This window comes from Nitrospirillum viridazoti CBAmc (assembly GCF_000730165.1).
Lineage (GTDB): Bacteria > Pseudomonadota > Alphaproteobacteria > Azospirillales > Azospirillaceae > Nitrospirillum > Nitrospirillum viridazoti.
Window position 1 is genome coordinate 537501 of record NZ_CP022112.1, and the last position, 57671, is coordinate 595171.

The 57671-nt window shown below is 68.8% G+C and carries 46 protein-coding genes (2 of these 46 cut by a window edge); 32 read left to right on the plus strand and 14 right to left on the minus strand.

The window, feature by feature from the left end:
- The 6 genes in view from Y958_RS24245 to Y958_RS24270 are tightly spaced (at most 4 nt apart) and all read left to right on the plus strand, a layout consistent with a single transcriptional unit that may run on beyond the window.
- Positions 1-980 carry the 3' portion of a TolC family protein gene (locus tag Y958_RS24245; protein WP_145727631.1) on the plus strand. 277 nt of this gene lie to the left of the window's left edge, so only the last 980 of its 1257 coding nucleotides appear in the window; the start codon falls outside the window, past its left edge; the stop codon is at positions 978-980.
- Positions 977-2113 (plus strand): efflux RND transporter periplasmic adaptor subunit, encoded by a 1137-nt coding sequence (locus Y958_RS24250; protein ID WP_088874496.1) that lies wholly within the window; start codon positions 977-979, stop codon positions 2111-2113. The genes Y958_RS24245 and Y958_RS24250 overlap by 4 nt, the downstream gene beginning before the upstream one ends.
- On the plus strand, positions 2110-5187 hold the full coding sequence (locus Y958_RS24255; protein WP_088874497.1) for an efflux RND transporter permease subunit: 3078 nt from the start codon (positions 2110-2112) through the stop codon (positions 5185-5187). Before Y958_RS24250 ends, Y958_RS24255 begins: the two co-directional genes overlap by 4 nt.
- The gene (locus Y958_RS24260) at positions 5184-5537 is read left to right on the plus strand and encodes a DUF3240 family protein (protein WP_040845977.1); all 354 of its coding nucleotides are present in this window, start codon (positions 5184-5186) and stop codon (positions 5535-5537) included. Before Y958_RS24255 ends, Y958_RS24260 begins: the two co-directional genes overlap by 4 nt.
- A 4-nt stretch (positions 5538-5541) precedes the next feature.
- Positions 5542-6216, plus strand: coding sequence for a response regulator (locus Y958_RS24265; RefSeq protein WP_088874498.1), 675 nt, complete (start codon positions 5542-5544; stop codon positions 6214-6216).
- On the plus strand, positions 6213-7577 hold the full coding sequence (locus Y958_RS24270) for a sensor histidine kinase (RefSeq protein WP_088874499.1): 1365 nt from the start codon (positions 6213-6215) through the stop codon (positions 7575-7577). Before Y958_RS24265 ends, Y958_RS24270 begins: the two co-directional genes overlap by 4 nt.
- Positions 7578-7888: 311 nt before the next feature.
- Here Y958_RS24270 and Y958_RS24275 read toward each other — a convergent pair whose 3' ends face one another.
- The 4 genes from Y958_RS24275 to Y958_RS24290 are packed head-to-tail and all read right to left on the minus strand — an operon-like array spanning position 7889 to position 12870.
- On the minus strand, positions 7889-11131 hold the full coding sequence (locus Y958_RS24275) for an efflux RND transporter permease subunit (RefSeq protein ID WP_088874500.1): 3243 nt from the start codon (positions 11129-11131) through the stop codon (positions 7889-7891).
- On the minus strand, positions 11128-12141 hold the full coding sequence (locus tag Y958_RS24280) for an efflux RND transporter periplasmic adaptor subunit (RefSeq protein WP_088874501.1): 1014 nt from the start codon (positions 12139-12141) through the stop codon (positions 11128-11130). Before Y958_RS24280 ends, Y958_RS24275 begins: the two co-directional genes overlap by 4 nt.
- Positions 12142-12172: 31 nt before the next feature.
- Complete coding sequence (locus Y958_RS24285) at positions 12173-12532, minus strand: rhodanese-like domain-containing protein (RefSeq protein ID WP_186291589.1); 360 nt, start codon at positions 12530-12532, stop codon at positions 12173-12175.
- Between the two features lie 5 nt (positions 12533-12537).
- The gene (locus Y958_RS24290) at positions 12538-12870 is read right to left on the minus strand and encodes an ArsR/SmtB family transcription factor (protein ID WP_004273924.1); all 333 of its coding nucleotides are present in this window, start codon (positions 12868-12870) and stop codon (positions 12538-12540) included.
- 338 nt (positions 12871-13208) lie between these two features.
- On the opposite strand from Y958_RS24290, the gene Y958_RS24295 reads away from it, so the two are divergent.
- From Y958_RS24295 to cydX, 8 genes are read left to right on the plus strand one after another with little or no spacing between them, the layout of a single operon-like run.
- Entirely contained in the window at positions 13209-14504 is a 1296-nt protein-coding gene (locus Y958_RS24295) for an NAD(P)/FAD-dependent oxidoreductase (protein ID WP_088874502.1), read from the plus strand.
- A 14-nt stretch (positions 14505-14518) separates the two neighbouring features.
- A complete protein-coding gene (locus Y958_RS24300; protein ID WP_040849036.1) occupies positions 14519-14722 on the plus strand; it encodes a YgaP family membrane protein in 204 nt (67 codons plus the stop codon).
- Between the two features lie 23 nt (positions 14723-14745).
- The gene (locus Y958_RS24305; protein WP_088874503.1) at positions 14746-16194 is read left to right on the plus strand and encodes an efflux transporter outer membrane subunit; all 1449 of its coding nucleotides are present in this window, start codon (positions 14746-14748) and stop codon (positions 16192-16194) included.
- A 46-nt stretch (positions 16195-16240) separates the two neighbouring features.
- Positions 16241-16609: a carboxymuconolactone decarboxylase family protein gene (locus Y958_RS24310; RefSeq protein ID WP_088874504.1), complete on the plus strand. Its 369-nt coding sequence runs from the start codon at positions 16241-16243 to the stop codon at positions 16607-16609.
- Positions 16610-16639: 30 nt separating this feature from the next.
- Entirely contained in the window at positions 16640-16846 is a 207-nt protein-coding gene (gene cydP, locus Y958_RS24315) for a cytochrome oxidase putative small subunit CydP (protein WP_040847112.1), read from the plus strand.
- Positions 16846-18411, plus strand: a complete 1566-nt coding sequence (locus tag Y958_RS24320; protein ID WP_244909688.1) for a cytochrome ubiquinol oxidase subunit I — start codon at positions 16846-16848, stop codon at positions 18409-18411. Before cydP ends, Y958_RS24320 begins: the two co-directional genes overlap by 1 nt.
- Before the next feature lie 11 nt (positions 18412-18422).
- Positions 18423-19562, plus strand: a complete 1140-nt coding sequence (gene cydB, locus Y958_RS24325; RefSeq protein WP_244909681.1) for a cytochrome d ubiquinol oxidase subunit II — start codon at positions 18423-18425, stop codon at positions 19560-19562.
- A gap of 21 nt (positions 19563-19583) precedes the next feature.
- Entirely contained in the window at positions 19584-19709 is a 126-nt protein-coding gene (gene cydX, locus Y958_RS24330; RefSeq protein ID WP_088874507.1) for a cytochrome bd-I oxidase subunit CydX, read from the plus strand.
- Between the two features lie 199 nt (positions 19710-19908).
- Here the strand turns inward: cydX and Y958_RS24335 are convergent, their stop codons facing one another.
- The 3 genes from Y958_RS24335 to Y958_RS24345 form a co-directional block, all read right to left on the minus strand.
- Positions 19909-21024, minus strand: coding sequence for a THUMP domain-containing class I SAM-dependent RNA methyltransferase (locus Y958_RS24335; RefSeq protein WP_088874508.1), 1116 nt, complete (start codon positions 21022-21024; stop codon positions 19909-19911).
- A 75-nt stretch (positions 21025-21099) separates the two neighbouring features.
- A complete protein-coding gene (locus Y958_RS24340; RefSeq protein ID WP_088874509.1) occupies positions 21100-22578 on the minus strand; it encodes an FAD-dependent monooxygenase in 1479 nt (492 codons plus the stop codon).
- Between the two features lie 128 nt (positions 22579-22706).
- The gene (locus Y958_RS24345; protein WP_088874510.1) at positions 22707-23408 is read right to left on the minus strand and encodes a TetR/AcrR family transcriptional regulator; all 702 of its coding nucleotides are present in this window, start codon (positions 23406-23408) and stop codon (positions 22707-22709) included.
- 244 nt (positions 23409-23652) lie between these two features.
- Between Y958_RS24345 and Y958_RS24350 the strand changes: the two genes are divergently transcribed.
- Together Y958_RS24350 and Y958_RS24355 are read left to right on the plus strand one after the other, a co-directional pair.
- A complete protein-coding gene (locus Y958_RS24350; protein WP_088874511.1) occupies positions 23653-24744 on the plus strand; it encodes an alpha/beta hydrolase family protein in 1092 nt (363 codons plus the stop codon).
- A gap of 97 nt (positions 24745-24841) precedes the next feature.
- Positions 24842-25792, plus strand: a complete 951-nt coding sequence (locus tag Y958_RS24355; RefSeq protein ID WP_088874512.1) for an amidohydrolase family protein — start codon at positions 24842-24844, stop codon at positions 25790-25792.
- Positions 25793-25842: 50 nt separating this feature from the next.
- Here Y958_RS24355 and Y958_RS24360 read toward each other — a convergent pair whose 3' ends face one another.
- From Y958_RS24360 to Y958_RS24390, 7 genes are all read right to left on the minus strand, one after another.
- On the minus strand, positions 25843-27612 hold the full coding sequence (locus Y958_RS24360) for a ShlB/FhaC/HecB family hemolysin secretion/activation protein (RefSeq protein ID WP_186291590.1): 1770 nt from the start codon (positions 27610-27612) through the stop codon (positions 25843-25845).
- A gap of 77 nt (positions 27613-27689) precedes the next feature.
- Positions 27690-39281 carry an MBG domain-containing protein gene (locus tag Y958_RS24365; protein WP_145960802.1) on the minus strand — a complete coding sequence of 3864 codons (11592 nt, stop codon included), beginning with the start codon at positions 39279-39281 and terminating at the stop codon, positions 27690-27692.
- Positions 39282-39766: 485 nt separating this feature from the next.
- Positions 39767-41098, minus strand: a complete 1332-nt coding sequence (locus Y958_RS24370; protein WP_088874515.1) for a cytochrome c — start codon at positions 41096-41098, stop codon at positions 39767-39769.
- Positions 41098-43272, minus strand: a complete 2175-nt coding sequence (locus Y958_RS24375; RefSeq protein ID WP_186291591.1) for a xanthine dehydrogenase family protein molybdopterin-binding subunit — start codon at positions 43270-43272, stop codon at positions 41098-41100. Before Y958_RS24375 ends, Y958_RS24370 begins: the two co-directional genes overlap by 1 nt.
- 8 nt (positions 43273-43280) lie before the next feature.
- A complete protein-coding gene (locus tag Y958_RS24380) occupies positions 43281-43736 on the minus strand; it encodes a (2Fe-2S)-binding protein (protein WP_088874516.1) in 456 nt (151 codons plus the stop codon).
- Between the two features lie 281 nt (positions 43737-44017).
- Positions 44018-45970: a sensor histidine kinase gene (locus Y958_RS24385; protein ID WP_088874517.1), complete on the minus strand. Its 1953-nt coding sequence runs from the start codon at positions 45968-45970 to the stop codon at positions 44018-44020.
- A gap of 25 nt (positions 45971-45995) precedes the next feature.
- Positions 45996-46715 (minus strand): response regulator, encoded by a 720-nt coding sequence (locus tag Y958_RS24390; protein WP_088874518.1) that lies wholly within the window; start codon positions 46713-46715, stop codon positions 45996-45998.
- 189 nt (positions 46716-46904) lie between these two features.
- On the opposite strand from Y958_RS24390, the gene Y958_RS24395 reads away from it, so the two are divergent.
- The 16 genes from Y958_RS24395 to Y958_RS24470 form a co-directional block, all read left to right on the plus strand.
- Positions 46905-47183: an NHLP leader peptide family RiPP precursor gene (locus tag Y958_RS24395; RefSeq protein WP_088874519.1), complete on the plus strand. Its 279-nt coding sequence runs from the start codon at positions 46905-46907 to the stop codon at positions 47181-47183.
- A 58-nt stretch (positions 47184-47241) separates the two neighbouring features.
- Entirely contained in the window at positions 47242-47520 is a 279-nt protein-coding gene (locus Y958_RS24400) for an NHLP leader peptide family RiPP precursor (protein WP_004272681.1), read from the plus strand.
- A gap of 25 nt (positions 47521-47545) precedes the next feature.
- On the plus strand, positions 47546-47821 hold the full coding sequence (locus Y958_RS24405; protein ID WP_088874520.1) for an NHLP leader peptide family RiPP precursor: 276 nt from the start codon (positions 47546-47548) through the stop codon (positions 47819-47821).
- 19 nt (positions 47822-47840) lie between these two features.
- On the plus strand, positions 47841-48128 hold the full coding sequence (locus Y958_RS24410) for an NHLP leader peptide family RiPP precursor (RefSeq protein WP_088874521.1): 288 nt from the start codon (positions 47841-47843) through the stop codon (positions 48126-48128).
- 102 nt (positions 48129-48230) lie between these two features.
- Complete coding sequence (locus Y958_RS24415; RefSeq protein WP_088874522.1) at positions 48231-48485, plus strand: NHLP leader peptide family RiPP precursor; 255 nt, start codon at positions 48231-48233, stop codon at positions 48483-48485.
- A gap of 37 nt (positions 48486-48522) precedes the next feature.
- Positions 48523-48810 carry an NHLP leader peptide family RiPP precursor gene (locus Y958_RS24420; protein WP_004272678.1) on the plus strand — a complete coding sequence of 96 codons (288 nt, stop codon included), beginning with the start codon at positions 48523-48525 and terminating at the stop codon, positions 48808-48810.
- An 87-nt stretch (positions 48811-48897) separates the two neighbouring features.
- Positions 48898-49176 (plus strand): NHLP leader peptide family RiPP precursor, encoded by a 279-nt coding sequence (locus Y958_RS24425; protein WP_004272677.1) that lies wholly within the window; start codon positions 48898-48900, stop codon positions 49174-49176.
- Between the two features lie 7 nt (positions 49177-49183).
- A complete protein-coding gene (locus tag Y958_RS24430) occupies positions 49184-49465 on the plus strand; it encodes an NHLP leader peptide family RiPP precursor (RefSeq protein ID WP_088874523.1) in 282 nt (93 codons plus the stop codon).
- 21 nt (positions 49466-49486) lie between these two features.
- Complete coding sequence (locus Y958_RS24435) at positions 49487-49780, plus strand: NHLP leader peptide family RiPP precursor (RefSeq protein WP_088874524.1); 294 nt, start codon at positions 49487-49489, stop codon at positions 49778-49780.
- A 48-nt stretch (positions 49781-49828) separates the two neighbouring features.
- Positions 49829-50110: an NHLP leader peptide family RiPP precursor gene (locus Y958_RS24440; protein WP_004272674.1), complete on the plus strand. Its 282-nt coding sequence runs from the start codon at positions 49829-49831 to the stop codon at positions 50108-50110.
- A gap of 34 nt (positions 50111-50144) precedes the next feature.
- Positions 50145-52385, plus strand: coding sequence for a TOMM precursor leader peptide-binding protein (locus tag Y958_RS24445; RefSeq protein WP_088874525.1), 2241 nt, complete (start codon positions 50145-50147; stop codon positions 52383-52385).
- A 12-nt stretch (positions 52386-52397) separates the two neighbouring features.
- Positions 52398-53249, plus strand: a complete 852-nt coding sequence (locus tag Y958_RS24450) for a hypothetical protein (RefSeq protein ID WP_088874526.1) — start codon at positions 52398-52400, stop codon at positions 53247-53249.
- 31 nt (positions 53250-53280) lie between these two features.
- A complete protein-coding gene (locus Y958_RS24455; protein ID WP_088874527.1) occupies positions 53281-53598 on the plus strand; it encodes an NHLP leader peptide family RiPP precursor in 318 nt (105 codons plus the stop codon).
- 31 nt (positions 53599-53629) lie between these two features.
- Positions 53630-55867 carry a TOMM precursor leader peptide-binding protein gene (locus Y958_RS24460; protein ID WP_088874528.1) on the plus strand — a complete coding sequence of 746 codons (2238 nt, stop codon included), beginning with the start codon at positions 53630-53632 and terminating at the stop codon, positions 55865-55867.
- 27 nt (positions 55868-55894) lie between these two features.
- The gene (locus Y958_RS24465; RefSeq protein WP_088874529.1) at positions 55895-56869 is read left to right on the plus strand and encodes an NHLP bacteriocin system secretion protein; all 975 of its coding nucleotides are present in this window, start codon (positions 55895-55897) and stop codon (positions 56867-56869) included.
- Positions 56869-57671, plus strand: partial view of an NHLP family bacteriocin export ABC transporter peptidase/permease/ATPase subunit gene (locus Y958_RS24470; RefSeq protein WP_088874530.1) — the 5' portion only. Its footprint extends 1354 nt past the window's final position; only the first 803 of its 2157 coding nucleotides appear in the window; it begins with the start codon at positions 56869-56871; the stop codon falls past the right edge of the window. The genes Y958_RS24465 and Y958_RS24470 overlap by 1 nt, the downstream gene beginning before the upstream one ends.

The following is a 57671-nucleotide window of genomic DNA, read 5'->3' on the forward strand; positions in this document are numbered from 1 at the left end:
CCGACCGCGTAGCCCGCAACCGCGGCTGGCAGGAAGCGGAAGTGCAGCTGGCTCTGCCCATCTGGCTACCGGGGGAATCCGGCGCCCTTGCCCGCAAGGCGGACGCGGAACGCCAGGTGGCCAGCAGCACAGCCCAGCGGCAGGCCCTGACCGTGGCGGGCGCCGTCCGCGCCGCCGCCTGGGATCTGGCGCTGGCCCGTAGGCTGGAGGCGCTGGCCCAGGACCGGCTGAACCTGGCCATGCGGCTGGAGGCGGACATGGAGCGCGAGGTGGCGCGGGGCGGGGCAGCCCGCCTGGATCTGTCGCTGCTGCAGGCGGAGCGAGCCAATGCCGCCGCTAACCTGGAGGCCAGACGCGGTGTCACAGCGCTGGCCCGCGAGGCGCTGACGGCACTGACCGACAATGGCGACATCGCCGGTGACCTGGCCGAAACCGGTGCCGAAGAGGCGACGGGCAGCGACCCCCGACTGGAGGCCGCCCGGGCCGGTGAAAGGCTGGCGCAGGAGACGGCCAGCGTCTCACGCGTCGCCGACCGCGAGCACCCGGAGGTAGGTGTCATCTATCGCCACAACCGCGATACGTTCGGGGGCCCGCCCAGCGATTATGTCGGCCTGCAGGTCACTGTGCCCTTCAGCGGCCCGTCCTACACGGCGCGGACCCGCACGGCGGAGGCCGACCTGCGTCAGGCGACGGCGGAAAGGGTGATGGTGGAGCGGACGGTGACGGCCGGCGCGCGCCAGGCCCAGGCAGCCCTTACCCATGCCCGGGCACAACTGGCCGCCGAGACCCAGCGCCAGGCCGCCGCCGCCGATCGGGCCGGCAAGATGCAGCGCGCCCGCGCGCTGGGCGAGGCCGCCACCAGCGAGATGGTGCGCGCCCAGCAATCCTTGAACGATGCCAACACCGCCCTGGCCGAAGCGGAGGTGCGGCTGGGACGCGCCCAGTCCGACCTTCTGCAGGCCCGAGGAGTTCTTCCATGAGCCATCCCCCATTGCCCCGGTTCACCGGGCCCGCCCTGCTGGCGTTCACCTTGTTGGCCGGCATCGCCCATGCGCAGGCACCGCAGCAGGGGAACCCTGCGGCACTGCCCCTGACCGACGCACAGGCCAAGGCCGCCGGCGTCGAAACCCGGGCGCCGCAGCCCGCCCCCGATGTGGCCAGCCCCACCTATCCGGCGCGGCTGGACGTGTTCGAGCATTACAAGACCGTCGTCGCGGCACCGGTGCCGGGCATTGTCGACGAACTGGTGGGTGAGGTGAACGACGCGGTGGTGAAGGGCGCCCTGCTCGCCCGCATGCGCAGCCCGGAGATGGCCCAGGCCCAGCGGGACTATCTGTTGGCGCTGGACGCCGCGGCGCTGGCCCAGCGCGAGGCGCAGCGCGACGCCGACCTGGTGGCGGAGGGCATCATCGCCGAACGCCGGCAGCAGGCCAGCCGCAGCACCGCGGTGCAGGCCGACGCCCAATTGCAGGAACGCCGCCAAGCGCTGCTGGCACTGGGCCTGACCACGGCCGAGGTGGAGACCTTGAAGCGCAGCCGCAGGGTGACGGACGAAATGGCCATTCGGGCGCCCGAGGGCGGGATGATCCTGGACCATGGCGCCTTCCCCGGACAGCGCATCGACAGCAGCGTGCCGCTGTACACGCTGGCCAGGCTGTCGTCCCTGTTGCTGGAGGTGCAGGTGCCGGCAGCCGTCGCCGCCACCCTTCACGAGAAAGACAAGGTGCGCCTGGCCGACGCACCCGAGGCTGCCGCCGTGGAATCAATCGGCCACCATGCCGATCCCGCCAGCCAGACCGTGACCGTGCGCGTCCTGGTGGACAACCGGGCGGGCCGCCTGCGCCCCGGCCTGATGACCGCCGCCTCCTTCCTGTCGACGGGGGTGGGAACCGCCTGGGCCCTGCCGCACGATGCCGTGGTGCGGGTGGCTGGACGGCCGACGGTATTCGTCCGCCGGGGCGATAAGGTGGAAGCAGCCTCCATCTCGGTCCTGTCGGAAACGGCGGACACCGTGGTGGCGCAAGGGCCCGGCCTTGCCGCCGACAGCGCCGTGGTCGTCCGCGGTACCGTCGTGCTGAAGGGCATGCAGGCCGGCCTGGGGGGGCAGGAATGATCGCCCGCCTCATCGAATTCTCGCTGTCGCAGCGCCTGCTGGTGCTGATCCTGATCGCGCTGTTGGCCGGCGCCGGCCTGATCGCGGCGCGCGGGCTGCCCATCGATGCCTTTCCCGACGTATCGCCGGTGCAGGTCAACATCGTGCTGAAGGCGCCGGGCATGACACCGGAGGAGGTGGAGAGCCGCATCACCGCCCCCATCGAGGTGGAACTGCTGGGGCTGCCGGGTAAGCAGGCCCTACGCTCCACCACAAAATACGGGCTGACCAGCATCACCGTGGTGTTCGACGACAGCACGGACATCTATTGGGCCCGCAACCAGGTGGCGGAGCGCTTGCAAGGGGTACGCGACATGCTGCCGCCCGGGGTGCAGGGCGGCCTGGCCCCCATCACCACCCCCCTGGGCGAGATGGTGATGTTCACCATCGAGGGGCCGGCCAGCCTTGCAGAAAAGCGCAGCCTGCTGGATTGGGTCATCCGCCCGGCGCTGCGCACCGTTCCGGGCGTGGCCGACGTCAATTCCCTGGGCGGCTTCGTCGAGACCTTCGAGGTGGTGCCGGACCTGGTGGCCTTGGGCGCACGCGGCGTGTCGCTGGATACGCTGAAGTCCGCCATCGCCGCCAACAACCGCAACGATGGCGCCGGCCGGTTGGCGGATGGGGAGGAGGCGCTGCTGGTCCGCAGCGAGGGAAGCCTGCGTAGCCTGGACGACCTGCGCGGTATCGTCATCGCCACGCCCGGCGGCACGCCGGTCCGGGTGGGTGACGTTGCCCAGGTCCGCGACGGCGGTCTGACCCGCTATGGCGCCGTGACCCGCAGCGGCAAGGGCGAGACGGTGGAGGGCCTGGTGCTGGGCCTGCGCGGCAGCAACGCCCAGGCCGTGGTGGAAGGGGTGCGCCAGCGGCTGGCGGAGCTGAAATCCCAGCTGCCCCAGGGCATATCCCTGACCGTGTTCTATGACCGCGGCGAGCTGGTGGACCATGCCGTGGGCACGGTGACCGAGGCGCTGCTGATCGCCGTGGCCCTGGTGCTGGTCCTGCTGATCCTGTTCCTGGGGGAATGGCGGGCGGCGCTGGTGGTCAGCCTGACACTGCCCCTGTCGGCGCTTGCAACCTTCCTGCTGATGCGGGCGGTGGGGTTGACGGCCAACCTGATGAGCCTGGGCGGCCTGGCCATCGCCATCGGCCTGCTGGTGGACGGCGCGGTCGTGGTGGTGGAAAACGCGGTCGCGCGGCTGAACCACGCCCATGGCCGTCCGATGTCGCCCCTGACCGTCATCTACCGGTCCATGGCCGAGGTGACGACGCCGGTGGTGGCTGGCGTCAGCATCATCGTCGTCGTCTTCCTGCCCCTGCTGTCGCTGGAAGGGCTGGAAGGCAAGCTGTTCCGGCCGGTGGCCCTGGCCATCATGTTCGCGCTGGGCGCCTCGCTGCTGCTGTCCCTGACGGCGGTGCCGGTGCTGTCGTCGCTGATCCTGAAGCCGGGACACGCGGGCGAGCCATGGCTGATCCGCCATGCCGGCCGGCTGTACGCTCCCTTGATCCGGGGAGCGCTGGCCCGCCCGGCCCGGGTGTTCATCGGCGCCGGCGTTGCGCTGGCCGCGGCACTGGCCGTCTTCCCCCTGGTGGGCAAGACCTTCATGCCGACCATGGACGAAGGCACCATCGTCATGCAGACGGAAAAGCTGCCCACCGTCAGCCTGGCGGCCTCCACCGCGCTGGACACCCTTATCCAGCGCCGGCTCATGGAGCAGGTGCCGGAGGTGGCGGGCATCGTCTCCCGTGTTGGTTCGGACGAGCTGGGGCTGGATCCCATGGGCCTCAACGAGGCCGACAACTTCCTGACCCTGAAGCCCCAGGACCAGTGGCGCCGTAAGGACAAGGCCTGGCTGTTGGACCAGCTGCGCCTGGCCACCGCCGACATCCCCGGCATCTCCTTCGGCTTCACCCAACCCATCGACATGCGGGTGCAGGAGATGGTCAGCGGCAGCCGGGGGGACCTGGTGGTCAAGATCAAGGGCGCGGACATCGCCACCTTGAACCGCCTGGCCGCCGATGTCGCCGCCGTGCTGAAGGAACTGCCCGGCAGCGAGGATGTGCTGACCACCCTGAACGAGGGCATGCAATACCTGACCCTGCGCCTGGACCCACTGGCCGTCGGGCGGCTGGGCCTGACGGTCGATACGGTGGAGGAGGCGTTGCGCAGTCAGCTTGAGGGCACCCAGGCCGGATCGGTCGTGCGGGGAAACCGCCGCACGCCCATCCTGATCCGCGGTCCCGCCGATCTGGCGCGTGCGCCGCAGGTGTTTGCCAACCTGACCTTGCCCATGCCGGACGGCCGCCTGATCCCGCTGTCGGCCGTGGGACGCGTGGAGCGGGTGGACGGCCCCGTGCTGCTGAGCCGGGAGGAGGCACGACGCCAATCCGTGGTGCGCGCCAACGTCCGCGGCCGGGATCTGGTGGGATATGTGGCGGACGCCCGCGCCGCCATCGCCGCCAAGGTGAGCGTGCCGGCCGGGTACGAGCTGGCCTGGGGCGGCCAGTTCGAGAACCAGCAGCGGGCCGCGGCCCGCCTGGCCATCGTCATCCCTTGCTGCCTGGTGGTGATCTTCGTCATCCTGTACGGGACCTTCGGCACGGCGCGCCAGGCCCTGCTGGTGCTGGGCAACGTGCCCTTCGCCCTGGTGGGCGGGATCATTTCGCTGTGGCTCAGCGGGGAATACCTGTCGGTGCCGGCGTCGGTCGGCTTCATCGCGCTGCTGGGCATCGCCGTGCTGAACGGCGTGGTGCTGGTGGCCTGCTTCAACCAGCTGCTGGCTCGGGGTGTGCCCATTGTCGAGGCGGTGCTGCAGGGGGCCCAGCGGCGCTTGCGCCCCGTGCTGATGACGGCCACCATCGCCGCCTTCGGCCTGCTTCCGCTGCTGTTCCAGACTGGCCCGGGGTCCGAGGTGCAACGCCCCCTGGCCATCGTGGTCGTGGGCGGGCTGGTCAGCTCCACGGTCCTGACGCTGCTGGTCCTGCCGGCGCTTTACCAACGGTTCGGGCTGCCCCGCCCGAGGAGGGTCACGCCATGACAAGCCCGTCTTTCCCTTCCGTTGCCCCCGAAGCCGTCCATATTCTGCTGATCGAATGTTATGCGGAATTCGAGGCGGGCATGGTTGATGTGCTGCTGGATGCCGGGGGATTGATTGACCGCTTCAGCATTTCAGCGGTGCGGCTCTACGGGCGCGACCTGTCCCTACCCACGCCGCGTGACCGGGTGGTAGGCTCGCGCCCCGGCCTGCGGGCCGTGGTCGAGGTGCGGGGCGACGTCCAGGCGGTGGTCGGCCGCCTGCGCCACCACCTGGGCCGTGCCGGCCTGTCCATCCAGGCGTTGCAGGGCCAGCCCCTGATGGCGGCCGGGCCAGGCGCGATGGGGGCATGAGGCCATGCGGCTGCTGCTGGTGGAGGATGACACCCGTCTGGCTGAGTTTCTGGCCCAAGGGCTGGCGGAGGCCGGCTTCGTCGTCGACACGGTGGCCGAGGCGGGGGACGCGGAAGCCGCGCTGGACACCGTGCCCTACGACCTGCTGATCCTGGATCTGGGCCTGCCGGACGGCGACGGCATGGACCTGCTGGCCCGCCTGCGGGCACGGGGGGAGATGCTACCCATCCTGGTGCTGACGGCGCGAGGGGCGCTGGCCGACCGGGTGAGCGGCCTGAACCGCGGGGCGGACGACTATGTGTTGAAGCCTTGCGCCACGGAGGAACTGGTGGCCCGGGCAAAGGCCCTGCTGCGACGGCCCGGCGGCGCGCTGGGTGCAGTGTTGATCCTGGGCAATTTGCGCTTCGACACCCTGGCCATGGAATGCGCGATGGAAAACCGGCCGCTGGATCTGTCACGGCGCGAACTGGCGGTCCTGGAAACCCTGCTGCGCCGGGCGGGCCGCGTCGTGCCCAAACGGGTGCTGGAGGAAAAGGTCTACGGCTTCGACGACTCCGTCGCCTCCAATTCCATCGAGGTGCATATCTCGCGCCTGCGCCGCAAGCTGGAGGCGGAGGGCGCCACCGTCCGCGTGCACACGTTGCGCGGCATCGGCTATATGCTGTCCGAGGAAAAATGACCCGGCCTGCCCCGTCCCTGCAATGGCAACTGATTTCGCGCGTGCTGGCCCTGACCCTGGCGCTGACCGTGCTGGGCAGCGCCGCGCTGGTGCTGTTGTTTCAGAACACCGTCGACAGCTTGCGCGACCGCAGCCTGCAGGGCCAGGCGGCGGACATCGCGCACCACGCCGCCGTCGCGGCCGACGGTACGGTTACGGTACGGCTGCCGCCGGCGCTGGAAGACAGCTATCGCGGTTCGCGCGGTGAGTTCATCTACGTATTGCTGGACGCGGACGGCCGGGTGGTGGCCGCGTCCGACGGCGTCTCCGCCCCCTTGGTTGCCCTGTCGACGGCGCGCGAAGCCCGGCTGTTCCAGATGACCAAGCAGGGACGCATCTTCTATGGTGCCAGCCAGCCGATGTCGATTGGTGGACGGAATTACTGGGTGCAGGTGGCGCAGGGGCCCAGCCATCACAACGTGCTGGAGGACAGCCTGCTGACGGCCATCGTCAACCAGGGTGGATGGGCGATCCCGCTGTTCGTCCTGCTGTTCCTGGGGCTGACCGCGCAGACGATTCGATCGGGCCTTAAACCGCTGGTGCAGGCGTCGGAACTGGCGGCACGCATCTCGCCCACCAATCTGGAGGTGCGTCTGCCCCTGCGCCGTATGCCCAAGGAGGTGATTCCTCTGCTGCAGGCGGTGAACGGTGCCATCGATCGCCTGGCCCAAGCCCTGCGGGAGCAGCAGCGCTTCACCGCCGATGCCGCGCATGAACTGCGCACCCCGCTGGCCGTCCTGCGCGCGAACCTGGACCGGTACCGGGGCCAGCCCTGGGTTCCCGGCCTGCTGGTGGACGTCGATCGCATGACGCGGGTCGTGCAGCAATTGCTGGACGTTGCCAGGCTGGAGGAGGGTGCCGTCGGCGCACCGCAGTCGGATGTGGATTTGGCCGACCTGGCGGCGGAGGCCGCGGCCTCGCTGGCGCCGGCGGCGATCGAGACGGGGCGGTCGTTTGATCTGCGGGAGCAGGGGCCGAACCGGGTGGCGGGTTACCCCCACGACATTTATTCCGCCTTGCGCAATTTGATGGAAAACGCGCTGGACCACACGCCGGCCGGCACGATGGTGGAGGTCGATACCACCGTACCCGGTATCGTGCGGGTTCGGGACCATGGGCCCGGCGTGCCGGCGGACCAGCGCGCCCATGTCTTCAGCCGCTTCTGGCGGGCCCCGGCACGGCGCACTCTGCCGGGGGCCGGGCTCGGCCTGTCCATCGTGGCCGAGGTCATGCGCCGCCATGGCGGCAGGGTGGAGATAGAGGACGCGCCTGGCGGAGGTGCCGTCTTTGCCCTGATCTTCAGTCATGAGCCCGGGGCGTAAGCCGCACCCGGGACCCCTTCTACAGCCTGACGCTGGGTGCCGATTGGCGCAGCAAACGTTTGATCCTATTGGAATCGTCGGGATCATTGATCGCGCCGAGTCACAGGCAGCACCCGCAAAGGTGGTCAATGGGTTGAAAGCCTTGCCCGTGGAGTTTGGTCAAGCGGTCACATCGCCGGCCAAGAAAGCTATCGGCGGACATCAGTGGTGGCGTCCGTGGTCCGGCTGCGCTCTATTTCCGTGCGGGCCTGGGCGACTGACCGGCTTTTTGAAGACGATGTGTCGGCTGTCGGCGCCCTTGCCTCTCGGCCTTATCGCACTGAGGGTGCCTTATCCGCATCCCGAAGTACGACGTAAATGGCGGGGATGACCAGCACCGTCAGTAGGGTGGATGAGGCGAGGCCGAACAGCAGTGAGATCGCCAGCCCCTGAAAGATGGGATCCAGCAGGATGGTCAGGGCGCCGATCATGGCCGACAGGGCCGTCAGCAGGATGGGCTTGAAGCGCACCGCCCCGGCCCGCAGCAGGATGGCCCGCAAGGGCTGGCCGGTTTCCGCTGCCTGGGCCGACCCGTGGCGGATGAAGTCCACCAACAGGATGGAGTTGCGCACGATGATGCCGGCCAGCGCAATGAAGCCGATCATCGAGGTGGCGGTGAAGGGCGCGCCGAACAGCCAGTGGCCCAGCACGATGCCGATCAGGGTCAGGGGGATGGGCGTGAGAATGACCAGCGGCAGGCGGAAGCTGCCGAACTGCGCCACCACCAGGATGTAGATCCCCAGGATGGCGACGCCGAAGGCGGCCCCCATGTCACGGAAGGTGACGTAGGTGATCTCCCACTCGCCATCCCACAGCAGGGTGGGCTTGGACTCATCGGTGGGCTGGCCGTGAAAGGTGATGGTGGGCGGTTGCAGGGCACCCCAGTCGGCGGCCCGCACGGCGTCGTCCACGGCGAAGATACCGTAGATCGGCGCCTCGAACGCCCCGGCCAGTTCCGCCGTCACCATGTCGGCATAGTGGCCGTCGCGTCGGAACAGGGCGGGGGACCCGGCCTCGGCCTCAACATGAATCACCTGGTCCAGGGCGACGACGCCGGCGGTGCCGGCACGGCGCGCCGCCGGAACGGGGGCCGCCAGCAGCCGTGAGGTCCATGCCCGGTCGGTCCTGGGCAAGGCCACCACCAGTTCCTGGGGCAGGCGTTCGTCACCGCGGCGGACATAACCCAGCGGCATGCCCCCCAGCAGATGGCGTAGCGCGTCGCGCACGCTGGTCTCGTCCACGCCGTAATAGTCCAGCTTGTCGCGGTCGATGACGACATGTAGGCGCGGTTGCGGCTTGCCGTAGGAATCGTCGATGTCGACGATGTAAGGTACGCTGGCGAACAGGCCCTTGATCTTCTCCGCCACGGCGCGGCGGGTCGCGACGTCGGGCCCGTAGATCTCGGCCAGCAGGGTGGCCATGACGGGCGGCCCGGGCGGCACCTCCACCACCTTGGCCACAGCGCCGGCCGGCAGGGCCACGCCGGCCAGCCGCCGCCGCAGATCCAGGGCGATGGCGTGGCTGCTGCGCGACCGGTCACCCTTGGGCGCCAGGTTCACTTGCACCTCGCCCAGCTCGGGCGCCTGGCGCATATAGTAATGGCGGACCAGGCCGTTGAAGTTGAAGGGTGCCGCCGTGCCGGTATAGATCTGCTGCGACCGCACCTCCGGCAGGCCACCGGCCACGGCGGCGATGGCTTGTAGGCCACGCTCCGTATCCTCCAGCGTGGCGCCCCGGGGCAGGTCCAGCACGACGTCCAGTTCGGACTTGTTGTCGAAGGGCAGCAGCTTGACCGTCACGCCTTTGGTGGCGAACAGGCTGCACGCCAGCACCGTGGCCACGCCGACGGCGGCAAGGAAGAAGCCGGCGCGCCGGCGGCTGGCGACCACGGGTGCGGCCAGGCGCAGGTACATCCGGCCCAGCTTCCCGCCATCGGCGTGATCGCCATGGGCGTGCCCGTCCTCCTCCTTGCCCCGGCGCCAGCGCGCCAGGCGCAGCATCAGCCAGGGGGCGATGACCATGGCGACGAAGAAGGAAAAGACCATGGCGGCGGACGCGTTGGCTGGGATGGGCGCCATGTACGGGCCCATCAGGCCTGAGACGAACAGCATGGGCAACAGGGCCGTCACCACGGTCAGCGTGGCGACGATGGTGGGGTTGCCCACCTCCGCCACCGCGTCGATGGTGGCCTGCACGCGGTCGCGGCCGTCATGCATGCCCCAGTGGCGGGCGATGTTCTCCACCACCACGATGGCGTCGTCCACCAGGATGCCGATGGCGAAGATCAGGGCGAACAGGCTGACGCGGTTGATGGTGTAGCCTATCAGTTCGGCGGCGAAGAGGGTCAGCAGGATGGTCACCGGGATGACGACCAGGGTCACCACTGCCTCGCGCCAGCCGATGGCCAGCCTGATCAGCGCGACGATGGACACGGTAGCGATGCCCAGGTGCAGCAGCAGCTCGTTGGCCTTCTCGTTGGCCGTCTCGCCATAGTCGCGGGTCACGCGCACCGTCACGCCGTCGGGGATGAGGGATCCCCTGAGCTGTTGCACCCGGTCCAGGATGGCCTGGGACACGACCACGGCATTGGCGCCCGCGCGTTTGGCCAGGGCCACGGTGACGGCCGGCGTCCGCTGCCACGTGCCGTTACCCTCTGCCCGCGATAGGTCCCAGACCCGGTGCTCCGCCTCGGCTGGGCCGATGACCACACGGGCGACATCGCGCACATAGACGGGGTGGCCATCCCGGGCGGTCAGCAGCAACTGGCCGATGTCGGGCAGGCCCACCAGGCTGTGGCCGGCCACGATGTCGCGTTGCACGCCCATGTCCCGTACGCCGCCGGCCAGCAGGCTGCCGTTCGCGGCGCGCACGCGGGCCGCCAGCTCCTCCACCGTCAGGTGATGGAGCGCCAGGCGGTCCAGATCCGGCTCCACCCGCACCTGGCCGGGCGCGCCGCCCGCCAGGTAGGTCAGGCCGATGTCGTCCACCTTCACCAGTTCCAGCCGCAGCTTCTCCGCCAGATCATACAGGGCCGTATCGTTCCAGCGCGCGGCCTGGTCCGGTTTGGGTGTCAGCGTCAGCGTGATGATGGCCACGTCGTTGATGCCGTGCTTCACGATCAGCGGTTCGGGCGTGCCCACGGGCAGCCGGTCATAGTTGCCGCGGATGCGCTCATGCACCCTGAGGACGGCATCATCCTCACGCGTGCCGACGACGAAGCGGGCGGTGACCACCACCTGATCGTCGCGCGTCTGGCTGTAGACGTGCTCCACGCCGTTGATGCCCTTGACGATGGCTTCCAGCGGCCGGGTCAGCAGTTCCGCCGCGTCCTGAGCCCGCAGGCCGTCGGCGTCCACGACGATATCCACCATGGGCACGCTGATCTGGGGTTCCTCTTCCCGGGGAATGGTCAGCAGCGCCAGCAGGCCGACGGCCAATGCCGCCAGCAGGAACAGGGGCGTCAGCGGTGAATGCAGGGTCGCCTGGGTCAGGCGTCCGGACAGGCCCAGCTTCATGGCTTCACCACCACGTCACCGGCGCGCAGGCCGGACAGGACCTCGACCAGCGCCGGCTGCCCTGCCGCCCCGGGGGTGTGGGTGGTCCCCCGCTGCACCGGCACGTCGCTGACATGTCCGTCGGCACCGCGCAGGCGGGCATAATCCAGGCCGAAGCGGTTGATGAGATAATCGGCGGGAACCAGTATGGCTTGGCGGCGTCCTTCAGGCACCCAGGCGCGCACCCGCTGGCCGATGAAGGCGCCCGCCAGGTCGGGGGCGGTGGCGTCGGCCACCACGGCGCCGTCCTCCACCCGCGGATAGACCAGGCTGACCGTCGCCTTGACTGCGCCGGCGGGGGTGATGTCATCGACCCGCACCGTGTCGCCGGCCTTCAGGGCAATGGCGCCGCCTTGGGGCAGGCGCAGGCGGACAAGGGTGGGGCCTGTGGCCACCAGGCCCAGCGCCTCGCCAGGCATCAATTCCGTACCGAGGGACATGGCGATCCGGACCACGCGGCCTGCTGCCGGCGCCAGCACCTGGGTTTCGGCGACGCGCTGCGCCAGCACGCCGCGTTCGGCCTCGGCCGCCCGCAACGCTTCGGCGGCGGCGGTTGCCGCCGTCTCCATCGCTTCAAGCTGGGCTTGGCTGGTGACCCCCTGGGGTACCAGCGGCCGGTTGCGGACCACGTCCTGGCGCGCCTGCGCCAGCCTGGCCTTGGCCTCGTCCACGCGGGCGTCGGCCCCGGATTTCTGAGCCAGCAGCTTGGCATCCTTCAGGACGGCCATCACCTGGCCGGCCGTTACGGCATCCCCTTCGCGGACCAGGACGTTCACCACAGTGCCGCCGGACCGCACCCGGGCGGGCACGGTCTTCGTGCCTTCGATCGTGGCGGCCACGGGCCGTTCATCAACGATGGCCGCTGGCGCGATTGCCAGGAGGGATTCGGACCGCGGAGCGTCAGCGGCGAAGGCTGCGGCGGGCGGGACCGAGGCAGCCAGGGTCAGGGCCAGGGCGATGGTGGCGCGCATGGAACCGTCCTTCGGATCAGGGTGGTAACGGTCAGTGCTCGGTCGGCAGTCCGGCGGCTTTCCAGGCCATGATGCCGCCCTGGATATGGCCACAGCAGGCCACGCCGGCGGCGCGGCACTTGGCCATGGCGGTGGCGGAGCGCTTGCCGGAACCGCATTGCAGGATCAGGGCGGCGCCGTCCTGGGGCAGGGCGCGCGGGTCGAAGCCCGACAGGGGGTGCAGCAGCGCGCCTGGAATGTGTTCGGCCGCGTATTCACCCAGTTCACGGACGTCGATCAGCACGGCGTGGCCATCACGGATCATGCCGTGGGCGGTGACGGGGTCCAGGTCAAGATAGGTGTCGCGGGCAATCATGGCGGTGGCTTCCTTCAGGGCGCCGCCGGCCGGCATTTAGATCAATCCGGCCGAGGTGGCTCACACACGGGGTTGGGCGGGCAATAGTGCCGGTACAGCACCTCCAGCACCTGGCGGGCAGGGTCGCTGGTGATCGAGTACCAGATGGTCTGTCCGTCGCGGCGGGCACCGACCAGCCCCTCGCGCCGCAGAAGCGCCAGGTGCTGGGACACGGTGGAGTCCCGGATGCCGAGGAACTCGGCCAATTCGCCCACCGACCGCTCACCACCCACCAACTGGCAGACGATGAGCAGGCGCGTGCGGTTGGCCAGAGACTTCAACAGGTCAGCGGCTTTCTCTGCCGCTTCGGACATGCGCTGGGCGTCTAAGGTCATGAGAGGGACTTTCCTGATCGCGAACGAACCTCGGGGCCTTCTGCTTGCCAGAGGGTGACCCCCCTGGGCAATGACCGGACGCAAAACTTACAAATCTTCGTAATTGCGTATATTCGATAATGAGAATATATAAACCCCAACGACATTCGGCAAGGGCCTTCGAATGGCTTGCGGCGAACGGTTGCGCCAGGTCAGGGCGGGCGGACACGTCCCGGCGTTGAATGGCGGTCAACCGGTGCAGTCGCGTCGAGGGCAGGTTCAATGTGAATGACAACGGACCGTTCCCCATTGACTCAGCTCAGGCGTCGCGAGGGCGGCCCAACCGGGAGGAAGGTTTCATGGCGGACATCGTGATCATGGGCGCCGGCCTCAGCGGCACACTCATGGCTTATGAGATGGCGGACCAGATGCGCCCCGGGGACCGGCTGACGCTGGTCGGTCAGGGGCAGCACTATCATTTCGTGCCGTCCAATCCATGGGTGGCGGTGGGGTGGCGCGAACGCACGGCCATTGAGGTCGATCTTCAGCCCATCATGGCGCAGAAGAAGATCAGGTTTGAGACCGCTGGCGTTCGGCGCGTCAACCCGGTGGAAAATCGGCTGGATCTGGAGGATGGGGATACGCTGTCCTACGACTACCTGATCATCGCCACAGGTCCGGAGTTGGCCTTCGATGAGATCCCCGGATTTGGCCCCGCCCATCACACCCAATCCATCTGCCAGGTTGGGCATGCCGAACAGGCCTACGCCGCCTTCAACCGCTTCTGCGAGAAGCCGGGTCCTATCATTGTCGGCGCCGCGCAGGGAGCGTCTTGCTTCGGGCCGGCTTACGAATTCGCCATGCTGCTGGACACGGAGTTGCGGCGCCGAGGTCTGCGCGACCAGGTGCCCATGACCTTCGTGACCTCCGAGCCCTATATCGGCCATCTAGGCCTGGATGGGGTGGGCGACACCAAGAGCATGTTGGAACACGAGTTGCGCCAGCGCCACATTAAGTGGATCACCAGTGCCCGCGTCACCCAGGTCGACCCCGACGGCATGACGGTGGAAGAGGTGGGGCAAGGCGGCGCCGTGACCGCCACCCACCGCCTGCCTCATGCCTATGCCATGCTGCTGCCGGCTTTCCGCGGAGTGGAGGCGGTGCGGGGGGTGCAGGGGCTGGTCAATCCACGCGGCTTCGTCCTGACGGACGCCTTCCAGCGCAATCCCGCCTTTCCCAATGTCTTCGCTGTGGGCGTCTGCGTCGCCATTCCCCCCATCGGGGCAACGCCGGTGCCGGTGGGGGTGCCCAAGACCGGGTTCATGATAGAATCCATGGTGACGTCGACAGCCCACAACGTCGGCGCACTGCTGCGCGGCGAACCGGTTCAGTGGAAGCCCACGCTGAACGCCATCTGCCTGGCCGATTTCGGCGATGGGGGCGTCGCCTTCGTCGCCCAGCCGCAGATCCCGCCGCGCAACGTCAACTGGTCCTCCGAGGGCAAGTGGGTGCACGTCGCCAAGGTCGCCTTTGAAAAATACTTCATCGGCAAGGTCCGGCGCGGCACGAGCGAACCTTTCTTCGAACGCTTCATCCTGGATCGCCTCAACATCCGCAAGGTCAAGGCGACACTCGGCCCAACCCCCATGCCTTGAGGGAGTGTCCCGTCATGAACATCGATCGTTCCGTCCTCTCTTTTGCCGGCTTCATGGTTCTGCTCAGCCTGCTGCTAGGGTGGCTGGTCAGCCCCTATTGGCTGCTGTTGACGGCCTTCGTCGGCGCCAACCTGTTCCAGGCCGGCATCACCGGCTTCTGCCCCGCCGCCGTGATCCTGAAGCGGTTGGGTGTGAAGCCCGGCTGCGCCTTTCACTGAGCGGGTATGGGGAGCCGACCGCCATGCGTCGCCGCAGCCGCCACCCCGTCCTGATCACCGGCCTGTGCCTGGCTTTGACAGGGTGCGCTGTGGGGCCGGATTTCCGCCAGCCGAACAGCCCCAAGGTCAGCGCCTACACCGCTACGCCCGCGGGAGACGTCGTGAAGCCCGGCACGGCGGTGGGGGACGGCTGGTGGCACGGCTTCGCGTCGCCCGCCCTCAGTGCCATCGTCGATCGGGCGGTTGCCGGAAACCTGTCCTTGACGGCAGCCAAGGCGCGATTGCGCGGCGCGCAGGAGATGGCGGACGCCTCGGCCGGGCGGCTGTGGCCCCAGGTCGATGTCGAAGGCGGGATAGCGCGCAAGCGCGTCAATCTGGTGACCTTCGGCATGCAGGGACATTCCCCCGTCTTCTATCTCTACTCCGTCGGCGCCACCATCAGCTACAGCCTGGACCTGTTCGGCGGCGACCGCCGGCAGGTGGAGGCGGACGATGCCAAGGCTGAGGCGGCGGCCTATCGCACCGCCGCCGCCTACGTCATGCTGACGGGCAACGCGGCCGTGCAGACGGTGAGCTTCGCCGCGGCGTCGGACGCCCTGGCAGCGGCGACCTTGGCGGTGACGGCGGATCGTGAGGCGCTGGCAGCGGTGCTGCGGGGGGCTGAGGCCGGTACGTTGTCGCGAAGTGCCGTGACGGCGGCCCAGGCCCGCCTGGCCCAGGACGAAGCCCTGTTGCCGGGCCTGCGGCAGCGCGTAGGTACCGCCCAGAACGCCTTGGCGGTGCTGATGGGCCTGGCGCCGGCCGAGTGGCAACCCACGCCGATCAGCCTGGCGGACCTGGCATTGCCGGGCGACCTGCCGCTCAGCCTGCCGTCGCAGCTTGTGCGGCAGCGGCCGGACATCATGGCGGCGGAGGCGGACCTGCACGCGGCCAGCGCCGCCGTGGGCGTGGCCACGGCCAACATGTTTCCCCGCCTGCAACTGACCGCCGGGCTGGAGCAGGCCGCAGCGAGCACCGCCCTGTTCTGGAGCAGCGATTCCACCCAAGGGGGCGTGGCGGCCGGCCTGGTGGCCCCGCTGTTCCACGGCGGTGCCCTGAACGCCGCGCGCCATGCCGCCCAGGCGGAGTTCGAGGCCAGCGCGGCGGAGTATCGCCAGACGGTGCTGACCGCCTTCCAGCAGGTGGGCGACATTCTGCTGGCGCTCACCAACGATGGCGACGCCCTGGTCAATGCCGACCGGGCCTTGGCCGCGGCGGCGGAGCAGCGCGCGATGACGCAGGCGGCCTTCGAGCATGGCGCCGCCAACCGCCTGACCCTGCTGGCGGCCGAGCGCGACTGGAATTTGGCCCGGGCGGACCATGCCGCCGCCCTGGGGCGCCGGTGGGCCGATGTCGTCGGCCTTTATGTGGCGATGGGCGGTGACTGGCGGCACTGGGCCGCGCAGGCCGACGAAGGGAATGCTGCGCCGTAAGCGCGCGGGTCCCCCATTGATGGCAGATTTTGGGAGCTTACAGATCATGTACCATGACTGGCCCGACCTCACGACCACCCTGACGGGCGCCATCCGCGAGCTCCGCGGCGGTTCGCCCGAGGTCATGAAATCCTTCTCCGCCATGGCGCGCACGGCCTTGGAAGCCAAGGCGCTGGATACCAAGACCAAGGAACTGATCGCCTTGGCCATCGCCGTCGCCACCCGCTGCGACGGGTGTGTCGGCTTCCATGCCGAGGCGGCGCACCGCCAGGGCGCCAGCCGGGAAGAGGTGCTGGAGACCATGGGCATGGCGATCTACATGGGCGCCGGCCCCTCGGTCATGTACGCCGCCCAGGCGCTGGAGGCTTTCGACCAATTCGCCGGCCGGGCCGCGACCGGCACGCCGGCGGCCTGAGAACGCGGCGGCCGACGGAAAGGAAAGCCCATGGCCCGGCAAACGGCACCGGTTCCCCTGACGGGACGGATATTGCTGAAGCGGGTGCTGATGTTCACGGCGCTGAAGCTGGTCCTGTTGGTCGCCTTGTTCTTCCTGTTCTTCTCACCGCCGCATAGGCCGACGGTCACACCCAGCGCGGTGGGATCGGCATTGTTCGATCCCCCGCCGGCCACGCGCAAGGACGAGGGGCCATGATGCCCGATATCGATGTCGTTTCGCTGTCACGCCTGCAGTTCGGGCTGACGGCCATGTACCATTTCCTGTTCGTGCCGCTGACCCTGGGCTTGTCCCTGCTGCTGGCCATCATGGAAAGCGTCTATGTCATGACCGGCCGGACCATCTGGCGCGACATGACCAAGTTCTGGGGCCTGCTGTTCGGCATCAACTTCGCCATGGGCGTGGCCACCGGCATCACCATGGAATTCCAGTTCGGCACGAATTGGGCCTATTACTCCCATTACGTCGGCGACATCTTCGGCGCGCCGCTGGCCATCGAGGGCCTGATGGCCTTCTTCCTGGAAGCCACCTTCATCGGCCTGTTCTTTTTCGGCTGGAACAAGCTGTCGGCGGTGGGGCACCTGATGGTGACCTGGCTGGTGGCCTTGGGCAGCAATTTGAGCGCCCTCTGGATCCTGATCGCCAACGGCTGGATGCAGCATCCCGTGGGGGCCACGTTCAACACCGACACCATGCGGATGGAGGTGGCGAACTTTGCCGATGTCATCTTCAATCCGGTCGCCCAGGACAAGTTCGTGCACACGGTCAGCGCCGGCTACGTCACCGGCGCCGTGTTCGTGCTGGCCGTCAGCGCCCTGTACCTGCTGCGCGGCCGGCACGTGGCCCTGGCGCGCCGCTCGATGACCGTGGCCGCCAGCTTCGGCCTGGCGGCATCCCTGTCGGTGGTCGTGCTGGGCGACGAAAGCGGCTACACAGCCGGCCAGAACCAGCGCATGAAGCTGGCCGCCATCGAAGCCATGTGGGAGACGGAGCCGGCGCCGGCCTCCTTCACCGTCGTCGGCTTCCCCGACCAGGCGGGGCACCGCACCAACTACGCGGTTCGCATTCCCTATGTCATGGGCCTGATCGCCACCCGGTCGATCAGCGAGCCGGTCATGGGCATCAACCAGCTGGTGGAGGTGGCGGCAGACCGTATCCGCAGCGGCATGGTGGCCTATCAGGCGCTGCAGCGCCTGCGCCAGAACCGCGGCGATACCAATGCCCGGGCGACGTTCGAGGCGCATGTGAGTGACCTGGGATACGCCTTGCTGCTGAAGCGCTATACCCCGGTGGTGACGGACGCGACGGATGCGCAGATCGTCGCTGCTGCCCATGACACGGTGCCGGCGGTGGCGCCGCTGTTCTGGTCGTTCCGTGTCATGGTCGGGCTGGGATTCTTCTTCATTGCCCTCTTCGTTACCGCCTTCATCCTGTCGGCCAAGCGCCGGCTGGAACATCCGCTGTTCCTGAAGGCGGCGGCGGCGGCGCTGCCCCTGCCGTGGCTGGCGGCGGAACTGGGCTGGTATGTGGCGGAGGGCGGCCGCCAACCCTGGACCATCGACGGCATCCTGCCGACCTTCCTGTCCGCCTCGAACATCCCGGCCGCCAACGTCTGGTTCAGCGTGGCGGGCTTCGTCCTGTTCTACAGCGTGCTGGCGGTGGTTGAGCTGTACCTGATGGTCAAGGTCATCCGCCATGGGCCGCTGGAGACGACATCCGGGCGCCCCGCCCCGCTTCACGCCGTCGTCGCGGCCGGTGAATGAGGATATGCACCATGTTGGACTATGAAACTTTGCGTCTGCTGTGGTGGGCGCTGCTGGGCGTGCTCCTCATCGGCTTCGCCGTCATGGATGGCTTCGACCTGGGGGTGGCGGCCTTGCTGCCCGTCGTCGGCCGGTCGGACATGGACCGGCGGGTCATGATCAACACTGTGGGGCCGGTTTGGGAAGGCAACCAGGTGTGGCTGATCCTGGGAGGCGGCGCCGTATTTGCCGCTTGGCCCGCCCTCTATGCCACCGCGTTCTCCGGCTTTTACATCGCCATGTTCCTGGTGCTATGCGCCCTGATCCTGCGGCCCGTGGGCTTCAAGTTCCGCTCCAAGCTGGAAGGGGCGGCCTGGCGGCGGGCGTGGGACACGGCGCTGATCATCGGCGGCGTGGTCCCGGCGGTGGTATTCGGTGTCGCTTTCGGCAACGTGTTGCAGGGCGTGCCGTTCCATTTCGATGCCGACCTGCGCGTCACCTACACGGGCGGCTTCCTTGGGCTGCTGAACCCCTTCGCCCTGCTGTGCGGTCTGGTCAGTCTGGCCATGGTCATCATGCACGGCGCCGTCTACCTGGCGGTGAAGACGGACGGGCAGGTGGCGGCGCGGGCGCGCGGGGTGGTGCCTTGGGCCGTCCTGGCCATGCTGGTGCTGTTCAGTCTGGCGGGGGCGTGGATTGCCCTGGGGATTGACGGCTACGCCGTCACCAGCGCCGTCGTGGCCGATGGTCCGTCAAACCCTCTGATGAAGACGGTCGAGCGGGCACCAGGCACCTGGCTGGAGAACTACCGGCGCCTGCCACTCAGCCTGATTGTGCCCGCGCTGGCATATGTCGGTGCCCTGGCCACCTGGGGATTGATCCGTGCCGAGCGGGTGGGGCTGGCCTTCATCACCTCGTCCCTGGCCGTGGCGGGCGTTGTCGGTACGGCAGGCGTCAGTGCGTTCCCTTTCCTGCTGCCGTCGTCCAGCGACCCCGCCTCCAGCCTGACGGTGTGGGACGCATCGTCATCGCATACCACCCTGCAGATCATGCTCGTGGCGACGCTGGTCTTCATGCCGTTGATCCTGGCCTACACCGCCTGGGTCTTCCGTGTGCTGCGCGGCCCGGTTCGCGCGCAGGACATCACCAATGACGGCGGCGCGTTCTACTGACGCCCGCGGAGGAGCGAAGCGATGTGGTACTTTAGCTGGATATTGGGCCTTGGATTGGCCTGCGCGTTTTCCATCCTGAACGCCATGTGGCTGGAACTGTCCGAGACCGACGGGAAGGTTCGCCCTGACCGGCGGCCCGAGCGATGAACGCTGTGATGTGCGAAGTGGGCAAAGGGCCCGTGACGGAAGGCGGTTGGCCGATACCAAGCCACACAGCATCTGGCCATGCTGCGGAAAGATAGCCTAGTGAAAGCCCGCCGGGATGGGACGTTTATTTGCTACTCGATTACGGATGATGACATGCGTGCCATAGTGTCCGATCCGGTCAGGATCAGCAGCCAGTCGCTCAGGCCAGAGGCGCCGTCCGGTACAGGATCACCTTAATGCCGCCATGCAGCACCGGCGCGCCGGTGGGGAGGAAGGAGAGGTCGGTCACTTTGGCCAGGGCCGGTTCATTGGTGATGATGCCGACGCGCCAGCCGTGGAAGCGCTCGCGCAGTACCTTGCCCAGGCTGCCGTACAGGGCATAGAGCTGCTTGGTGTCGCCGATGCGCCCGCCATAGGGCGGGTTGACGATGACCAGGCCGGGCGGACCGTCGGGCGGGGTCAGGTCGCTGATGGCTTGACGGCGGAAGTCGGTCCAGTCCGCCACGCCGGCCCGCGCCGCGTTGTCCTGGCTCATCTTCACGGCGCCGGCGTCGCGGTCGCTGCCATGGAAGCGCACGGTTGGTGGGGTAAGGGCTAGGGAGGCTTTCAGCGCGTCCCAGGCGGTGGCATCGAACCCCGCGAGCTTCTCGAAGGCGAAGGACCGGGAACGGCCAGGCTTCAGGCCGGCGGCAATCTCCGCCGCCTCGATCACGAAGGTGCCCGAGCCGCACATGGGGTCGACCACGGGCTCATGGCCGTCATAGCCGCACTGGTGCAGGAACAGGGCGGCCATGGTCTCCCGCATGGGGGCCTTGTTCACCGCTTCCTTATGGCCGCGCTTGTGCAATGACTCGCCCGATGTGTCGATGCTGAAGGTGCAGAGGTCGTCGTCGATGCGGGCCTTGATGACGATCTCGGCATCGTCCGCGATGGGGGCGCCCAACTCTTCCGACAGGGCGCGGGTGATGCGCTCCGCCGCGGCGCCGGCGTGGTAGATGCGGGACTTGGTGCAACTGGCTTCCACCTTCACCGGCACGTCCGGCCGCAGGAAGTCCGCCCAGCGGAAGCGGCGGGCGCGCTTGTCCAACTGCGCCAGGTGCAGGGCGCGGAAGGAGCCGATGCGCACCAGCACGCGGGTGGCACCGCGCAGTTCCAGGTTGGCGCGCCAGACCTCCGTCCAGCCGCCCCGGGCGCTGACACCGCCCTTGCCGGGCTGCGGGTCGGTGAAGCCGGCCGCCGTCATCTCCGCGCACAGCGCAGATTCCAGGCCGGGTGTGGTCACCACGTAGATATCAAAGTCTTCACGCTCATCCATGGCGCTTTGATATCGCGCCGCCCCTGAACCGGCGAGGGCTTTCTCGCCATGGCTTCCGTGCCGGCGGGGCGGGGTTCAAGATTGAAGCGGTCCGAACCAGGCGGTCAGCACCGCCTTCAGATCCCGGTTATCCGGTTGCCCCACCCAGGCCACATACCCATCGGGGCGGATCAGTACGCTGGCCGGAGCGGGGACGGGGCCAAGTGCTGGTAATTCCCACAGCCCGTCATAGCTGGCGTCGACCCTCTGGAGCCGCTCGCCCCAGGGAGTGAGGTCGATGCCAGTGTCCGGTCCGAGGGTGAGGAACACCGGCCGCGCCTGGTGCAGGTATGTATAAAGCCGGCGTGGGCCATCGGCCGTGATCAGGTCAAGGTCGGGCATGCGGCGCCCCAGCAGCGGATGGCCGTCGCCCAGGTCATAACGAACGGCCAAGCCCGATATCTGCGCGGCGACGTGCTGGCGCGGGGCATCCATGACCATGAATTCCGAGATGAGCTGGCCCAGGGCCTTGGAGCGGTCGTCCTGGCGCTGCAGCGCCACGGTGGCCATGGTGATGAGCAGCACCCGTGCCGCCACCGGGTGCCGTTCGCGGTGATATGTGTCCAGCAGGGTGGCAGGTGCTGTCCCCTTGACCACCTGGGCCAGTTTCCAGCCCAGGTTCACGGCGTCCTGCACCCCGATATTCAGACCTTGCCCGCCCATCGGGGGATGGACGTGCGCCGCGTCGCCAGCCAGCAACACCCGCCGGTCGCGGTAGGCGGCGGCCTGTCGCGCCATGTCGGTGAACCGGGAAATCCAGGTCGGGCTGTGGATGCCGTAATCGGTGCCATAAATGGCGATCAGCGCCTGCCGCACCTCATCGAGGGTGGGGTGTCCGCCGGACTTGAGCTCCCGCTCGGTCAGCACGATGCGGACACGGCCGGCATCTTCCATTTTGCCCATACCATGGGTACCGGTGGCATCGGCGCGAAAGCCCCATTCGGGCTCCTCCCTCCATTCGGCCTCGGCGATCAGCCAGCTTTTGGTCGCGTCCCAGCCTGGGAAGTCGATACCCGCCGCTTTGCGGACGAGGCTGCGCCCGCCGTCGCAGCCGATGAGATATCCGGCGCGCAGTTGCGTGCCACCGGACAACGCGACGTCGACGCCTTCCTCGTCCTGGGTGAAGCCCGTGACCTCACACCCCCGCAGGACGGTCACGCCGAGTTCGCCGGCCCAGTCGGCCAACAGGCGCTCAATGTGGTTCTGCGACAGGGCCAGGAAATACCTATGCCGGGTGGGAAAGTCCCTGAGATCCAAGGTGGGACCGTGGAAATGGCCGACCGGATGGGTTTGCCCCAGCTCAAGGAAGCGATCGGCGACACCGCGCTGGTCCAGCACCTCGATGGTGCGGATGTGCAGGCCGCCGGCCCGCATCCCCGCCAGGTCCTGGTTGGGGCGACGCTCGACCACGATCGCGTCGACGCCCGCCAGGGCCAACTCGGCGGCCAGCATGAGCCCCGTGGGGCCGCCACCGGTGATGACCACCGCATGATCCTGTCGCGTGCCCTTGTCCATCTGCCCGGCCTCCTTGTTTCAGAGGGCGGGACTTTATGAATCGGCGAGGCGATCAGGCAATTCTTGAACTCAACTCTTTCAACGCCATCTATAAGTTGAGCGGAGGCAGGGTCGCCGCATGATCTTCCTTACATTGCTGGCCGCTGCTCGGGGGGCTGGAGCAGCGCGGTCAGGCAATGCGCCGCCGCACGCCGCGCCTCATCCTCAGTAATCGCGGCCGCCGCCGGGTCCGTTCTTCGCCGCATGGCCAACCAGCTGATCGCTTCGATACCGGAACGAGCCAGGGCTTCCGCCGGTCCGTCACCTACATATCGGCGTGTGAACCAAGTGACGATATCGGTGAGATAAGGCGCGCGATACTGCCGGGTGAAGGCTGTTTTCAGGCTGGGGATGTCGTTGGCGGTACGGTCGAAGAGGACGATCAGGCGCCAGGTGGCGGCCAGGAAATCGTATAGTTCGGTCGCGATCCCTGCCGCCTCGTTCTCAAGCAAGGACATAGGCGGGGGATGGTCCAGGGCAGCCCGCAACGCCGGCCAGCGCGGCCAGGAATGGACGATGGCCTCGATCGACAGGACCGTTTCCGCGAGATCGCCCACCGCCACCGGCATTGGCAGACCGTCCAGCGACATGCCCGCGGCATGCAGTGCCGCGATATGGAACAGGGCTTCCTTGCTTTCGACATAGCGGTAGGCGGCGGAGGGCGACATGCCCAGTTCCGCCCCGATATCCGACATCTGGGTCAGGCGAAAGCCGCGCTGGGTGAAGCACTGCAACCCCGCCTCGGCGATCTCACGGAGGGGGCGTAAACCCAGCCGGCTCGATCTGCGCATCTCTCACCCTCCGTCCCAGAGCCAACCCATGCCCGCCCCTGGCGACCAGGATTGGATTATGTCGGCGGCGGAGGAGAATAGTCGACGGTTCCTTGGGCGTCCTTCATGAACATCGCCAAGCCCCTATGACACCAATGGAAAGCAGCCGAATGGCAGGGGGACCGAGCCAAAGGGGCTTGTCCAGGCAGCACCGTGAGTGTATCAGTGATTCACTCAATTATAAACCTGTGACGGTGTGGCGAAATTGATCCTGAAACGCCTGGGCCCGGCCACCCTTCTTTGGGCCACCCTTCTATGGGGCGCCGTGCCCGCCGCTGACGCCGCCCCCGTCGGCCTGGCCCACCGCGAGGTGCCGCTTGCCAGCGCGGCGGCGCGCCGGAGCGATCATCAGCCAGTGCTGGACGTCACGATCTGGTATCCGGCGGTGGAGGGAACGGCGCAGCAGGAGGTAGATATCGGCCCGCCGGGCCAGGCGTTGCTGGTAGGTGGGCCGGCCGCCATTGATGCGGAGCCGGCGCACGGGGCGCACCCGGTCGTCCTGCTGTCCCCCGGCTTCGGTGGCAGTGCCGAGGATTTGTCCTGGCTGGGTGGTGGATTGGCGGCGCGCGGCTTCATCGTCGTCGGGGTCAGCCATCCGGGCAACAACGCGTTGGATCGCACACCGGTGGGTGGAACCGCCTGGTGGGAGCGGCCGCGCGACCTGATCGCCGCCGCGCGCGCCATGGCGACGGATCCGACGCTGGGCCCATACCTCGACCTGGGGCATGTCGGTGCGGCCGGTTTTTCCATGGGCGGCATGACGGCGCTGGCCCTGGGCGGCGCCGTTATCGATCCCGGACATTTCGATGATTTCTGCGCGGGCAAGCCGGCGGACCAAGTCTGCGACACCGCCCCGGAAACGCCGGATGCGCCCCATGTCACCCAGCGCGCCGGCATCCATATGCTGGGACTGGACCAGGCGGCCGCCCGCGCGTCGGAAGGCGCGGCCCTTCCGGGTTTGCGCGCGGTCCTGGCCATCGCGCCGCCTGTGCAGATGCTGTCGCCGGAAAGCCTGGGCCGCATCACCGCCCGGACCACTCTGATGGTGGGGGACAGCGATCCGCTGGTGCCCGCAGCCACCGAGGCGGGGGTGGCGGCGCGCCTGGTCAAGGGTGCGCGGTTCGTGACCGTGCCGGGTGCGGCCCATTACAGCTTCGTGGGCGTCTGCACGCCCCATGGCCGGATGGTGCTCGCGCTCTGCGACCGGGCGCCCGAGGCGGAGCGCGCCCATACGGCTGCCCTGACGGAGGCGATCCGCCTGTTCCAAGGCACGCTTTCGCCCGGTGCACGACCCTAACTGGCCCTTTCAGCGGGGGTGTTGGTCATCACATCCTGTGGTGGTGTCCGGCTGGCATCCTGCCGGTTCTCAACGACAATAATCCCGGGAGTAACATATGCAGAGCGGTCGCAGAGACTTCCTGAAGCTCGGTGGCGGCACCTTGGCCATGCTGGCCCTGCCGCAACCCCTGGTCGCCGCGACCGGAACCAACCAGCCTATCATCGATGTGCATCTGCACGCCTATCCGGCATCGATGCGCTTTGAGAAGCCCATCGTCAATCCCATCACCGGGGCCAAGAGCCCCATCCAGACCGGTGCCGACCATCTCACGGCTTGCCTGGCGGAGATGAAGCGCCTGAACGTAGTCAGGGGCGTGGTCAGCGGCGGCGACGGCGACCGGTTGCAGGCGGCCGTGGATTGGTACGACCGGGATGCCGGCCGCATCCTGGTGGGCGCCGGCATCCGCGGATCGGCGGACACGCCCCTGCCGCCGCTGGAGGAGCTGCGCAAGCTGCATGCGCAGGGCAAGTTGCAGGTGCTGGGGGAACTGACGTCCCAGTATGCTGGCCTGCCGTTGAGCGACCCGCAGTACGACCCCTACCTGTCCCTGGCGGAAGAACTGGACATTCCGGTGGCTCTGCACACCGGCACCATGCCCGAGGGCACCACCTTCGACCCCTGCTGCCGTACCGCCCGGGCCCGCTTCGGCAATCCCGAATATGTCGAGGAGGCGCTGAACAAGCATCCCAAGCTGCGCCTGAACCTCATGCATTGCGGCTGGCCCTATCTGGAAGACACCATGGCCATGCTGATGCTGTATCCCAATGTCTATGCGGATACGGGCGCCATCGACTGGCTGCTGCCGCGGCCAGCCTTCAATGACTATCTGAAGGCCCTGGTCGACGCCGGATTCGGCAAGCGCATCATGTTCGGCACGGACCAGATGTATTGGCCCGATGCCATCAGCCTGGCCGTAGACCGCATCAAATCGGCCCCCTTCCTGACGGAGGACCAGAGGCGGGACATCTTCTACAACAACGCCGTCCGCTTCTACAAACTGGGCTGAGGGTTTCGCCTCGACAGCCGCCGGGCCGGCCACCCGGCGGCCTTGCCGCGTCAATAGCTCAGCGTCACCGAGACGTGGCCGAGTTCCCCCTTTTCCGTGGCGCCCGGCAGCTTGCGCAACTGCCAGCCGTAGGCGAACTTCACCGTGAGATAGGTGCCGTAGGTGTAGCCCAGGCCCACACCGGTGCTGGCCAGGTTGACGTTGTCACTTTCCCCGGCCGGGATGTTGCGGTTCCACAGGCTGCCGTAATCGAAAAAGGCCAGCAGCTGCAGGGCGTCATCGGGGCCGCGCTGCACCAGCTTGAAGGCGCGGCTGCGCAGCTCCGTGCTGATCAGCACGCCCTGGTCACCGTTCACCGCGCGCTCGTCGTAGCCACGCAGGATGTCGGCGCCACCAGCGCCCATCTGCTCGGTGTCCAGCAGGGCGCGGTTGCTCAGCTGCCCCACCACGCGGGTGGCCCACACCGCGTCCTCCGGTAGCTTGACCAGTCGGTTCAGCTCGCTGCGGACATAAAGATAATCGGCCTTGGCGCCCAGACGGCCGGACTGGTTGTCACCCGGCTGGAAAGCGGCGTTGGTGTTGTCCCCGGTCAGGCCGCCGGGGCTCCACACCAGGGTGTTGCTCCACCCCGTGCTGCCCCAGGCATCACCCAGGGTGGCGTTGTAGTTGGCGGAGAACTGGTTGATCTCCGTCGCCGTGCGCGAAATCTGGACGCCGCCGAAGGCCAGGTTGTTGTTGGTGGTCTTGAAATCGTAGCCGAATTCCAGCTGGTGGGAGAAATCCGGCGTCCGCGCCAACGGGATTTGATAGCGCAGGCTGGCCTGGCCGCTCTTGCCCACCAGGCCGAAATCGTTGCCCACATTGGGCACGCTTTCCTCATAGCTGCCGAAGATCATCAGCCGGTCCTGCCAGGGCAGGGGCGCCAGCCAACTGAGGGAATGGCCGACAAAGGACGCGTTCCGCCCGCCCGGCCGGTCATGCCAGAAATCGTTGCTGGTGGTCAGCTGATAGGACAGCTGCTCATCCTGCCAGAAGGCGTTGCCCCAGTTGAAACCCAGGTTCCAGCGATCACGGCCCGTGCTGGGCGCGCCGCTGTTGTCATAGCCGGCGTATACCCGCAAAGGGAAGCGGTCGCGGGTGGACAGCACCAGGTCGGTGGTGCCCGGCGTGGCACCTGGGCGGTAGACCAGATCCACTTGGCGGAAAGGATTCTCGTTCAGGCCGTTGACCTCGCGCAGCAGCCGCTCCCCCTCCACCCGGTCGCCGGGGCGGACGCTGATGTGACGGGTCAGCAGGGCGCCGTCGAACCACTCGTTGCCCTCGGCCGCCACCTGGCCCACCGTGAATTCGCGCACCACCACCTGCACGGTGCCGTTGTCGATGTCCTGTTCCGGCACCAGCACGTCGACCAGCGGGTGGTCGTTGTCGCGGTAGAAGGCGACGATGCGGCGGGCCAGCTCATTCAGGTCCGCCAGCCGCAGGGGCTTGCCGATATAGGCCTCGGCGATAGGGCGGAAGCCGGGGCGGTCCAGGATGTCGATGCCGCCGGTGTCCACGCCGGTGATGGTGCTGCCGTGCGGCTTCACCGCGGCCGGCGAGGGCACGAAGGCCAGGCCCTTCAGCTGAGGCAGGATCACCCGGTCTGACTCGGGCGCGGGGGCGGCCGGCATGGGCGGCTGTGGCGCCTGGTCCACCGGCGCCTTGGCGGGCGGCTCCTTGGGCGCGATGCGCTCATAGCTTTGCGCCTGCGCCCGCAGGGACGTCAGCGACAGGCCGGCCAAAAGCAGGGCGGTGAGAGCGCGAGCCGGGGGGACGGGCATGGAATTCCTGGGCATGGAGGCGGTCGTGGGAGCAAGGATGGCGGGCGCGGGGGCGGAGGGGACGGTCATGGCGCGCTTCAGCGCCACCGCTTGGCGATGTCGAATTCCGTCTCATCCGTCCCATCCTGGTGGGCGGCGGAGAAGGTCGAGGTGTTGGTGATGGTGCCGCTGGCCGTGGCGGGTGGCGCCAGGTAGATGACGCGATAGTTGCCCTGCGAGTAGTCCGCCCCGACCAGCGGCTGGGTGGGGGTGAAGGGCACCTTGCCGGATGGCTGGTCCACGAAGTGGGTGGAGGACGGCACCTCGGGCAGCACCACGGGCGGCGACGTGTCCGCTTGCACCGTGAGGGTGCCGGCGACGTAGCTGATGAGGTAATTGCCGGACGTGAGGCCGCCCGGCGTGATCGTGTAGGTGCCGGCCGCTGTCCCGCCACCGTTGTAGACCAGGCTGCCGCCCAGGACGGCGGCCGTTTCGCCATTCACGAAGCCGTTGTACCTGGCGCTATAGGCCGGCGTGCCGCCGAAGGCGATGGTGACGTCGTTGGCGGTGACGGTTAGCGGTGCGCGGTTCACCGTCAGCGTGCCGGCGACATAGCTGATGTCGTAGTTGGCAGCGGTAAGGCCGCCGGGGGTGAGGGTGTAGCTGCCGGCGTTGGTGCCGGCGCCGCTGACCGTCAGGGTGCCGCCCAGGACCGACGCCGTCTCGCCATTGACGAAGCCGCTGTAGCTGGCGCCCAGGGTGGGCGTCTGGCCATAGGTGACGGTGGCGTTGGTGGCGGTGACGGTCAGAGCCGCCTTATTCACGGTCAGGGTGCCCGCGACATAGCTGATGTCATAGTTGGCAGCGGTAAGGCCGCCGGGGGTGAGGGTGTAGCTGCCGGCGTTGGTGCCGGCGCCGCTGACCGTCAGGGTGCCGCCCAGGACCGACGCCGTCTCGCCATTGACGAAGCCGCTGTAGCTGGCGCCCAGGGTGGGCGTCTGGCCATAGGTGACGGTGGCGTTGGTGGCGGTGACGGTCAGAGCCGCCTTATTCACCGTCAGCGTGCCGGCGACATAGCTGATGTCGTAGTTGGCAGCGGTAAGGCCGCCGGGGGTGAGGGTGTAGCTGCCGGCGTTGGTGCCGGCGCCGCTGACCGTCAGGGTGCCGCCCAAGACCGATGCCGTCTCACCGTTGACGAAGCCGCTGTAGCTGGCGCCCAGGGTGGGCGTCTGGCCATAGGTGACGGTGGTGGTGTTGGCGGTGACGGTCAGAGCGGCCTTATTCACGGTCAGGGTGCCCGCGACATAGCTGATGTCATAGTTGGCGGCGGTAAGGCCGCCGGGGGTGAGGGTGTAGCTGCCGGCGCTGGTGCCGGCACCGCTGACCGTCAGGGTGCCGCCCAGGACCGATGCCGTCTCGCCATTGACGAAGCCGCTGTAGCTGGCGCCCAGGGTCGGCGTCTGGCCATAGGTGACGGTGGTGTTGTTGGCGGTGACGGTTAGCGGTGCGCGGTTCACCGTCAGCGTGCCGGCGACATAGCTGATGTCGTAGTTGGCGGCGGTAAGGCCGCCCGGGGTGAGGGTGTAGCTGCCGGCGTTGGTGCCTGCGCCGCTGACCGTCAGGGTGCCGCCCAGGACCGATGCCGTCTCGCCATTGACGAAGCCGCTGTAGCTGGCGCCCAGGGGCGGCGTCTGGCCATAGGTGACGGTGGCGTTGTTGGCGGTGACGGTCAGGGCGGCCTTGTTCACCGTCAGGGTGCCTGCGACATAGCTGATGTCGTAGTTGGCGCTGGTGAGGCCGCCGGGGGTGAGGGTGTAGCTACCGGCGTTGGTGCCTGCGCCGCTGACCGTCAAGGTGCCGCCCAGGACCGACGCCGTCTCGCCGTTGACGAAGCCGCTGTAGCTCGCCCCCAGGGTGGGCGTCTGGCCATAGGTGACGGTGGCGTTGTTGGCGGTGACGGTCAGGGCGGCCTTGTTCACCGTCAGGGTGCCCGCGACATAGCTGATGTCGTAGTTGGCGCTGGTGAGCCCGCCGGGGGTGAGGGTGTAGCTGCCGGCGTTGGTGCCTGCGCCGCTGACCGTCAGGGTGCCGCCCAAGACCGACGCCGTCTCGCCGTTGACGAAGCCGCTGTAGCTCGCGCCCAGGGTGGGCGTCTGGCCATAGGTGACGGTGGCGTTGTTGGCGGTGACGGTCAGGGCGGCCTTGTTCACCGTCAGGGTGCCCGCGACATAGCTGATGGCCGAGCCGTCCGTCGTGGTGGCCCCGCTGGCCGTGATGGTGTAGCCGCCGACGTTGGCGCTGCTGCCGGCCCCGGTGGAGGTGAGCGTGGGGGTGGTTCCGAGGCTGCTGCCGCCCAGATAGGCGTGCGTCACGCCGGTCGCGCCGCCGGACAGCGTGTAGGCCAGCGCGCCGCTGACATCCTGGCCGTAGGTCTTGGTCACGTCGCTGGCCGTGATCACCAAGGTGGGCTGTTCCGCGAAGACATAGCGGTTGCCGCCGACCGCCACCGTGCCGGACGCCAGGGTGCGGTTCCACAACGCGGTGTTGCCGCTGTCCAGGTTACCGAAGGTGTCGCCGGCGGAGGTGGCGGAATAGACCAGCCAGCGGCCGCTGGCGGCGGTGATGCCGCTGGAGCCGGCGGTGTTGATGAAGGCACCGGTAGTCGACAAGGTGACGGCATCGCCGGTGGCTTGGCTGGTGACCGCGTTGGCCAAGGTCAGCGTTCCGCTGGTGGTGATGGTAACGCCACCGGTGGCGCTGATGCCGCTGATACCGCCGGCGGTGCCGATGGTCAGGGCGCCAGCGTTGGTGAAGGCCATGGCGCCCCCGGCGGTGGCCGCCAGGGTGCCGACGCTGTTGGCCTGGGTCAGGGTGATGGCGCCGCCGGCGTTCAGGCCCAGGCTGCCCACGGTGATGGTGGCGCTGCTGGCCTGGGTGATGGTGCCACCGGCCTCCAGCACCAGGGTATTAGCATGGGCCGGGGCGATGGCGGCGCTGATGACGATGTCGCCGGACACGGGCGGATCCACCACCAGGATGCCGGCGGTGACGCGGTCCAGCTCTGCAGCCGACAGCTCCAGCGTGCCGGTGGTGGCATCGCTGGCGCTGCCCAGGTCGACGGTCCAGCCGCTGGTGACCGGGGCCAGGGTGACGGTGCCGCCGCCCGTGGCGCTCACGGCGCTGGACAGGTTCATGCGGTCGGCGGTCAGGGTGACGCCGGTACCGGAGATGGCCTGGGACACGGTCAGCAGGCCGCCGGCCCCGGCCGTCAGCTGCGCCGTGGTGATGGCGGTGACCCCGCTCAGGCCGTCGACCGTGCCCACGGTCAAGGCGCCTGAGTCCTTGAAGCTGACGCTGCCGGCGCTGGTGGTGGCCGCCAAGGTGCCGACGCTGTTGGCGGCGGTGGCAAAGCCGATGTCGCCGGCGGCGCGCACGGCCAAGTTGGTGGCGGTGATGGTGGCGCCGCTGGACTGGGTGATGGCGCCGCCCGTGGCCAGGGACAGGGTGGTGACGTTGGTGGGCGCGATGGCGCCCGCGATGGTGTAGCCGGCGGTTTCGCTGATGTCCGTGCGGCCGATGACCAGGGTGCCGGCGGTGACGCCGTTGATACCGGCAGCGCTCAGCACGTCGGCGCCCGTGACGCTGCCGCCCACGGCCAGGGCGCGGTCGGCGGATTGCTGGCGCAGGGTCACCGTGCCCGTGGTGTTGATGGTGGGGGCCGCGCCGCTGGACAGGGCGAAGTCGTCGCTGGTCAGCGTGATGGCGCCGGTCTGCGTGCCGCTGCCGAGGCTGGCGGCCGTGCTGCCGCCGTCGCCCAGCACCAGGCCGGCACCGGTGGTGCCGCTGCCCGTCAGGGCGATGGCGCCGCTGGTGGTGCTGACCGTTTCGCCGTAGAGCCTCAGGCCAATGCCGCCCGTACCCGTGCCGGTCAGGGTGATGGCGCCGGTAGTGGCGGTCACGCCGCCGCCGTTGACCAGCAGGCCGGTGTTGCCGCCTGGGCCAGCCGCTGCCGTGCCGGTCAGGGTGATGGCGCCGGTCGCCGCCTGCACTGTGCTGGACACCAGTTGCAGGCCCAGGTGTGCGCCCGCGGCCGTGCTGGTGGTGGCCGATCCAGTCAAGGTCAGCGTGCCGGCGCCGCTGGTGGTGAGGCTGCTGCTGTTCAGCGCGATGCCGGAGGAGGTGCCGCTGACGCTGGCCTGCCCGTCACCCTTGAGGATGGCGCTGCCCCCCTCCAGGCTGATGGCGCTGTTGGTGATGCTGATGGCGGCGTCGTCGGTGGCGCTGGTCCCCGTGCTGTGGGCGTTGCCGGCCGTCGTGGGGTCGCTCACGACGGCGCCCCCCACCAGGGCCAGGGTGCCGCCCTTGGTCAGGATATTGACGCGGCTGAGGATGATGCCGCCGGTGCCGCTGCTGTCGCTGTCGGCGTACAGGGAAAGGTCCAGCCCGGCACCGACGATGCCGTTGACGGTAATGGCGCTGGAGGTGCCCTGCAGGGTGATGGTATTGCCGGCCACCAGCGTCAGGGTGCTGGTGCCGCTGCCGGTACCGACCGCAAGGCTGGTGTCGGTGACGGTCAGGTCGCCGCCGGCCGTCAGGGTCAGGGTGCCGCCCGCCGCCAGGGTGGCGCTGTTGGTGGGGGTCGCCACCGTCAGGTTGCCGCCGGCGGTCAGGCTGTCGCTGCCCGTGCCGCTCAGCGTCAGGCCGTTGTAGCTGCTGCCGCCCGCGGTCACGCTGTCCACGGTGACGGCACCGGAGGTGACGACGCTGAACGTGGCGCCGTTGGCGGTGAAATGCGTGACGGCGTTGCCCGTGTTGGTCAGGGTGTAGCTGCCGCCCTCCAGCGCCAGGCCGCCGGCGTTGATCGCCTGGGTTTGGGTGACGCTGGTGCTGGTGCCGGTGAAACCCAGGCCGCCGGTCAGGGTGATGCCGTCGGTGGTGCCCACGCTTCCCACCGCCAGGGCGGTGTTGGAGCCGATCAGGATGGTGCCGGTGTTGGCGGCCAGCGTGCCGATGCTGTTGATGCTGTTGCCGCCGGACAGGCTGCCCAGCTGCCAGGAGCCGCCGCTGCCCAGCAGCAGCAGGCTGGGGGTGGTGATGGCGGCCGACTGCGTGCTGGTGCCGGTGCTGTTCAGCGTAAGCGTGCCGGTGCCGCTGACCGTCAGGGCATCGTCGACGGTGATGGCGTGGCTGCCGGCCTCGATGTCCAGGCTGGCGTTGGCGGACAGCGTGATGGTGCCGCCCGACACGGTGTAGAGCAGGCTGGAATCGATCCCACTGGGCCGGGCGCCGGCCAGCGCGCTGGTGCTGACCGCCGGGCCGTCGCTGGTCATCTGCACCGTGTTGCCCAGCACGGTCAGGCCCGTGGTGGTGCCGCCGCTGGTGGTCAGGTGCACAGCATTGCCCAGCGTCGTGTTGCCCAAGGCCGGGTTCAGGTAGGCCACCAAGTTGCCGCCGGTGATGGGGCTGCCGTCGGCCAGGATGTAGTAATAGCCGTTGGCGCCGGCGAAGCCGCTGCCCAGACTGGTGCCGTTGGTCAGCGCGCTGACGCGGTTGGCGATGGCGAAGCTGCTGCCGGCGGCGTCGCTGTAGGCGGTGCCGGTGACGATCTGGACGCTGCCTGAATGTTCCCAGGTGAAGTAGGGCAGGGTCACGCCGTCGCTCATGCCCCAGACGGGCGTGGTGTAGTCCCACCCGGCACCGGTGAAGGTGCTGCGCGTCTGCATCTGGGCAGTCGTCTTCCCCGTGACGCCGGAGGTGGTGCCGCCACCCACGCCGACCGACAGGCCGGAGGTTTCGGTATCATAGAAGCTGTTGCTAGCGGTGCCGGCGTTGCTGCCGATCAGGCCCCCCAGCGTGGTGGTGCCGGTCAGGGCCAGGGCGCCGATGCTGTAGGTCCGGGCCACCGTGCCGCTGTTGGTGCCAACCAGGCCACCGGCGGCGGACCCGCTCTTCACCGCGCCCAGCAGCGCCACCTGCGCATAATCATCGGTGATGGTGCCGATCAGGCTATTGACCAGGTCGACGCTGTTGTTGCCCACTAGGCCGCCCACGGACTGGGCGCTGCCGGCGGCGGTCATGCGGATGCCGCCCAGGGCGTAGCTGTCCTGGATGGTGCCGTTGCTGTTGCCGACCAGCCCGCCGACATCGGTGCCGCTGGCGGTGATCAGGGTGTCCGCCTTGGCATCCTGCAGCAGGCCGCCGGTGGTGATGGCACCGATCAGGCCGCCCACGGTGCTGCCGCCCGAGATGCTGCCCGTCACGGTGATGTGGCTGATGGTGCCGCCGCCGTCGTTGCCCACAAGGGCGCCGACGCTGCTGCCGCCAGTGATGGAAACGTTGCTGAGCGCCAGATCATGCAGATAGCCAACGCCGGCGGTGGTCGCGAACAGGCCGACGTCGCTGTTACCGGGCAGATTGACGGTCAGGCCGCTGATGGTATGGCCGCCGCCGTTGAACGTGCCGGTGAAGCTGTCGATGGGGGAGAAGCCGCCGCTGCCCCACACCCCGCCGGTGGCGGATAGGGCGCTGCCCAGGTCAATGTCGTTGGCCAGGGTATAGCCGATCGTGGGGGCGGTGTTGATCAGCTGCAACTGATGCGCCGTGCGCACGGTGCCCGACGCTTCGGACCTCAGTATCGGCCGCGTGCCCCCGTCCACCATGTACCAAGTGCCGGACATATCCCAGCCGGCGTTGGAGAAGGTGGTGCTGCTGAATGCCTGGGAGCTGGTGATGCCGGTGAAGCCGGTCACCGTCAGGCCGCTGCCGCCGGAGGCGGCGCCGTAGCTCCGCCCCGTGGTCGTGACGTCCCAGAATGAATTGCTGGCGGTGAATGTCACACTGGACAGGCCCACGAGGCCGCTGGTGTAGATGCTGCCAATGGTGCTGCTGACCCGGCCGCTAGCGTAGCTGTTGTTGATGCTGGCGCCCGCCACCTGGATGATGCCGACGAGCCCGCCTTCTTCCTGAAAGCCGGTGACGTTGCCGGTGGCGTAGGTGTTGGTCAGGCTGGCGCCATACAGGTTTCCCACCAGCCCGCCGACCACGCTGCCCCCGCCGGTGACGGTGCCGCTGGCGCTGGAGGTGGTGATGTTGCCAGAGGCGAGGCCGACCAGGCCGCCGACGTCGGTCCAGCCGCTGACGGCGCCGGATGCCCAGGACCGGTTGATGGTGCCGGTGCTCTGCCCCACCAGGCCGCCCACGTACAGACCGTGGCTGCTGGTGCCCGAACTGCTGACCGCGGCGGTGGACCAGCTGTCCGCGATGGTGCCATTGGTGAAACCCACCACGCCGCCGACACTGTCGGCGGTGGCGCTGACCGTGCCCGACATGCCGGCGAAGCTGATGGCGCCGGTGTCGCTGCCCACGACGCCGCCCACCTGGCTGGCCCCGCTGACCGTGCCGGAAACGGTGATGTTGCTGATGGTGGTGCCGCTGGCCGTGCCCACCAGGGCGCCCACGTTGTTGCCGCCGGAGACGGAGACGTTGGTGAGCGCCAGGTTGGCCAGTTTGGCCGAGGCGGTGGTGGAGGCGAACAGGCCCGTATTGGTGGCGCTGCCGGTAATGGTCAGGCCGCTGATGGTATGGCCCTGACCCGCCACTTCGCCGGAGAAGGTGGCGATGGGCACGAACCCGCCACTCCATATGTCGGCGGTGTTCGCGAGGGGGGTGGCCAGGCCGATGTCATTGACGATGGTGTAGCGGGCGCTGGGGTTCAGGGCCACCAGTTGCAGTTCATGGGCGTTGCGGATGGTGGTGCTGGCTTCCGCGCGCAGGACCGGGCGGGACAGGCCGGCGGGCAGGTACCAGGTGTTGCTGAAATCCCAGCCGCTGAAGTTGGATTGAACCGCCATCTCGGCGGTGGTGCGGCCGGTGATGCCGGTCGCGCTGCCGCTTCCGACGCCGCTGGACAGGCCGGTGGTCTGCTGATCCCAATAGGAATTGTTAACGGTGGCGCTGACGTTGAAGCCGATCAGGCCGCCAATCTTCGTGCCCGGCGCGCTGATGGCGCCGCTGGCGTAGCTGTTGCTGATGGTGCCGGTGGCGCTCTGGCCCACCAAGCCGCCTATTTCATCCACGTTTCTGCCAGAGGTTTCCGTGACGCTGGCGGTGGAATAGCTGTTGGAGATGTTGGTGGATATCCCCGCCAGGCCACCCGCCAGGGCTTGGCCACCGACCCCGCCGCCACCGGTGACGGTGATGGTGCCGCCGGCGTAGGACGTGTTGATGGCCGTGGCGCTCAGGTCGGCGGTAACGCCCAGAACGCCGCCGGCATAAGCCTGCCCGCCATTGACGAAGCTGAGATTGACGTTCGCCATGGAGGTGGAACCGGTGATGGTTCCGCTATTGTACTGTATCCCCACGATGCCGCCGACGCCGTAGCCGCCACCACCCTGGAAATTCAACGTGCCGGTGACATAGGCGTTTACGATATGACCGCCGCCGTTGGCGCCGACCAGGGCGCCAACATGGCTGTCGGCGTTGGTGACGGTGATGGCGACGTTGGTCAGGCTGATGTTGTTGAGGGTGCCGGTGTTGCCGCCAAACAAGCCGATGTAGGTGTTGCTGCCGCCACCGTAGTTGATGGTCAGCCCATCGATGGCGTGACCCTGCCCGTCATAGGTGCCGCTGAAGGGTGTGGAAGGGGTGCCCAGGGGGATGAAGCCGGCGGGGACGCTGCCGGCGGTGGACTTCCAGATGCCGCCGGCGGTCGGCGCCGGCATGCGGATGTCGTTGCTCTGGGTGTAGCTGGCCGTCAGGTCGTGGGCGACCAGCTGCAACTGGTGGGCATTGCTGATGGTCAGTGAATATTCCCAGAGGCCCAGGGGCCGGGTGCCGCCGTCGCTCAACCACCAATCGGTGGTGAAGTTGAAAGCGCCGTAGGCGCTGGCCTTGTAGGCGTAGGTACTGGCCGCCGACTGCGCCGGGTCGCTGGTCACGGCCGCGGCGCTGCTCGTACTGCCCCCCACGACGGCGCCCACCGCCGCCGCGCGGCCGGTGCTGTAGGTGTCCCAATAGCTGCTGGTGATGCTGCCCGCGCTGACGCTGTCGCCGTTGGTGCCCACCAGGCCGCCGATGCTGCTGGCGCTGCCGCTGCTGAGCGTGACGCTGCCGCTGGCCCAACTGGTGGTGATCGGGCCGGCGTTGATGCCGACCAGGCCGCCCACGCTGGTCACGCCGGTGACGGCGCCGGTGGCGTAACTGGTGGCGATGCTGCCGCCCTCGGCGATGCCGACCAAGCCGCCGACGGCATCGTTGCCGGTGACGGCGCCGGTGGCGTAGGCGTTGCTGATGGCGGCCCCCTGGCCGGACCCGATGAAGCCGCTCGTTCCCACCAGGCCGCCGACCCGGCTCGCGCTGGGTGCGTAGACGGTGCCCAGGGCATAGACGTTGGTCAGCGCGCCGGCGCGCTGCCAACCGACCAGGCCGCCGATGCCGGTGCCGCTGTAGCCTTTGGGGACGGTGATGGTGACGTCGGTCCAGCTGTTGCTGATCGACTGCTGGTCGTCCTGGCCGACCAGGCCACCGATGAAGTCGCCATAGCCGGTGATGGAACCGGTGACATGAACGTTGGTGACGGAGCCGCCGTTGTTGGCGCGCCCGACCACGCCGCCCACACGGTTGGAACCGGTGATGTTCACATCCTCCAGGCCCAAGTTGCTGACTTTGGGACCGTTGCCTGTGGGCGTGTCGCCGAACAGGCCCACTGCGACGGTGGTGGGGCGGTTGATGGTCAGGCCGGTGACGGTGTGGCCCTGGCCGTCCAGGGTACCGGAGAAGCTGTTGATGGGGGCGAAGCCGGCGCCGCTGTTCCAGGTGGCGGTGGCGCTGGCGTCGATGTCCCGGCCCAGGGCATAGGTGTCCGACAGGTTGGTGGACAGATTCTGCAGGTTCTGGGCGGTGTTCACCAGCATGTAGGCGGTCAGGGCGCCGCTGCCCAGCGCGACATTGCCGGCATAGCTGGTGGGCGAGGCGTAGCTGGCCGGATTGTAATAGAGGTTCACCGACCCGCTGCTGCCAACCATGTTGACACCACCGCTGGTGAAGGTGACGGTGCCGCTGCCCGTCCCGGTATTGTCGGCGCGCAGGGTGACGTCGCCGGACCCCGCCGTGTGGCTCAGTGTGCCGCCGTTGAAGATGATGCTGTGGTAGGCTGACAGCGTCAGGCTGTGACTGGCCGCCCAGGTGACGTTGTTGGCGACGGTGATGTCGCCCGTCTGGCTGCCCGTATTGCCGGTGGTGATGGTGACGTCGGCCGTGGCCAGGGTGTTCTGCAGCGTGGTCGTGTTGATGACGGAGCTGTTGCCTGTCGGGGTGAACGTGCCGCCGGACAGGCTGCTGTTGAGGTTGCTGCCGGTGGAGATGGTGACGTTTTCCGGGTCCAGCAGCAGCTGGCCAACGGCACCCAGCGGGGCGGTCAGGTCCACCGCGCCGGTGAAGTCCAGCAGCTTGTGGCTGGATACTTCGGCGAAGCCGCCGTTGCCGCTACGGGGACCGCCCTTGGCACTGAGGGCGCCGGCGAAGCCGGTGTACTGGTCCGACCAGACGATGACGCCGCCGCCGTTGCCGGTGGCGCCCGCGTCGGCCTTCAGGGTGGCGCCGGCCGCGACGGTGGTTTGGGCGGCGGTGGCCACGGCCTGCTTCACCAGCTTGGTGGCCGCATCGCCGCCGCCCTGGCGGTCGCCGCCCAGCAGGATGGTGCCGCCGGCCCCGGTGGTGCCGCTGGCGTCGATCACCGCGCCCGCCGTCATCGCGACCGAATTGCCCGTCGCGATGACGGTACCGCCGCTGCCATCGGCGTTGGTCGCTGCCAAAGCGCCGGCGACCGTGACGGCGCCGCCCTGGTCCGTGGCCGTTTCCGTCGACCCGCTGGCCGACAACCAGATGTGCCCATCCTTGACCGTGGTGCCGGTAGCGCGAATAGTCCCGCCGCCGTTGCCGGCCAGGGCATAGATGTTGCCGCCGGCGGCCTTCAGTTCCGCCTGCGCCGCCGCGATGGCGCCGGTGTTGGTGACGTCGCCGCCTCCCACCTGGACATAGACGCGCTCAGCCGCGTCACCGTCCTTAAGCAGCACCTGCTGGCCGGCGGCCAGGCCAACGGTGCCGTTGGGGGCGGTGATGGTCCCGTCGTTGGTGACGTTGCGCGCGATCAGCAGGACATCGCCGCCGGTGGAGGAGATCTTGCCCAGGTTCCTGACCTCGGCATCCGTGTCGCCCTTGAACAGCAGGGTGCCGCCGGCCATGAAGGCGTCGTTGGCGATGTCCAGCGTGCTGGCGGTGAAGCTGCCGCCCGTGACCACCACGCCGCTGGACCCCACGACCACGCCCGCCGGGTTGATGACGTACAGCGTGCCCGTGGCCTTCAGCGTCCCCAGGATGGTGGACAGGTTGCCGCCGGTGACGCGGTTCAGCGTGGCCCCATTGCCGTTGTTGAAGCTGACGGTGCCGCCCTGGCCGATGGAAAAGCTTTTCCAGTCGATGATGGCGCGCTGGCTGCCCTGGTTGACGGTCAGGCTGCCCGGTCCGCCGCTGATACTGCCCGATCCGGCCTGGAAGGCGCCGCCCGTGGGCAGGGTGGGGCCGCTGCCGGCGTGGGCCGGTCCGACGGTGGTGACGGCCAGCAGGGCCATGGCCGTGCCGGCCAGCAAGGCCGCCCGGCAACCGAGCCGCGAAGTCTCTGGTGAGATGATCACATGGCCTTCAGCGCGCGCCACACCGCCTTGCGGGGCATTCCCCCGCATCCCCGTCCCAACCCGAGAACCCATGCTGTCCGCCCCTGGAACCTGTGGCCTGAAACCTGTGGCGTACCGGACACATGAGGGCGCCATGCGGGCGACGGTCCTGCCTCGGCCGTCGACACCGCGTCACCGGTCCCGCCCCGGTTCGCGAATACGCCGCCAGTCACGCAACCGTTCGGCTGGCGACTAGCATCGGGACCATAACGCAACCGATGCGCGCAATTTATAGAAATTGTCGAAAGTGTACGGCAGTTATGCTGCCGATGATCCTCAAGTCATTGATGCGTTTAGTAGCATACACCCGTAAGGCATACGTGGTTAACGCAGCCGCACCGCCGCCGCGCACCAAGTGGCGGCTTCCCGGTGGGGAATCCCATATGGCACCCGTGGAGGTGGCATTCCCGCCCCCCGCCGGCTGGCCGGCGGGGGAACCGGGAACGCTACTCCAGGCGCAGCTTGGCGACATCGCCGGGCGTGATCTTCGACGGGGCCGCGCCGAAGCGCGCGGTCACATAATTGGCCACCGCCGCGATCTCCTCATCCGAATAGGCACCAGAGAAACCTGGCATATAGGGCCGGCCGGCGACCTGCGGGCCGGAGCCCTTCAAGATCATCAGGGCGACGTTGGCCGCGCTGGGGTCGTTCACCGCCCGCTTCGCTGTCAGCTGAGCCTCCGCCGAATTGACGCCGGCGCCGCTCCAGGCGTGGCAGCTGGCGCAGGCACCTTCGAACATGCGCTTGCCGTCCAGGTTGTCGGCCACGGTGGCGCCATGCTCCCGCGGGGCGGGGCCGGCCGGGGCGGGAAGGCTGGTGTGCACCGCCGGCACGGTCTGCAGATAGCTGCGCATCGCCGCGATGTCCGATGGGCTGAGTTTCGAGAAGCTCAACTCCACCGCCTCGCGCATCGGGCCGGAGGCGACGCCCTTGCCCTTGGCGTGACCGTGGGCCAGGTAGGCTTCGATCTGCTCCGCCGACCAGCCGCCGATGCCCGATGGGACGTCAGGCGTGATGTTGTAGGCGTTCCACCCTTCCGCCTGGCCGCCGGCGAACTTGCGCCGGGTGTCCATGGCCTGGAACGGGGTGCGCGGCGTATGGCATTCGCCGCAGTGCGCCGCCCCCTCCACCAGATAAGCGCCGCGGTTCCATTCCGGACCGCGCTCGGCCACCGGTATGAAGCGGTGGTCGGGGTTGAACAGCAGGCCCCAGAAGATCATCAGCCAGCGCTGGTTGTAGGGAAAGGCGAAGGTGTCGGGCAGGTTCTCCCGCCGCACCGGGGCCAGGGAGAACAGATAGGCCTTGATGGCAAGCACGTCCTCATCCGTCATCAGGGTGTACGACGCGTAGGGGAAGGCGGGGTAAAGGCGCTGTCCGCCCGGCGCCACGCCCTTGTGCACCGCCTTCAGGAAGTCCGCGTCGCTCCAGCGGCCGATGCCCGTTTCCGCGTCGGGGGTGATGTTGGGGGTGTACAGGGTGCCGAAGGGCAGCTTGAACGGCCGGCCGCCGGCGTAGGGGGTGCCGCCTTCCGCCGTGTGGCAGGCCTGGCAGTCGGCCGCCGCGGTCAGGTAGGCGCCCCGTTCCAGCAGGGCCGCGTTCGCCAGTTCCTTGGGCACGCCGGTGGGCGAGGGGCCCTTGAAATCCGCCAGGCTGACCTGGTGGCCGCCGGCGAAATCCAAGGCGCCGGGTAGGAACACCATCCGGGCCAGCACGGCAGCGCCCGCCACGACGATGATCCCGGCGGCCAGCAGGGCCGCCCTTTTCGTGCTTCCGCGCATCAGCTCCGCCCCCCCTTGGCCAACAGTGTCCGGTCTATGGGCATGCGCGTCAGCTGCACGCCCGTGGCGGCGTAGATGGCGTTGGCCACGGCGGGCTGCACCGTGGTGGTGCCGGGCTCGCCAATGCCGCCGGGCGCCTCGGTTGAGGGCACGAGGTGCACCTCCACCGCCGGCATCTCATCGATGCGGACGACGCGGTAATCGTGGAAATTGCTCTGCTGCACGCGCCCGTTCTCAAAAGTGATCTGGCCATGCAGGGCGGCGGACAGGCCGAAGACCAGCCCTCCTTGGATTTGCGAGATCACGCCGTCCGGGTTTACCACCATGCCGCAATCGACGGCGGTGACCAGGCGGCGCACCCGCACGTCGCCGTCCTCCTGCACCGCCACCTCGGCGATGGTGGCGAGATAGCTGCCGAAGACCGTCTGCAGACAGATGCCCCGGCCCACGCGCCCGCCCGCCACGGCAGGCAGCGGCGCGGCCCAGCCGGCGCGCTCCGCCGCCGTGTTCAGCACCTGCAACGCCCGTGGGTTGGCGGACAGCAGCGCGCGGCGATATTCCAGCGGGTCGCTCTTGGTTTCCCGGGCCAGCCGGTCGATGAAGCTTTCGACGGAGAAAACGGTGTTGTTGGGGCCCACGCCGCGCCAGAAGCAGGTGGGCACCCCCTGGGGCTCATGGCGGACATACTCGACGTGGAAGCCGCCGACGGCATAGGGCTGGTCGCTGGCGCCATCGATGGCGTCGATGTCGATGCCGCCGGTGAAGGCCGGCGGCAGCCACCGGGCGATGACCGAGGGGCCTACCACCGTATGGCGCCAGGCCACCGGCTTGCCGTTCTCCAGCTTGGCGGACAGCCAGCTGCCGTAGGTGGAGCGGTACATCGCCTTCTGGATGTCCTCCTCCCGCGTCCAGACCACTTTCACCGGGCCGTCGACATGGGCGGCGATGCGCACTGCCTTGTCGATCATGTCCACCTCCAGCCGGCGGCCGAAGCCGCCGCCCAGCAAATGGTTGTGAACGGTCACCTGCTCGGGCTTCAGGCCGGCGGCCTGCGCCGCCATGGCCTGTGCCTTGGTCATCACCTGGGTGCCGGTCCAGACATCGCAGGCGCCCGGACGCAGATGCACGGTGCAGTTCATGGGCTCCATGGGCGCGTGCGCCAGGAAAGGCAGCTCGTAGCTGGCGCTGATCACGCCGGGGGCGCCCGGCTGCGCGTCCGCCCCTTCGTTCTTCACCGCCACACCCGGTTGCTTGGCGGCCTCATGCATGGCCGCGCGCAGGCTGTCGGTGGACAGCGTGGCATTGGGGCCTTCGTCCCAGGTGATGACCACCTTGTCCAGGCCCTTCTTGGCCGCCCACATGTGATCGCCGACCACGGCCACCAAATCGTCCAGCACGACCACCTGCCGCATCCCCGGCACGGCGCGGGCCTGGGTGTCGTCCACGCGCTTGACCTTGCCGCCCGGCACCGGGCAGCTGGCCAGGGTGGCGAACTTCACGCCCGGCGGCATGGCGTCGATGCCGTACTGGGCGGAACCGTTGCCCTTGGCTTCGATGTCCAGCCGGGTCTGCGTCTTGCCCAGCAGGCGGAAGGCCTTCGGATCCTTCAGCGACGGGTCGGCCGGCGGGGTCAGGCGCGAAGCGGCGGCGGCCAGGTCACCATAGGGTAGGGAACGGCCGCTGGCGGTATGGAGAACGGTGCCGTCCCGGGTCTCGCAACTGGCCGACGCCACCTGCCAGCGCTTGGCCGCCGCCTCCACCAGCATGGCGCGCGCCGCGGCGCCGGCCTTGCGCATGGGCGTCCAGTAGGCGCGGACGGAGGTGGACCCGCCGGTCGCCTGGATCTTGAAGATGGGATTGCCGTAGAGCGCGTCGCTCGCTGGCGCGGCCTCCAGCCGGATCGCGGCCAACGGCAAATCCAGCTCCTCCGCGATGAGCATGGTCATGGCCGTGTAGATGCCCTGGCCCATCTCCACCTGCGGCATGATCAGGGTCGCGGTCCCATCACCGGCGATGCGGATGAAGGCGTCGGGTGCGAACATGGCGGGGGCGTTTTCGCCCGCCACCGCCAGGCGGCCCAGCGGCAGGTCGATGGCCAGCAGCAGGCCGCCGTAGGCCAGGCCGCGCAGCACGTCGCGGCGGGAGGCGCCGGGCGCGGAAAGATGTTTGTCCATCGTGTACCTCAGGTCAGAGAGGCGGCGTGCTTCACGCCTTCGCGGATGCGGACGTAGGTGCCGCAGCGGCAGATGTTGCCCGCCATGGCTGCGTCGATGTCGGCGTCATTGGGCGCCGGCGTCTGCGCCAGCAGTGCCGCGGCCGACATGATCTGACCGGACTGGCAATAGCCGCACTGCGCCACCTGCAGGTCCATCCACGCCTTCTGCACCTTGGCGCCGGCCGGGGTGGCGCCGACGCCTTCAATGGTGACGACGGCCATCTCCCCCACGTCCCCGACGGCCGTCTGGCAGGAGCGAACGGGGGTTCCGTCCAGATGGACGGTGCAGGCGCCGCATTGGGCGACGCCGCACCCGAACTTGGTGCCTGTCATCCCCAGGACATCACGCAACACCCAGAGCAGTGGCGTGTCCTGCTCCACATCCACATCGTGGACGGTGCCGTTGATCGAAAGCTTGACCATGGATTTTCCTCGTTCTGACGGCCGGCGGCCCTTGCCCGTCCGGGATAGGCACCGCCTGCGGAGCGGTGCCGGTCCCGAAGGCACGCGTCCCGGAGTGTCGCGCAGAACGGTGTGGTTCCGGAATTATACCGCGGGTGGGGGGGGGACCATCGACGGGGCGCCGCCGTGCCGAGGAGGCTCGGATAGATTATTGTATTATAAAGGAAATTTGTATTTTCCCGCCATTTTGGCCTGCGGGGCGTTGCCGGCCGCGCAACGATATTCTTGCCGACCACGCCGCCTCAATCGGCCACCGCCGCCCCTCGGGTCAGGGGTAGCCATAGCGTGAACCGCGTCCCCATCGGGCCTGACGCCCAGGCGACCGAGCCACCCACGGCCTGGGCGCGGCGCTGCTGGTTGCGCAAGCCGCGGCCTCCGGCGGCGGCCAGGGCCGCCTGCGTGTCGAAGCCTCGGCCGTCATCCTCGATGGTGACGCATACGCCGGCCCGCTCGTCCTGGATATCGGGGGCGGTGCCCAGGCGGATGCGGCTGGCCTGGGCATGGTGCAGGATGTTGGCGATGCCCTCCTGCAGGATGCGCAGGATGTGCAGGGCGCTGGACGGATCCAGCCAGGCAAGGGTCGGCAGGTCCCGCACGTCCCATACCAGGGTGATGCCCGATCCCTCCAACCGCGGTTCCAGCCGGTAGCGCAGCGAGGCCAGCAGCAGCAGCAGGTCGGCGTCCACCGGTTCCATGGAATCAATGGCCAGCTTCAAATCGTCCAGGCAGCCCTTGAGAATTTGCGAGACCTTGGCGTCGTCCACGGCGCCCTGCTCGACCGAGCGGATGGCGCTGATCAGCGAGGCGCCCACGCCGTCATGCATGTCCTGCATCAGGCGCTGGCGTTCTTCGCTGATGGTCCGGCGCCGCTCCGCCTCGCGCAGGCGCTGGTGGCTGATCTCCAGCTCCGCCTCGCGGGCGCGCAGCCGCTCCGCCAGGCTGGCGTTTACCCGCTCCACCTCCGCGATGGCGGCGACGTAGCGCCGGTACATCACTGTGCCGCACATGGCAAAGGTGACGGCGTTGGTGTAGGCGCCCAGGAACCAGCCTTCGGGGCCCAGCACATGGTTGTGCATCATCCAGTCGGTCTGGCCCAGCACGGTGCAGAGAGCCAGGCCCCCGGCCAGCAGCCGCGCCTCGGGAAAGCGGGGCCAGGCGCAGGCGACGCCCACCACGCTGACCGTGGCCGCCATCACCACGGCGGCCGCGTAGATGCGGGGGACGATGACCGGTGTGCTGGGGAGGACGGGCAGCACACCGACCACGGGCAGGGTCAGGATGCTGATGACGCTGGTCACCCCCACCACGGCGGCCGTCAACAGGGTCAGCGGGCGGCCGTGCAGCATCCGCAGGAAGAGATGGAGGATGACGATCAGCCAGAACAACGCGTTGATGGTCAGCCAGGCGAACCAGTCGCTGGTGATCGGCACATCCAGGTAAAAGTGCAGATGGGCCGCGAACGAGATGGCGGCCAGGCTGAAGAACAGCAGGTAGCCGGTGTCGTGTCGGCGGCGGAACCAGACGAACAGGGAAAACACGCCCACCGCGAGGAAGGCCGAGTTCAGCGCCATGGGCAGTTCGCGCTGCAGCAGCTGGCGCATGCGGTGACGGACGTTCAGCGCCGGCTCCGGCCCCACCCAGAGCGACGACAAGGCCACCGGCGTGGTCGGGGCATGGTCCAGGCGGATCAGGATGTCGGCCGGCGGCGCGGTGTTGGCGTCCTGGTCCAGCACCAGCCACAGGGGCGTGAACAGGCCGTTCCAGGGCCGACCCTGCCGCTGCTGCCAATCGACCAGCTTGCCGTTCACGTAGATGGCGTAGGGCCCGTCGGTGTCGATGCGGGCACCATACAGCGCCAAGGGCCCGGCACCCACCGGCAGATCGCGCGCGAGCACCCGGATCCAGGTGGCGGCTGGATAGCCTGGCGCCATGGCCGGCACCGTTTGATCCACCGGCACCATGGGTTCGGCATAGGGCAGGTTGATCGGCCGCCAGGTGCCGGTTGGCCCCTGGCCGTCCAATGTCGCCGGGGGGCGGGCTGGGGTGTTACCGATGGCGGCGAGAACCTCTGCCTGGGTCAGGCGCACGGCCTTGCCCGGTCCCCCCGCCACCTCTTGGATGCCGGCGATCAGCAGCGACATCGCGGAGAACAGCAGCACGGCGGCGGCCAGCAGGGAGGCGGGACGGTACATCATCAGCGATTGTCGCGGGCCCTGGGGGTCAACTGTTCAGCAGGCCCAGGGTCCTTGCCTCGTAAATCGCCTCAGCCTTGGAGGTGACCTCCAGCTTGCTGTAGATGCGCCGCACGAAGGTGCGCACGGTGAAGTGCGACAGGTCCAGCATCCGCGCCACCTCCACCGTGGTGAAGCCCTTGGTGATGAGGGCCAACACCTCCTTCTCACGGGGAGACAGCAGGGACGGGGCCTCCTCCTGGGGCTCGGCCTCGGCGGCGACCTCTGTCGTGGCCGGGGGCGTCAGGTCGGTACCGCGGCCCCGGAAGCGCAGCAGGATCTGGCGGGCGATGATGGGGCTGATGGGGCTGCCGCCCGCGGCCACGCTGCGGATTTCATCGACGATACGGACCGGCGCGCTGTCCTTCAGCAGATAGCCCGCCGCCCCCGCCTCGATCGATTGCATGACGTGCGCCTCATCCCCGAAGCTGGAGCTGACCATGATGCTGCATTCCGGCCAGCGCTGGGCGGCGGCGCGGATGATGTCGATGCCGCTGCCGTCCGGCAGGCCCAGGTCGACCAGCAGCACGTGGGCCGGCGGCCCGTCCAGCAGGGCCAGCCCATCGGCGCGGGTGACGGCCACGCCGGTCAGCCGCAGGTCGGCCGCGCCCTGGATGGCCTGGCGCAAGGCGTCCAGGAAACCGGCGTCGTCCTCGACGATCGCGACGGCGACACGGGACGGCGCCAGGGCGGTGGGCGTGGGCTGCATAAGGGTCACTGCCATACAGGGGTGTGCGACAGCCAGTGTCGCGCGTTTGTTCTACAGACAAGATCCGGCCCCGTAAATACTCTCACACGAGATCGGCAGCCAGTACATGGGGACGCCAATAACGGTACGGGGATGACCGGTATTTGGCAAGCAGTCGGCTGCGCCACTCAAGGTCGGGGGAGTACGGGCATGAACGCGCAAGAAAACCTGAAGATCACCAGCCGTGTCATCGCGAAGGCCTGGGCCGATGAGGGCTTCAAGGCCAGGTTGCTGGCCGACCCGGCCGCCATCCTGAAGGCCGAGGGCCTGGACCTGCCGTCCGGCGTCACCTTCAAGGTGGTGGAGGACACCACCGCCGTCCAGACCCTGGTCCTGCCGGCGCGGCCGACGGACCTGACCGACGAGGATCTGGACCGGGCCGCGGGCGGTGCCTGCAACTGGTGCGCTTTCTGCGAATTCTGTCTGTGAGTTCACGGTCCCCTCCGATGGGAAGCGGCACATCCTTTTAAGATCGAGGAGAGACGAGATGGTGGGTGAAGACAGCGCCCGGGCCTATGGCCGGGTGGTGGCCAAGGCTTGGTCCGACGATGGGTTCAAGGCGCGGCTGATGGCCGATCCGGTGGCGGTCCTGCAGGCCGAGGGCCTGGCCGTGCCGCCGGGCCTGACGGTGACGGTGCTGGAGAACACGCCGACCCGGTACACGCTGGTGCTGCCGGCCCGGCCCACGGACCTGTCCGATGATGATCTGGACGAAGCGGCCGGCGGCTGGTGCGGCTGCGTCATGTCCAGCGACTTCTGCCTCTAAGTCATACATCGGCGGGGACGGGGACATGATGGGGAACACCGACAACGCGTACGGCAAGGTCATCGCCAAGGCGTGGACCGATGCCGCGTTCAAGGCACGCCTGCTGGCCGACCCGGCTGGTGCGCTGGCGGCCGAAGGGGTGGCGGTGCCGCCCGGCGTTCACCTGGTGGTGGTTGAGGACACGGACACCGTCCACACCCTGGTGCTACCGGCCCGGCCGGCGGACCTGACCGATGAAGACATGGCGGGCATCGCGGGCGGAACGCCCTGGCCCCGCTGCATGTGCCTGTGCGGTCCTTGAGACACAAGGAAACCAAGACATGATGAACGAAGAGACGGCGAAGATCGCCGGCAAGATCATCGCCAAGGCCTGGGCGGACGATGCCTACAAGGCGCGTCTGCTGGCCGACCCGGCCGCCGTGCTGACGGCCGAGGGCGTGGAGGTGCCGGCCGGCATCACCTTCAGGGTCGTGGAGGACACTGCCGGGACTCAGACTCTGGTGCTGCCGGCACGGCCGACGGAACTGTCCGACGCGGATCTGGGCGGTGTGGCCGGCGGGCGCCCGGTCCCCGGTCCGCCGCCACCGCCCAAGGGCTACACGTTTTGATGCTTCCCGATCCGGGTAGCTCCTGAACGCTCCGGCGCGTCCATCGTCGGATCACTTTCCTGAAATGAAGAACGGGCACGAAGACCTGAGGGGAAGGATGCGATGCTGAATGCGAACATACTCAATCAAATCATTGCCAAGGCCTGGGCGGACGAGCGCTTCAAGGTCCGTCTGCTGGCCGATCCGGTCACGGTCTTGGTCGCCGAGGGCATCGACTTCCCGGCGGGCGTGACCGTCAGCGTGGTGGAGAACACCGCCACGCACCTCAACCTGATCCTGCCCGTCCCGCCCACCGACCTGTCCGACGATCAACTGGACGGCATCGGCGGCGGCTTCGGCTGGTGCTTCACCCTCTAAAGTCCGGCCGACGCCGGATTATCCAAGGAACAGTGACATGACGAACGAAGAGAACCTGAAGATCACCGGCAAGATCATCGCCAAGGCCTGGGCTGACGAGGGCTACAAGGCCCGCCTGCTGGCTGATCCCGCCGCCGTGCTGGCGGCCGAAGGCCTCGATCTGCCGGCCGGCATCACCTTCCGGGTGGTGGAGGACACCGCCGCCGTCCAGACCCTGGTGCTGCCGGCGCGGCCGGCGGACCTGTCCGATGACGACCTGGATCGTGCCTCGGGCGGACTTTGCTTTCCGGGCGACCCCCGTGGCGGCGGCGTCTTCTGCTTCTAAGACATTAAACGAGGCGTTTGGTGGCGATGAATGCCGCCACCGAACCGCCTATCCCGGTGCTTCGACATCTTGGAAAGGAAGAGGAAAATGCTGAACGAAGAGAACGCCAAGGTTGGCGGCCGCATCATCGCCAAGGCCTGGACCGACGAGGGTTTCAAGGCCCGCCTGCTGGCCGACCCGGCGGCGGTGCTGAAGGCCGAGGGGGTGGAGGTGCCGGCCGGCGTCACCCTGAACGTGGTGGAGAACAGCGGCACCGCCTACACCCTGGTGCTGCCGGCGCGGCCCACCGACCTGTCGGACGAGGATTTGGACAACACCGCCGCCGGCGCCATCCTGTGCGTCATCCCCTGCGGCTCGACTTTTTGACGCCGACATGACGGCGGCGGAAAGCGACGCGGCGATCGACGACATCATCGCCAAGGCCTGGGGGGACGAGGCCTACCGGGCGCGGCTGCTGGCCGATCCCGCGGCGGTCCTGAGGGACGAGGGCGTCGACCTGCCGGTCGGCGCCCTCGTCCAGGTGCTGCAAGACACCGCCACCGTCCAGACCCTGGTGTTGCCGACGCGGCCCTGGGATTTGGTCGAGGACGCGCTGGAGAGTGCTGCCGGCGCCCTGTCCGCCGTCTGTTACGACAGCTTCATGCAGGGACCGTGAGGGGTCTCATGGGGGGAAGGAATGAGCCAGGGGAACACCACCATCCTCCGCCGGATCGTGGCCAGGGCCTGGGCCGATGAGGGCTTCAAGGCCCGCCTGCTGGCCGATCCGGCGGCCGTTCTGGGCAGCGAGGGCATGGACCTGCCCGCCGGGATCGCCATCCGGGTGGTGGAGGACACGGCCGGTACCCGGACCCTGGTCCTGCCGGCCAAGCCTGTGGACCTGACGGAAGAGGAATTGGGCCGTGTCGTGGGCGGGGCCGACCCGTCCTACTGCGCCAACTGGTGCCTGTGTTGCGCCAACTGCGCCATCTGACCGGCCTTGCATAGCCCTTCAAACCCTGACCGCGAGAGGAATTGCGCCATGACCCATGAGGAAAAAGCCAAAGCCTACGGCCGTGTCGTCGCCAAGGCCTGGGCCGACGACGCCTTCAAGGCCCGCCTTAAGGCCGACCCCGTGACCGTCCTGCGGGGCGAGGGGGTGGACATCCCGGCGGGCATGGCCGTCACCGTGGCGGAGAACACCGCCACCGTCTGCACGCTGGTGCTGCCGGCCCGGCCGGCCGACCTCAGCGATGAGGAACTGGACGTGGTGTCCGGCGGCTTCGACCTAGCGGCCCACTCGGCCTGTGCGCCGATGTTCTGACCCATCCCTATCCAGACGAACGCGGCACCTATCCATGTTGAAAATTCCCGCTCTGAAGGCGCACCTGCGCGCCGCCGTCATCCCTGGCGAAGGTGTCCTGCTGTTGAGCGAGGACGGCGCCAAGGTATTGCACGGTGCCGCGTACGAGAAGGTCGTGCCTATGATCGACGGCCGGCACTCGGCCGACGACATCGCCGACGCCCTGGCGGGGCAGGTGGATGCCGCGCGCGTCTACTTCGCCCTGGCCCGGATGGAGGAACAGGGTCATCTGGCGGCGCCGGCACCCGATCTCGCCCCGTCCGTGGCCGGCTTCTGGCAGGCCGCGGGCGCCGACGCCCGGGCGGTTCAGGATGCGCACGCCACTCGCCGCGTGGCGCTCATGACGGTCGGCGGCGTGGACGCGGCCCCCCTGCGGGCGGCGCTGGCGACGGCGGGCCTGGCGGAAGAAACGCCCGAGGGGGCCGACCTGTGGATCGTGTTGGCCGACGACTATCTGCGGCCGGAGTTGCGGGACATAAACGACCGGGCGCTGGCGGCGGAACGGCCCTGGGTGCTGGCGCGCGCCGGCGGCCGGGAGCAGTGGCTGGGCCCCTATTTCGAACCCGGCGCCACGGCCTGCTGGGAATGCCTGCAGCGGCGGCTGACGCGCAACCGCGCCACCCATCGCTTCGCCGCGGCCAAGATGGATGTGCAGGGCCCGCTGGTGCCGCCCGTGGGGCTGGCCGTCACCCAGGCCGCCACCTGCCATGCCGTGGTGCTGGAGACGGCATTGATCCTGGCGGGCCTGCCCACCGCGCTCAAGGGCCAGGTGGTCAGCCGTGACTGGGTGACCCATAGCCAGCAGACCCACGTCCTGACGCCCAACCCGCTGTGCCCCGCCTGCGGCACGCCGGCGGAGCCGGCCGCCCGGGCGATGGAGCTGGGCGCCGGCCTGGCGGCGTTCCAGTCCGATGGCGGGCACCGCAGCGTCTCGCCGGAAACGACGCTGGCGGCGTACCGGCATCTGGTCAGCCCCATCACCGGCGTGGTCAACCTGCTGCAGCCGGCGACGCCGCCGGACGAGACGCTGGCCCATGTCTATGTCGCGGGTTCCAACGCCGCCCGGCCCATCGGCAGCTTGCGCGACCTGAAGCGCAGCCTGCGCAGCAGCAGCGCCGGCAAGGGCGTGTCGGAGGCGCAGGCCAAGGTCAGCGCCCTGTGCGAGGCGCTGGAGCGCAGCAGCGGCGAGATCGCGGGCGATGAGGTGCGGGTGCGCCGGGCTTGGCGGGACTGGCCGGCAGGGGAGGCCATCCACCCCAACGCGATCATGGGTTATAGCGAGGCCCAGTTCGCCGACCGTGAGGCGCAGAACGCCAAGCAATCGGTCTTCAACATCACGCCCCGTCCGCTGCCCGACGACCTTGCGGTGGACTGGACGCCCCTGTGGTCGCTGACGGAGAAGCGGTTCAAGCACCTGCCGACGCAGTTGGTCTATTACGGCGTCGACGGCGGGCGCAGCGGTCCGGACTTCTATGCCATGGGCTGTTCCAACGGCAACGCTGCCGGCAACACCCGCGAGGAGGCCCTGCTGCAGGGCTTCTTCGAACTGGTGGAGCGCGATGCCACCGCGCTGTGGTGGTACAACCGCCTGCGCCGCCGGGGTGTCGCCACCGACACCTTCAACGATCCGTACCTGCCGCGCATCGCCCGGCATTACCGGGAAAAGCATGGGCGGGAGACCTGGGCGCTGGACCTGACGTCGGACCTGGGCATCCCGGTGTTCGTGGCCCTGTCCCGTGAGGTCGACGCTCCGCAGGAACGCATCCTGTTTGGCCTGGGCTGCCACCTGGACGCCCGCATCGCCCTGCAGCGCGCCTATGCCGAGATGAACCAGATGCTGGGCCTGGCCACCGCCGAGGTGGAAGGCAAGATCGAGGATCCGGAGACGCTGCACTGGCTGCAGACGGCCACGGTGGAGAACCAGCCCTATCTGGCGCCCGACCCGGCCCAGGCGCCGGCGCGGCATGAGGACTTCCCCGTGCAGCACAGCGGCGACTTCCTGGCCGACATCAACCACTGCCTGTCCATCCTGGATCGCGCCGGCCTGGAGATGCTGGTGCTGGACCAGACGCGGGCGGAGTTGGGCCTGCCGGTGGTCAAGGTGGTCGTCCCCGGCCTGCGCCACTTCTGGGCGCGCTACGCCCCGGGCCGGCTGTACGACGTGCCCGTGCGCATGGGGTGGCTGGACCGGCCGCTGGCCGAAGCCGAACTCAACCCCATTCCCATCTTCGTGTGAGGGGACCCGACCATGAGCGAGTTTTCCGAAAGCCTTTCCCTGCCCGGCGGCCTGCATCTGGAGGCATCCGAGGAGCGGTTTCGCCTGCATCGCCTGCCGCCGTGGCAGCCGGGCCCGGCCGACAGCCTGTCGGCGCAAGGCTCGGCGCGGGCGACGCGGCAACTGATGTCCGGCGCCATGTATGCCGGCTTCTCCGCCGCCGTGGCCGCCAGTACCGGGCCGCGTCCGTCCTCTGCCCAGCGCGACGTGTTCCTGCGCTACGTCCACGGCCTGGCCGCCGGTTGGCGCACCACGGGCGTCACGCCGGGCGCCATGCGCCGCGCGGCCGACCGGCTGGAGGAGCGGGGGCAGCACGCCGTCGCGGCCCACTGCCGCCATGTGGCGGAGGAGGAGACGGGGCACGACACCCTGGCCTGGCTGGACATGGAGGCTTTGGGCCTGCCCGCCGCGACCTTCGTGGAACGCCTGCGCCCCCGCACGGCGATGGCCCTGGCGGAACGGCACCGGGAGTTGGCGGAGGCGGCGGAGCCCATCGCCGTGCTGGGCTACGCCTATGTCCTGGAACGCACCAGCCTGAACGTGACCGCCGAGGTCATCGCCGAGGTGGAGGCCGCCTTGCCGGCGGGCGTCTTCGCCACCCGCTGCCTGCGAGTGCACAGCGCCGTGGGCAGCGACATCGGCCATGTCGACGAAAGCCTGGAGTTCATCGCCGAATTGCCGGCCCGGGATCGCGCCATCATCGCGCGGGAGGCGTTCAACACCGCCCGAATCATGGGCGCGGGCGACGACTACCCCGGCGACGACGCCATGCGCGACCTGCTGGCCGAGCTTATGCAGCCGACACCGGCGCTGGCCTGCGCCTGACCATCACGACACAGGAGAAGGGGAGAAGAGCATGCAGACCGATGACAATGCCAAGGCCTACGGCAAGATCGTCGCCAAGGCCTGGAGCGACGATACCTACAAGGCGCGGCTGCTGGCCGATCCGGCGGCCGTGCTGGCGGCGGAGGGGGTGGCGGTGCCTGCCGGGGTGACCTTCCGCGTGGTGGAGAACACCGATACCGCCTACACCCTGGTTCTGCCGGCCAAGCCCACGGACATCAGCGATACCGATCTGGATGCCGTCGCCGGCGGGCGCTTCGCCTTTTCCTGCGGTGGTCCCGCCGTGGTGAAGCCCAAGCCCCCCGGCAATCCTACCCGGCGGTGCATTTGAGCTTGTCCAACAGCGCGGCGTTGCGGATCCGATGTTGAGAATTCCCCTCCTCAAGGCGCACCTCCAGGCGACGGTTTTTCCGGGCGAAGGCGTCCTGCTGCTGTCGGAAGACGGTGGCAAGGCGCTGCACGGCGCCGCGTACGAGGGGATCGTGCCCTTGCTGGACGGCCGGCATACCACCGACGCCATCGTCGACGCGCTGGCCGGACGGGTGGACGTGGCCCGGGTCTACTACGTGCTGGGACTGCTGGAGCGGGCCGGGCATCTGGTGGAGGCGGCCCCGGATCAGACGGGGGCGGAGGCCGCCTATTGGCACGCGGCCGGCGTGGATGCGCCGGCCGCGCGCCATGCCCTGGCGGCCCGGCGCGTGGCGGTGATCGCGGTGGGACCGGCGGATGCCGGCCCCCTGCGCGCCGCCCTGGTAGCGGCCGGCCTGCGGGAGGGGACGGCCGACGGGGCGGATCTGTGGATCGTCGCGGCCGACGACTACCTGCATCCGGAATTGGCGACCATCAACGCCGCCGCCCTGGCCAGCGGCCGGCCCTGGCTGCTGCTGCGTACGGGCGGGCGGGAGCAATGGCTGGGGCCGCATTTCGTCCCACATCAGACGGGATGCTGGTGCTGTCTGCAGCGGCGCCTGGCCCGCAACCGCGCCCTGTTCCGCCTGGCCGCCGACCGGCAGGGGCGGGAGACCCCACAGCCGGTCCAAGCGCTGCTGCCCGCCGTCCATGCTGCGACCTGCCAGAACGCGGTGGCAGCGGCGGCCTTGATCCTGGCCGGCGCACCCTGCGGCCTGACGGGACAGGTGCTGAGCCTGGACCTGACCACCCTGGCGCAGCGGGCCCACGTCCTGGCGCGCAATCCGGCCTGCCCCGCCTGCGGCAAGGCCCCGGTACCGGTGACCCGTCCCCTGGAGCTGCGCATGGGCACAGCCGCCTTCCGCAGCGACGGCGGGCACCGCAGCGTCGCGCCTGAGGCGACCCTGGCCACGTACGGGCACCTGGTCAGCCCCATCACCGGCGTGGTGTGCGAGCTGGAGCGGGCCGGGCCGGCGGGTGAGGGCCTGACCCATGTCTACACCGCCGGCACCAACGCCGCCCGTCCCATGGAAAGCCTGAATGACCTGAAGCGCAATTTGCGCAGCAACGCCTCCGGCAAAGGGGTGTCGGAGGCCCAGGCCAAGGCCAGCGCCCTGTGCGAGGCCATCGAGCGTTACAGCGGCGAGCTGTCGGGCGGGGAGGTGCGCATCCCCCGCGCCTGGCGGGACTGGGACGTGGGCCAGGCCATCCACCCCAACGCCGCCATGCGCTACAGCGACGCCCAGTTCGCCGACCGCGCGGCGCAGAACGCCAGGGGATCGGCCTTCAACGTCACGCCCCACCCGCTGCCGGACGACGCGGTCATCGACTGGACGCCCGTCTGGTCGCTGACCGAGCAGCGGCACCGCCACCTGCCCACGCAGCTGCTGTACTACAACGTCCGGGGCCGCGATGCGCCGGACTTTTACGCCGTCGGCTGTTCCAACGGCAGTGCCGCCGGCAACACCCGCGAAGAGGCCATCCTGCAAGGCTTCTTCGAGCTGGTGGAGCGCGATGCCGCCGCCATATGGTGGTACAACCGGCTGGCGCGCCCGGCGGTGGCGGTGGACGGCTTCGGTGATCCCTACCTGACCCAGCTGCGCGACCATTACCGCGACCGCTACGGGCGGGATGTGTGGGCCCTGGATCTGACCACCGACCTGGGCATCCCCGTGTTCGTGGCCCTGTCGCGTCAGGTGGGAACACCGGTCGAGCGCATCCTGATAGGCATGGGCTGCCACCTGGACGCCCGCATCGCCTTGCAGCGCGCCTTCGCCGAGATGAACCAATTGCTGGGCCTGGCCGATGACGGCCAGGACGCCCAGCTGGAGGAGCCGGACACCGTGGCCTGGCTGACCGGCGCCACGGTGGCGAACCAACCCTATCTGGCCGCCGACGGGACCCGAGCGCCCATGCGGCTGGCGGATTTTCCGGTGCAGCACACCGGCGGTTTCCTGGCCGACATCGACCATTGCCTGTCCATCCTGGACCGCGCCGGGCTGGAGATGCTGGTGCTGGACCAGACGCGGGCCGACGTGGGCCTGCCGGTGGTCAAGGTGGTGGTGCCGGGCCTGCGCCACTACTGGGCCCGGTTCGCGCCGGGGCGGCTTTACGACGTGCCGGTGCGCATGGGCTGGCTGGACCGGCCGCTGGCCGAGAGTGACTTGAATCCCATTCCGATTTTCATGTGATGGGGCGCTGATGGGGGCATTGGGGGCATGAGTAATCCGATTTTCCGCAAGGCGGCCCTGGACGGCCTATCCTCGCCGGAACAGCTGAACCAGTTGGTCCAGGTGACGCCGGCGCGCGCCTGGATCGCCCTGTGGGCGTCCGCCGTCCTGCTGGCGGCGATCCTGGCCTGGGCGGCTTTCGGCACCCTGCCGTCGCGCATGGCGGGGCGGGGGGTGCTGATCCATGACGGCGGCACCTTCAACGTCGTGGCGGTGGTCGACGGGGTGGTGGCCGACATGGAGCATCTCAGCCCCGGCCAGCACATCGCCAAGGGCCAGGTGCTGGGCCGCATCATCGACCCGGCGCTGGGCCAGCAGATCGCCTCCGCCGAGGCCTATGTGCGGACCCTGGCCGCCGCCACGGGGCCGGGCGCCCAGGAAACCCGCGCCCAGGCGCAGCAGGAACTGGACCGCCTGCGCTTCGAGGCGGCGTTGGATCACCGGGTGGTCAGCGACCATGACGGCGAGGTGGTGGAGGTCATGGCCACCAACGGCCACGCCGTGAAGCCCGGCGACCCCATCGTGAGCATGGAATACGGGGAGTCCCCGCTGCGCGCCGTGCTGTACCTGCCGCCCTCCAGCAACGCCAAGCTGCTGCGGCCGGGCATGACCACGGAAATCTCGCCCGTCACCAGCCTGAGGGAGCGCGACGGTTATCTCATCGGCCGGGTGCGCTCGGTGTCCAAATATCCGGCGACGCAGGCCGGCATGCTGGCCCTGCTGCCCAACCCCGCCCTGGTGGACGAACTGGCGCCGGAGGGCCCGCCCATCGCCGTGGAGGTGGAGCTGGTGCCCGATCCGCGGTCGCAGAGCGGCTACCGCTGGTCCTCCCCTGCCGGTGACGCGCTGGAGATCAGCAGCGGCACCCTGTGCAGCGGCAGCTTCGTGCTGGAAAGCCGGCGCCCCATCGCCCTGCTGTTCCCCTTCCTGGACAAGTCCTCCCCCAGCCGGGCGCGCGACTGATGGCCGGTCTTCCCTTCAAGCGCCGGCTGCGCACGCCCACCATCCTGCAGATGGAGGCGGTGGAGTGCGGTGCCGCCAGCCTGGCCATCCTGCTGGCCCATTACGGCCGCCATGTCTCGCTGGAGGAGCTGCGGGCCGCCTGCGGCGTCTCGCGCGACGGCAGCAAGGCCAGCAACGTGGTCAAGGCCGCGCGGGCCTACGGCCTGACCGCCGGCGGCAAGCGCTATGACATCGGACAGCTGCGCCAGGCGCCCATGCCCGCCATCGTCTTCTGGAACTTCAACCACTTCCTGGTGGTGGAGGGCTTCGGCAAGGGCGTGGTCCACATCAACGACCCCGCCACTGGCCCCCGCAAGGTGACGGACGCGGAGTTCAGCGACGGCTACACCGGCGTCACCCTGGCCATGGCGCCGGGGCCCGATTTCCAGAAGGGCGGCAACGAGCCCAGCCTGGCCCGGGCGCTGGCCAGCCGGCTGCGGGGCGTGCGCGCCGCCTTCGCCTTCGTCGTCATCGCCACCCTGGCCCTGGTGCTGCCGGGCCTGGCGCTGCCGGTGTTCACCCAGGTGTTCATCGACGAGATCCTGATCAAGCGCCTGGATGGCTGGTTGCAGCCGCTGTTGCTGGGCATGCTGGTCACGGCGCTGCTGCGCATGGGGCTGACCGCCCTGCAGCAGTCGCAACTGCTGCGCCTGGAGATGCGGCTGTCGCTGCAATCCTCCGCCAGCTTCTTCTGGCATGTCCTGCGCCTGCCCATCGAGTTCTTCAACCAGCGCTATGTCGGCGACATCAGCGTGCGCGTGAC

Bases quoted from the DNA above. Each gene is read 5' to 3' on its own strand.
- Y958_RS24385 (WP_088874517.1), bottom strand. From the start codon at position 45,970: ATGATGTACCGTCCCGCCTCCCTGCTGGCCGCCGCCGTGCTGCTGTTC.
- Y958_RS24340 (WP_088874509.1), bottom strand. From the start codon at position 22,578: ATGGACAAGGGCACGCGACAGGATCATGCGGTGGTCATCACCGGTGGC.
- Y958_RS24440 (WP_004272674.1), top strand. From the start codon at position 49,829: ATGACCCATGAGGAAAAAGCCAAAGCCTACGGCCGTGTCGTCGCCAAG.
- Y958_RS24465 (WP_088874529.1), top strand. From the start codon at position 55,895: ATGAGTAATCCGATTTTCCGCAAGGCGGCCCTGGACGGCCTATCCTCG.
- Y958_RS24280 (WP_088874501.1), bottom strand. From the start codon at position 12,141: ATGCGCGCCACCATCGCCCTGGCCCTGACCCTGGCTGCCTCGGTCCCG.
- Y958_RS24375 (WP_186291591.1), bottom strand. From the start codon at position 43,272: ATGGACAAACATCTTTCCGCGCCCGGCGCCTCCCGCCGCGACGTGCTG.
- Y958_RS24405 (WP_088874520.1), top strand. From the start codon at position 47,546: ATGATGGGGAACACCGACAACGCGTACGGCAAGGTCATCGCCAAGGCG.
- Y958_RS24345 (WP_088874510.1), bottom strand. From the start codon at position 23,408: ATGCGCAGATCGAGCCGGCTGGGTTTACGCCCCCTCCGTGAGATCGCC.
- Y958_RS24455 (WP_088874527.1), top strand. From the start codon at position 53,281: ATGCAGACCGATGACAATGCCAAGGCCTACGGCAAGATCGTCGCCAAG.
- Y958_RS24295 (WP_088874502.1), top strand. From the start codon at position 13,209: ATGGCGGACATCGTGATCATGGGCGCCGGCCTCAGCGGCACACTCATG.
- Y958_RS24355 (WP_088874512.1), top strand. From the start codon at position 24,842: ATGCAGAGCGGTCGCAGAGACTTCCTGAAGCTCGGTGGCGGCACCTTG.
- Y958_RS24410 (WP_088874521.1), top strand. From the start codon at position 47,841: ATGATGAACGAAGAGACGGCGAAGATCGCCGGCAAGATCATCGCCAAG.
- Y958_RS24265 (WP_088874498.1), top strand. From the start codon at position 5,542: ATGCGGCTGCTGCTGGTGGAGGATGACACCCGTCTGGCTGAGTTTCTG.
- Y958_RS24425 (WP_004272677.1), top strand. From the start codon at position 48,898: ATGCTGAACGAAGAGAACGCCAAGGTTGGCGGCCGCATCATCGCCAAG.
- Y958_RS24260 (WP_040845977.1), top strand. From the start codon at position 5,184: ATGACAAGCCCGTCTTTCCCTTCCGTTGCCCCCGAAGCCGTCCATATT.
- cydX (WP_088874507.1), top strand. From the start codon at position 19,584: ATGTGGTACTTTAGCTGGATATTGGGCCTTGGATTGGCCTGCGCGTTT.
- Y958_RS24450 (WP_088874526.1), top strand. From the start codon at position 52,398: ATGAGCGAGTTTTCCGAAAGCCTTTCCCTGCCCGGCGGCCTGCATCTG.
- Y958_RS24275 (WP_088874500.1), bottom strand. From the start codon at position 11,131: ATGAAGCTGGGCCTGTCCGGACGCCTGACCCAGGCGACCCTGCATTCA.
- Y958_RS24285 (WP_186291589.1), bottom strand. From the start codon at position 12,532: ATGCCGGCCGGCGGCGCCCTGAAGGAAGCCACCGCCATGATTGCCCGC.
- Y958_RS24370 (WP_088874515.1), bottom strand. From the start codon at position 41,098: ATGCGCGGAAGCACGAAAAGGGCGGCCCTGCTGGCCGCCGGGATCATC.
- Y958_RS24460 (WP_088874528.1), top strand. From the start codon at position 53,630: ATGTTGAGAATTCCCCTCCTCAAGGCGCACCTCCAGGCGACGGTTTTT.
- Y958_RS24360 (WP_186291590.1), bottom strand. From the start codon at position 27,612: ATGCCCGTCCCCCCGGCTCGCGCTCTCACCGCCCTGCTTTTGGCCGGC.
- Y958_RS24430 (WP_088874523.1), top strand. From the start codon at position 49,184: ATGACGGCGGCGGAAAGCGACGCGGCGATCGACGACATCATCGCCAAG.
- Y958_RS24380 (WP_088874516.1), bottom strand. From the start codon at position 43,736: ATGGTCAAGCTTTCGATCAACGGCACCGTCCACGATGTGGATGTGGAG.
- Y958_RS24305 (WP_088874503.1), top strand. From the start codon at position 14,746: ATGCGTCGCCGCAGCCGCCACCCCGTCCTGATCACCGGCCTGTGCCTG.
- Y958_RS24300 (WP_040849036.1), top strand. From the start codon at position 14,519: ATGAACATCGATCGTTCCGTCCTCTCTTTTGCCGGCTTCATGGTTCTG.
- Y958_RS24310 (WP_088874504.1), top strand. From the start codon at position 16,241: ATGTACCATGACTGGCCCGACCTCACGACCACCCTGACGGGCGCCATC.
- Y958_RS24445 (WP_088874525.1), top strand. From the start codon at position 50,145: ATGTTGAAAATTCCCGCTCTGAAGGCGCACCTGCGCGCCGCCGTCATC.
- Y958_RS24335 (WP_088874508.1), bottom strand. From the start codon at position 21,024: ATGGATGAGCGTGAAGACTTTGATATCTACGTGGTGACCACACCCGGC.
- cydB (WP_244909681.1), top strand. From the start codon at position 18,423: ATGTTGGACTATGAAACTTTGCGTCTGCTGTGGTGGGCGCTGCTGGGC.
- Y958_RS24320 (WP_244909688.1), top strand. From the start codon at position 16,846: ATGCCCGATATCGATGTCGTTTCGCTGTCACGCCTGCAGTTCGGGCTG.
- Y958_RS24395 (WP_088874519.1), top strand. From the start codon at position 46,905: ATGAACGCGCAAGAAAACCTGAAGATCACCAGCCGTGTCATCGCGAAG.
- Y958_RS24420 (WP_004272678.1), top strand. From the start codon at position 48,523: ATGACGAACGAAGAGAACCTGAAGATCACCGGCAAGATCATCGCCAAG.
- cydP (WP_040847112.1), top strand. From the start codon at position 16,640: ATGGCCCGGCAAACGGCACCGGTTCCCCTGACGGGACGGATATTGCTG.
- Y958_RS24270 (WP_088874499.1), top strand. From the start codon at position 6,213: ATGACCCGGCCTGCCCCGTCCCTGCAATGGCAACTGATTTCGCGCGTG.
- Y958_RS24390 (WP_088874518.1), bottom strand. From the start codon at position 46,715: ATGCAGCCCACGCCCACCGCCCTGGCGCCGTCCCGTGTCGCCGTCGCG.
- Y958_RS24400 (WP_004272681.1), top strand. From the start codon at position 47,242: ATGGTGGGTGAAGACAGCGCCCGGGCCTATGGCCGGGTGGTGGCCAAG.
- Y958_RS24250 (WP_088874496.1), top strand. From the start codon at position 977: ATGAGCCATCCCCCATTGCCCCGGTTCACCGGGCCCGCCCTGCTGGCG.
- Y958_RS24435 (WP_088874524.1), top strand. From the start codon at position 49,487: ATGAGCCAGGGGAACACCACCATCCTCCGCCGGATCGTGGCCAGGGCC.
- Y958_RS24290 (WP_004273924.1), bottom strand. From the start codon at position 12,870: ATGACCTTAGACGCCCAGCGCATGTCCGAAGCGGCAGAGAAAGCCGCT.
- Y958_RS24255 (WP_088874497.1), top strand. From the start codon at position 2,110: ATGATCGCCCGCCTCATCGAATTCTCGCTGTCGCAGCGCCTGCTGGTG.
- Y958_RS24415 (WP_088874522.1), top strand. From the start codon at position 48,231: ATGCTGAATGCGAACATACTCAATCAAATCATTGCCAAGGCCTGGGCG.